Source organism: Candidatus Formimonas warabiya (assembly GCF_002777255.1).
Classification (GTDB): domain Bacteria; phylum Bacillota; class Dehalobacteriia; order Dehalobacteriales; family Dehalobacteriaceae; genus Formimonas; species Formimonas warabiya.
In genome coordinates, this window is record NZ_CP017634.1 from 4,267,269 (window position 1) to 4,324,939 (window position 57,671).

Genomic DNA, 57,671 nt, shown 5'->3' on the forward strand with positions numbered 1-57,671 from the left:
GACGGCCCGGTGATTACCGCCTTGGCCCGGGCGGTAAAAAGCGATATTGATGCGGTCTATGAAAGCGTCAAACATGCCCAAAGGCCGCTGATCCATATCGTATTGGGGACATCGGACATCCATGTGGACAAAAAACTGAACCGGTCCAAGGAAGACGTTTTAAAAATGGGTGTGGACGCCGTGAAATATGCCCGGTCCCTGCTGCCGGAAGTGCAGTATTCTACAGAGGATGCGTCCAGAACAGATTTTGAATATTTGTGGAAAACCATTGAGGAGGTGGTCCGGGCCGGCGCCACCATGATCAATATTCCGGATACCGTAGGGTATGCCGTTCCGGAAGAGTTTGGGGCCTTGATCGGCAAAATCAACTACCGGCTCAAGAATTTAAACGAGCAAGTCATTTTAAGCGTACATTGCCATAATGATTTGGGCCTGGCTACTGCCAATACCCTGATAGCGGTAAAAAACGGAGCGGATAAAGTAGAGTGCACCATCAACGGTCTGGGGGAAAGGGCAGGCAATGCCGCTCTGGAAGAAGTGGTGATGGGGATCAAAATCCGCCCGGACTATTATGGGGCCCATACCAACGTAGCGACCAGGGAGATTTCCAAAACCTCCAAGCTGGTGAGCAGCATGACCGGTTTGGACGTCCAGGTCAATAAAGCTTTGACCGGGGAAAATGCCTTTGCCCATTCTTCCGGAATTCATCAGGACGGTTTGCTGAAATCCCGGGATGTTTATGAGATCATTAACCCGGAAGATGTGGGCGTGGAAAGCATGGAAATGATCTTAACGGCCCGGTCGGGACGCCATGCTTTTAAGAATGCGGTGGAAAACTTAGGGTACAGGTGCAATGACGACCAGGATTTTGAAAATCTTTTTGCCAAATTCCTGGAATTGGCGGACCGGAAGAAAGAGGTTTACAACCATGATATTTATTATCTCATGGGAAAATATCAGGAGGAGAAGGGGAAAGATCCCCAGGCCGGACAACAATTGCCCGGGTGCGATCTTTATGAACTGGTTTCCTTCCAGGTCGTGAGCAACGATATCTTTCCCACGGCCACGGTGAAACTGAGGAAAGGCCAGGAGATTTACAAGCACAGTGAAGTGGGGGACGGCCCCATCGACGCCTTATATTCCGCCATCAAAAACATCTCTGATCTGGATATTGTCTTGAAAGAATATAAAATCAGCAGCCTTTCCCGGGGCATGGAAGCGCTGGGACGGGTCAATATCAAAATATCCCTGGGGGATAAAATATACAGCGCCCGGGGTATCGATACGGATATTATCAAGGCCAGTGCCATCGCTTTTGTCAATGGAATTAACTTGATTCTCCTGGAAAATTTGGCCCCAAACAATGGGCTTGATCTGAATTAAGCAAAGGCAGCTTCTTCACCAGGAAGAGGCTGCCTTTGGTATGAATAAAGCCGGTTTTTTACTATATCAGAATTTATAAGTTTTTATGGATATCAGCAAGTAAGGAGATATGGATTTAATAGGTTTATCCGGTACCCGGATCACGAAAAGCCCTTTGGGCTTTTTTATTTGTGTATCAGGTTGATAGGGATGATGGTAATCATAAAAATAATTACCTGCCGGGTCAAGAATGAATGCTTATTTTATGGTAATATTATGATAAAAATAGCAATGCTGGAAACTTTTGCGGGTGTTATGTGGTCTAAATAATCAAACGATACCGGGAGGGAGAAATGAAAGATGAAAAAGACTTTAGGGATCCTGTTGCTGGTGGGGTTGATTTTGGGCATCATGCCGCTGGTCTCTTTGGCTCAAGAGCAGGGCAGCCAAAAGATTCAACTGGAAAAAGCCATTGAGATTGCCAAAAGTATTTTCTCAATTCCTCAAGGATATGATCAATTTGACTCATCCTATGATCAAGACGAATTTATCAATATCTGGGTTCTCCGCTGGTCCGACAGCAAAGGTGATGGCAGAGTCACGGTCAGGGTTGATGCCGGCTCCGGTGAAATAGCCGGATACAGCGCGTACAGCCTTGCGGACGATGAGGCGAAATACGGCAGCATCCCGAAAATATCCCGCACAGAGGGAGAGAAAATTGCCTTGGACTTTCTCAAGAAGGCGGCTCCCTCGAAAGTAAATCAAGTGACCTTAGAGCCCGCTGACAGTTTATACAATAACGCATCTGCTTATCATGAGTACAACTTTACCCGCACCATCAACGGCATAGAATACCCGGCCAATAATATCAGTGTGCAAGTGAACGGACAAACCGGCCAAGTGCGCCGTTTTGACGTGGAATGGGAAAACACAAATGTGGCTCCGATCGTACCCAAGCTGACCAGAGAGGATGGGGAAAAGATTTTCCGGGAAAAATTCGGTTTTGAACTGCAGTATTTTTTGCCTGCTTCAGACGGGAAAACTGCCAAACCAATAATGCTGGTTTATGCCCTCGACAACCCTTTTGAGGTTACCATTGATGCGACCAACGGAGCGGTGGTAGAGGATGATGATTACGGTCTTTATGATGAGAAGAATGGTATGGGGGGTATGATAGAAGAGGAAGAGCCGGCATACAGCACCGAAAATAAAGCATTGGAACCCTTCGAACAAAAAATTGCCGATGAATTAAAAGAACTGATTCCCCGGGAGCAGGCTTTAGAAATTGCCCAAAAAGCAGCCAACATTCCCGCCAATTATCCATTACTTTCTTCCAGCCTCAATGGGAATGGGGATTTTCCGGAGTCGAGGGTCTGGTCTTTTGACTGGGAACTGCTAGGGAAAAACTATTATGGCTGGGCCAGTGCGGAAGTAGATGCCAAGACAGGGAAAGTGTTGGCTTTTAGCCAGAAGGAAAAATTGCCCGAAGAGGAAACGAGGCCCCTGAAAATAAAAACCAAAGCCGAGGCGGAAAAAGCGGCACTGGATTTCTTACAGGCTGGTTATCCTGAGGCGGTAGGGAATCTGCGCTTACAAATTGGCAACGATGAGTTGGGACCTGAGGAGGCGGGGGATAAAAACAATAAACCGTCCTATTCCTTCCGTTACGAACGTCTGGTGAATAACATTCCTTTTAGACAGGACTATGTTTCCGCCACGGTAGACAGCTATACAGGCAAAGTCAGCCGTTTTCGCATTCATTTTTTAGACCTGGATTTTCCCGAGGCGAAGGACCTGATCGACAAAGATCAGTTTACCGCAGACTTTTTAGCCCAAAATCAAATGATATTGCTTTATACCAAAGATCAACAAAAGAATTTGCACTTAGTCTATAAGCTGGCTCCTCTGGAGAGCTATCATTTCCATGCCCAAAACGGTCAAATGATCGGTTATGACGGAGAACCGGTGAAAGAGAGGCAGCGGACGGAGATTACCGATATTAAAGGCCACTGGGCGGAGCAAGACATTAACACTTTAGACCAAATGGGTTTATTGCATTACGAAAACGGCCTTTTTCACCCGGACGGAGAAATCAGTCAGGCCGAGGTCATAAAAGCTTTGGTAAAATCAACAAACAGCTACTATGGGGATGCGGCAGAAGGTAACTGGTACGATACTTATTACCGGGAGGCGAAACAGTCAGGCCTGATCACGGAAAAAGAAATAAATCCCCAGGCCCCGGTGACCAGAGAAGAACTGGCCAAGTTTATGACCCGGGCCATGGGGGGAGAAAAGTTTGCCGCGTTAAATATCTATAAGATCGATTTTAAAGACGGGACAAAAGTTTCCCCGGGGTATGCCGGCTACGTGGCGATTGTCCATGGGCTGGGGATCATGACCGGAGACGGATCCAGCTTTAACCCCCGGGCAAAGCTGCTTAAAGGGGAAGCCTGCGCCGTGCTGATCCGGTATTTAAAAACAGAAAAATAATAGACCGGAAGATACTCTGGGGGCCACCGGTGCCACTCCGGAATGTGCCCCCTTCTGTGGTGTGGTTAAGGAAGGGTGGATTTGATCCCTAATCATGATATAATAGAGAAGAAAGTTGAAAACCATTTCTTAATTAAGGAGAGACGGCAAATATGGGCATCTATTTCATTCGTCTGCGTTAATGGGAGGTACAGACCATTTAGGCTCAGCTCATGATTAATTAGGGTGGGCTTATTTGACTGTACCTTTTTTCATTCACGTATTACGAATGGAATGAGGTGCTTTTTTATGTCCAAAAACATTGACCTCTTGGCGGCACATGAGGATCTTTTTCGCTGTCCCATCTGTGCCGGTAAAATGAAACTGATGCATGAAAAGAGCTTAATCTGTACCAATCGTCATTGTTTCGACCTGGCTAAGCAGGGCTATGTCAATCTGCTGTCCCGTGCCGTGCAGACAAAATACGGCAGGCGCATGTTTGCTTCCAGAAGATTGATGTGCAGAAGGGGATTTTTTGATCCGTTGTATACAAAAATCAGTAAATTGATCCTCAACCAAGCTGAATCCCGGAGAGAAACGATAAAAATATTGGATACCGGATGCGGCGAAGGGTCTCTTTTAGCCAAGATACAGGAAAAAATAACACAAAGCTCAGAAATAGATCATTTAGGGGTAGGATTGGATATTTCCAAAGAGGGGATTGTGATGGCAGCGCAGGAATATGCCGATAAAATTTGGTGCGTGGGGGATCTGGCCCGGGCTCCCTTTGCCGGTCAGCAATTCCATGTCCTGCTCAACATTCTAGCGCCGGCAAACTATGCCGAATTTGAGAGAATGCTTTCTCGTGACGGTCAGGTGATTAAGGTGATTCCGGAGAAGGGTTATCTACAGGAGTTAAGGGACGTTTTTTATGAACAATGTGATCGGGAGCCTGATTCATCCGGCAACACCCAAGCGCTTTTTAAAAGCAGGTTTAAACTTCTGGACATGGAACGGGTTCAATACCGTGTCGCTTTGGATCATACCCGGATGGAACCCCTGGTCCATATGACTCCTTTAGCGTGGGGAGCAACGGAAGAGCGCTTAGTAAAAGCTCTCCAAGCGAATTTGCGGGATGTCACCATAGATTTAACTATCCTGCTGGGAAAGAAGGACTAGCCCGGCTCAATGATTGCTAGAGGGCTTCAATCAATCCATGATTGAAGCCTTTTTCTTTTCTAGTTTGTCATTATACAGGATCATCTGCCTGTACCATACGCTAGCCAAAAGGAAGCTCAAAATTTCAGCCATGATAAAAGAAACAATCCACCTGTAATAATTAAATGCACATGACGATGTGATGAAGTCAAATATTCCCACTACCGCCATTAATACGGCCACGACTATAAAATTGGAAATAAAGCCGGCAATGGGTTTTCTTTTAAATCGAATGAATACATGGAAAAGGACAAACAAAGAGATTGTACCGATCAAAGCGCCTTTTGTCATGCTTTCAAATAATTCCGGCACACTTACTGTGTTTTCGTGCTCCACTACCGTCTCTATAATTTTGATCACCAGCCCTATGAAGGCGGAAAAAAAACCATTTATCAGATAAATTCCAAGCCTGTTCATGAACATCCCCTACATTCCCAGGAATTCTTTAAAGCTTTTAATATAGTTCTTAGAAACTTCAATTTCCATATTGCTGTCATTGAACTTAAGGACCAGACGCCTGCCAAACCACGGGATGATCTCCTTCACATTGACGATGTTCACAATAAAGGATTTTCCCACCCGGATAAAACTGTTTTGAGGAAGCCTTGATTCCAGTTCGTAGAGTTTTTCCTTTACTTTGTATTCTTCCTTACCGGTATTACAAAAAACGTAATTTCCCCTGCCTTCAAAAAAACAAATTTTCTTTAAAGAGAGTACTTCATATTTGTCTTCTTTTCTGCCGATAATGGTACTAATGTTTTCTTCATATATTCTGGACAGCTTGTCGAAAAGTTCAACAAGCTTTGCCATATTATGCAGATCAAATACGACAGCTATTTTGTCCTTGGGGATTTCATACCCGGATTCAACGATAGCCAGATCAGAGCTGTCATCGATCATAATATTCCGGGCAGATAGCAGTTCCGTGAGAATACCTTTTAAATTGTCTGAGCAAATAAGGCATGTTCGCATCATGACGCTCTCACATACTTAATTTATATCTTCATTATAGGGAATACCAGATAGGGAATACCAGTTCATCAGTAAACAATACCCGATGGACCTATTTCTCAGCGAGGCAACTTTTCCGGAAAAGATTACATGACTTTATTCAGGAAAGGGATCCTTCTGACGACAAAATGGGTAACAGCAAAGCATATGGGAATACCGATGATGCATAAAAGCAGCCATTTTGCCAGAGGGGGCAGCATGACCTCTTTGAGCAGCAAGGAGAGGTAAATGATGATTGGCGCATGAAAAACATAAACGGCAAATGAATTATCCGAAAGAATTTTAACTAGTCTATTCTGGCGGTTGAATTTCTCCCTGAAAAGGGTTAACAGCCCTACGGCCATGCCCACACTAATAAATGACTCCCACAATGCAAAGGCAGCACTCTGCCAGTTCATACCTCCCTTAAAGGCAAACAAGCCCTGGGGCACCCCGCTGCCAACCATGATGGCTGTCCATGGGATCATCCCTCCAAGTACGAGAACAATAAGTCCTTTTAATCCGAAAGGGTTTTGGATGCGGGAGAACCAGTTGTTTCGATAGGCGTATATTCCGGTAATAAAAAGAATGATATATTGTGAGAAATAGCACAGTTGCATGTTTAGAATGCTGGTATCTATGGGCTGTATCAGCCGGATACAGAAAGCGCCCGCAGAAATCAACAATCCAAGAAAGACGATATCGGATGGCCCTATTTCTCTTTGCCGTGTTTGTTGTCCAATCGTCCCCCTGATCAATCGAACAAGGGCATAAATACAGGAAAATATCAGGAGAGCAAATGCAAACCACAGTGGTCCCGATTCTCCTAAAAACTGAAAACTCCTCAAGTACCCCCAGTAATAAACCCCAAAGGAAGGTTTTGCTGGCGGCCAATTGAATCCAAGAAGAAAATAAACGATAAACGGCTGTATCATAAGCATATAGATGAGTGTGGGGATGCCAAGTCTTACGAATCTGTCTTTGAGAAATCTTTTAACTCCTTTTCTGTCAAATGCACCCGGTGTAAAGAACCCTGCGATCAGAAAGAGAAGCCCCATAAAGTAGCCTTGGGTGTATGACATGGCGTAACCGAAGACAATCGTGGAGAATATGTCGAGTTTGACACTCTCCTTATAATACCAGCTCCCAAACCCGCTGTACGTTACTGCGAAATGAATCATCACCACAAAAACAATCATCAGCAGCCTCAGGTTGTCAATAAACAGATATCTTTCCATTTTCTTTTCCATACCGGGTACCTCCTTAATTGATTCAATTTACTTTATTCTAGCACCTGGGCCAAAGACTCGTATCGAACTTTATTTATACAGGACATAAAAGTTGGTAAGAGGGACAGATTCAAGGGTGAAAGTACCTCGAGTAAAAAAAGGCAGGGTGAATGGAGAACGATCAGGGGAACAAATCCTATTGATTGCGCTCTATTAACAGTTTAATGGTATCTTCCTCAGGAAGAGGCTTGCTGATCATATAGCCTTGAACAATATTGCACCGGTAGGTTTTCAGGATATGATACTGTTCCGGGGTTTCCACCCCTTCTGCGACAATTTCCAGGCCCATTTTTTGGGCGAGGATGATAATGAGCTCGGTCAGATTGTTATTGCTGTTAAAGGATAAATCGCGGATAAAGGATTTATCGATCTTAATGGTAGAAACGGGCAGATCCTTCAGGTAATTTAATGAGGAGTAACCGGTGCCGAAATCATCAATGGCAAACCGGATTCCTTCGTTTTTTAGTTTTAAGATATTCTGAACACATAAGTCATAAGACTCCATCAGCCTGCTCTCCGTAATCTCAAGATGAATGCTTTTGGGGGAGATATTTGCTTCCTGAATGGCATCCATGACTGCGGCGGCAAAGTCTTCGTTCATAATCTGCAGCACAGACACGTTTACCGAGACGCTCAGGTCTTGATAACCCAGATCGGCAAGCTTTCCGGCAAATTGGCAGGCGGTTTTGATGATCCAATTGCCCAAGGGGATAATCAACCGGGTATCTTCAATATGTTTGATGAATTTATCCGGCAGTACCAGTCCCAAATCAGGGGTACTCCATCTCAACAACGCTTCGAAACCGATGATTTTTTCAGACATGACATCATACAGGGGCTGGTAGTGCAATCTGAATTCCTGATTGATTAAGCCCAGTCTTAATTTATTTTCCAGTTCGGATTTTTCCCAGATCATTTCATTCATTTTTTGATGGAAAAATTCACTCCTGTTCCGGCCTTCTTCCTTTCCCCGGAACATGGCCGTATCGGCATTTTTCAACAATTCATCAAGAGAGGCGGCATCATCGGGATAGATGGAAATACCGATACTGACATTGAGATAAAAGATATCCTCTTTGATGCGAATCGGCTCATTGATGATTTTATGCACCCTGTTGGCGACCGGGCGCAGGTCTTCTTTGCCGCCGATGTCTTTGATGATGAGAATAAATTCGTCCCCGCCAAACCGGGCGGCGGATATTTTCTTCCCCATCAGGGTTTGAATCCTTTGGGCCACAGCGATTAATACCGCATCTCCTGTGGCGTGTCCATAGGTATCGTTAATAATCTTGAAATGGTCCAAATCCATGAAAAAGACGGCAAATTTCTTATTCTTTCCTAAATTGCTGATCAGGCAATTCACTTCATCACTAAAATAGGCCCGGTTGGGCAGACCGGTCAATACATCATAATAAGCAAGATTTCGGATCTTGTCTTCATCAAGCTTTCTTTGGGAAATATCGGCATGGGCGCCTGCCAGCCGATAGGGCTTGCCATTCTTGTCTCTCAGCAGCTTGGCTCTTTGGGCAATCCATAAGTAGCCGCCGTCTCTTCCCCTGATCCGGTATTCGTAATTCATGGTATCGGTTTTTCCCGCCAGGACATCCCGGTACAGTTGCCTCAACCCCTCCCGGTCATCGGTATGAATCAGATTAAACCATTTGTCCGACCTCTCGATACCCGGGACATCCAACCTGCTGCCAAAGATTTCTTTCCACCGCTCGGAAAAGACCCTGATATTCGTCGTTAAATCCAGGTCCCATAAACCTTCATTGGTCGCTTCAAAAATCAACCGGTATTTTTCCTCACTTAATTCAATTTTCTTCCTGCTTTCCGTCAGTTCGGCATTTTGGGCATGCAGGCTGGTCACCAGTTCATCCAGGCTGTCGGACAATTTGATCATAGAATTGCCCAGGATGCCGAATTCATTGGTGGCGCTGATCACGGGATCGAGAATATGATCCCGGCTGAAGTCGCCCCCGATAATTTTGTTTACTTTCTGGAGCAGTTTACTCAGGGGTTGATCAATTTTCTTTTTGATCACGAAAAGAACAAAAAGGGGAATCGCCACAACGGAAAGCACAAACAGAATGATGTAGTACTGCAGCGAATTGTAAAAAGAACTATATAATTCCTTTTGGGGATAGATCAGGACCAGCTTTAATCCGGTATCCCCGATATTGGCAAAAGAAGCGATTTCCCGGTTCCCGTCCAGTTCCAGCAAACCGCTGTCCTTGGCATGGATCACTGTATCCAGCAGTGTCCGGTATTCTCTATTCTTCACTTCATTAATATGAAAAATCTTACTGGTGTCAGCATTTTCCCCGGCACCGGCTGCTGTTTGGTCAGACCGGCCGGTGGAGGGCAGGGCGCCGATAATATCGCCGTTGTCGGTGAGCACAAAGGCATATCCCTGATAGCCGACTCTGATTTTATTCACATAATGGGCTACTTCACGCAGGGAAATATCCGCCGAGGCCGCACCGATAATTTTTTGGTTTTTCATGATGGGCGCGGTGCCGGTCAAAAAATAGGTATTCATGATTTGATCATAGAACAGATTGCTAAAATAGATACTGCAATGCTTGGCGCCAAATACAACCCGGTACCAGTCCCAGCCCAAATAATCATAATCGGCAGTGCTGTATGCCCAGGTAAAGATGTTTTTATTGTTAGTGTCCCGGTACATGTACGGACCGTAATATTTTTTCTCCTTACTGTACTGATAAGGCTCAAACCATACGCCCATGCCGAACAAAAGGGGATCATGACTCAGCTTTTTACTTATTTTCTCAAATATCACTTTTTCATCATAGACCGGCATGGTTTCAATCATATCGGCCACACTGACGGCAGTTTTACCGGCGCTGATCAGTTTGTAGTCCAGGATGGAGGCTTCTGCGGCGGTTTGAACATGGAGCAGGTTTTTGATGCTTTTTTTATTGCTTTGCACGTAAATGCTGCTGGTAATTAAAAAAATGCAGCTGGATGCTAGGATGGTGATAATTACGACAAACATAGAAAGAAAGAACCGCAAGCTTTTCGTTTTTTTCATGCATACACCTCGCTGCCGGACAAATGGTAAGTTTGGTACCGGGATCAGTGATAATTCATTGGACATTTTTCGACATTTGCCGTAATTTTCCTTCTTCGGGCCGGAATAATCAACGCATGAAGCATGTATTCAGTTTGAAGATAAAGAAACGGGACAGACAAATTTCCGTCCCGTTTCTGACATCTTTGATTTTCCCCAATCCCGTCCACCCGGCCGGTTCCTGGGGAAGCCCAGAGCATGTTAGATTAGAAGGGAAAGTCATAGCCCGTGAGGTTGAGTTCCTTGATGATATCCTTAATATTTTTCTGCAGGGGCAGATTCACCGGAACCCCTTTGTCCTTTCTTTCCAACCAGGCCAGGTGCTCCTTTTCGCCGGCGGTGTAAATTCTTTCGCTGCCGGGCACCTTTTTGGAATTTCTCAGTTCCCGCAGGATATCGCCGGTTGTTTTCTTGAAGCTTTCCAGCTCGGTAAATTCGCTGATGTTGATGGCGATAAAAAAGTGTCCCAGACAGTAGGGCTGGGGTTTTCCTTCCGGACTAAAGCCCAGCAGGCCTTTTAAGAAGGAGCCTCCCTGCAGGGCAGCACACAATATTTCCACCACCGTGGCATAGCCGTAACCCTTGTAACCCCCGTTCTCTTCGCCGATGCCGCCCAGGGGCGTGAGGGCGGCGGTTCCTTTGACCAGGTCAATCAGCACCTGATGGGAATCCGTCTTTGCCTGCCCGTCTTCGCCAATCACCCATCCTTCCGGGAGATCTTTGCCCAGCCTTTCATAGACTTCGATCTTGCCCCGCTGGGTGATGGAAGTGGCGCAGTCCAGGATAAAAGGAAATTCTTCGTCCGTAGGCATGCCGAAGGTGAGGGGGTTGGTGCCCAGCATGTTTTCCACCCCAAAGGTGGGGGCAATAGAGGGCCGGGCATTCGTACCGGTAATGCCGATCATGCCTGCGTCGATGGCCATCGAGGCATAATAGCCGGCAATTCCGTAGTGGGTGGAGTTCCGCACGGCTACCATGCCCATGCCGTGGGCCTTCGCTTTATCGATGGCCAACTGCATGGCCTTTTTGCCAATCACATGTCCCATACCGTCATGACCGTCCACCACAGCGGTGGTAAGGCCTTCCCTGACCATCTCAAAATGGGTAACGGGATTTTGGATTCCTTGTTTGATGCGGTCATAATAGATCGGTTTCAGCCTGCCGATACCGTGTGAGTCAATGCCTCTTTTATCTGAAGTGATCAACAAGTCTGCGCAGATACGAGCGTCCTCTTCCGGAACACCTATGCCCATGAACACGTCAACCATGAATTTTTCCATGATGTCAAAATCGATCCAGTAAATGTTATTTTCCATCTACATGTCTCCTTTTTTAAAAAATATTACATTAATAATACAGATAAGTGCCCCAACAATCAATAGGAATGAACGAGCCTGCCGGTACTCTTTTCTCTTAATCGAAATCAAAACCAATGGTGCGGTCTTTTTTCACCACTAGGGCAGCGGAAAATGATTTGCCGGTCTTCGATTGAAAACCGGTCATTTTTTCTGTTTTTCCCTCCGTAATCAGCTTTCGCACGGCTTCTTCCGGGATATTTTTTCCAGCCATGGTTTTCCACACCGTAAATTTGCACCCGTTTTTCCAATTGGAACAGCCGTAGGCTTTTGCCGTCGCCACCACGCTGTGGCCGCAAAAGGGACACTTGCCCAGGGATTTTGTTGTTTTGTCTTTGCCCGGCCCTTTTGAATTGTTCGTGACCCGGACGGAGGTGCCCTTTAAGGTTTCCACCATGGCATGAATGTACCGGTGCAGTTCTGTCATGAAAGCATTTTCCGTCAGGTTTCCCGCCTCAATTTCTGCCAGCTTTCTTTCCCATTCCGCCGTAAGCAGGGGGCTTTTCACGGTTTCATCACAGATGGCGGCAATGGCATCCCTGCCAAACTGGGTCGCCGCCAGGTTCTTGATTTTTCCTTTCCCCATCCGTTTCACCATTTTGATGTGAATCAGTTTTTCGATGATAGCCGCCCGGGTGGCTTCCGTGCCCAGCTCTAATGTTTTGAGCTGTTTTTTGAGTTCATCCTCCAGTTCCCCGGCCACATTTTGCATCGCTTTGATGATGGTGCCGTCGTCATAAAGGGGTTTTGGCTTCGTCTGCTTTTCTTCGGCTTTGACCCCGGTAACGGGGCGGATCTCTCCTTCGTGCACAGGTGGGAGGGTACCCTGCTTTTCTTCCTCCTCGTCATCCGTTTTTCCTGTCCCGTAGACTACCTTCCAGCCCGGACGGATCATCTCTCTCCCGGTGGTGCGAAAGATACATTCCTTTGCTTCTATCACCTGAGTAAGGATGGTTGTCTTATTGTATTCGGCCCAGGGTAAAAAAACCGCCAGGAAGCGCTTCACCACCAGCAAAAACAAGGCCTTTTCCTCAGCCGACAGACGGTCCCACTTGGCGGGTACTGCCGTAGGCAGCAGGCAGTGGTGATCCGTCACCTTGGTGCTGTCCACATAATTTTTGCTTAATTTGGGCAGAGGCTTTGCCAGGATCTCCCGGGCCACCTCGCTTACCCCGTCAATATGGTTCACGGCCCGGACCAGGGCAGGCAGCTCGTCCACCATGGCTTCATCGATATGGCGGGAATTGGTCCTGGGGTAAGAAAGGCATTTATGGGATTCATAGAGCTTCTGGGCAATATCTAAGGTTTTTTGAGCCGTAAAACCTAAGGCCTTTGCCGCCGCCACCTGTAAGTCACCCAGGTTGAACAGCTTGGGCGGGGCCTCTTTTTGGCGCTCTTTCTTTACTTTGATAATCTTTCCCTGCCGGTTCTCGATCTTCCCCACCATTCCCTGGGCTTCCTCCATGCTTTTGGTGCTATAAAAGGTATCCCCATCCGGTATCAAAAGGGTTCCCTGATAAACGTGGCCGAATTCCGCCACAATCTGGTAGTAGGTTTCCGGGACAAAGTTTTCATTTTCCCGGGTTCTGTCCACGATCAGTTTCAGGGTAGGTGTCATCACCCGTCCCACATTAATCGTGGGCCCTGCGGCCAGGCTGACTGCCGGGGAGGCATTCATGCCCACATACCAGTCGGCATAGCTCCGGAGCCTGGCCGCCGTACTTAAGCCCTGATAGGCGCTGACGTCCTGCAGATTCGCCCAGGCTTTTTTGATGCTTTCTTCCGTAAAAGCCGAGAGCCAGAGACGTTGCACGGGAAGCCTGCTCCCGGCGTGCTGGTAAATTAAGTCAAAGATATATTGGCCTTCCCGCCCGGCGTCCGTGGCGCACACCACGGATGTAAAGCGGCGGTGATCCCGGAGTAATTTTTTCAGGCTGTTGAATTCTTTGGCGCAGCCTTCCCGAATGCATACAGGAATAAGGGCGGGAAGTAAAGGCAAATGTGTATAGGACCAGCGCTTATATTTCTCATCTATTTGGGCGGGTGTCTTTAAGCCGCATAGGTGACCCCGGGCATGGGCAAAAACAATGCCGTTGCCTTCCAGAAAACCCTCCTGGTTTTTTTGGGCGCCAGGGGCAATCACCTTTGCCAGTTCCCGGGCCACACTGGGCTTCTCCGCAATACAAAGTATCATGGCGTTTCTCCTTTGCCTTTCCGGTTTTCCTGAAATATTTTCTGCATCTTATCTAATTAACATTATAGCGGATGGATGGGCATCCATAAATATCCGGATCATGGGACCTGATGAATGAATGGCTCCGGTTTTCCAAAAACCTGCGAAAAAAGAAGGAAATTACCGGAAGTTGTAGAAATAGGGAATAATTGACACGGCGCCGAACCGGCCCGATGGGAGGTGTTCATGGTGGGTATGGAAAAAGAAAAACTGGTGCGGGCAAAAGAAATTATCCAAAAAGTGGCCCAGGGCGTGAATCCTTTTAACGGAGAACCCATTGAAGAAAGGAGCTTTCTGCAGGAACCGCGCATGATCCGGTGTTTATTCTTTATCCAGGAAGTGTTGGATCAAGCCATGGAAGGACAAATTAGAATCACCGACAAAAAACCGGGAGCATTTATCATCTCTCAGGAAGAGAAAAGCAAAATTGAGCTGCCTCCCGGAAAAATCGGCATCAATGAATTTGCCAAAGCTGTGAATAAAGTAATCGATGCGAACAGGAGCAAAAGGATTACCGGAACCGAAATCAATAAGCAGTTGAAGAAGATGGGCATTCTGGGAGAGGAAAAATTGGAAAATGGTAATACCCGCACCGTCACCAATGATCAATCCCATGAATACGGCATGGAAACAGAAAAACGCAATTATAACGGTAACGAATATGAGATGGTGGTGTTCAATGACCGGGGGAAGAGATTTCTCCTGGAAAACCTGGAAAAAATCATGGGATTACTGCCTTAGGAGTTCACTGATGAAGTGCGCAGAAAACGATAAAACTTGCACCGGACCGGCCGATGAGAAGAAAGAAGGAGGTGGCGGGGTCAAAAAAATGCTGGCTTTTCCCGGCCATATTGCCTATGATGGTGCTAGGATCCCCATGGATCTGACGGTAACCCTGCCGGAAACAGCCCATATCCATGAAATAAGCAAGGGATAGCTGGTAAGGAGAGGTAAATATGACATGCAATCATAAAACTTATGGGGCTTTATTAGTCATGGCTGCCGCCATGTGTTTTGGCACCGGGGCCGTGATTATTAAAACCGCCTATCAGATTCAAGTAACCGGCTGGGAATTTATTACCCTCCAATACCTGTTTTCCTGTCTGATGCTGTCCCCTATCTATTTTCTGCGGCGGAAGAAAAACCTGGAACCCCCCTTAAACCGGAAAAAGCTGATCCGACTAGGGCTCCTTGGGTGTACGGGAACTCTGGGAGGCGGGGCCTTCTATACCTTAGGCCTTCAGTATGTGGAGGCATCCATGGGAATCGTTCTTTTTTATACATACCCCATCTTTACCGCCCTGGGGGCCAGTGTGTTCTTTAAGGAAAAGTTTCACTGGAAGCATTATCTCTGTCTGGTTCTTACGCTGGCAGGCACAGTTTTCACAATTGATTTTTGGAACATTCACCTGCAGGGCCTATCTTACCTGGGCGTGTTGTTAATTATTTTGTCTGCCCTCAGTTACACTTTTTTCACTCTTTATGGGGAAAAAAACCTGGCTGATTCTTCTTCCCTGGAGATCACCACTTTTACCCAGCTTTTTGCCTTTTTGCTCTACAGCATCATCAAGCCACCCCTTTTCTTACTGCATGGGGTATCTTTTTATGCCTTATTTCTGGGCTTCATCATGGCCCTTTTTACTTCCGTACTTTCATACTGGCTGGTCTTAAAAGGCATTGCCATCATCGGCGCCAGCAAGGCGGCGATCATCAGCACCTTTGAAATTCCTTTTACGATTTTCTTAGCCATGATGATTCTGGGCGAAAAATTGACCCTGTTCCAATTTGTGGGGGCCGTGCTGATCATTGGCAGTATTATTTTTCTGGATATTGAGGGAAAAAACGTGGTGCCCCGGGACGGCCCGGAAATTCTCGGAGAATAGGCAGGGAAATATCCCTTTTTGTCAAAGGGTAAAAATCAGAAATTGAGGATTAGGAAGGATAATATGCAAAAAGCAGTCATGAGGGAAATAACGATCCATTGATGACCCAGGTGATTTCAAATAGTGTAATAAAGGAGTGAAGCAGTTTGTTCAAAGGTCTTTTCAAAACCATAATTTGGTCTTGCTTGCTGGTGTTTTTGGTTAGCCCTGCTTGGGCGGCTGATAACTCTGCAGAGAAAGAAATCTGGAAAGTGTATACGGATCCAAATAATGTACAGCAGATAGATTTTGATTCAGCGGGCAATGCATGGCTGGCTACCTCCGGTGGTGCTGTGCGTATTTCTCCTGATGGCAAATGGCAGACTTACACTACCCAGGACGGGCTGTTAAGCAATGAAATTCAAGCGTTAACCATAGATCAGTCAGGCAGCGTGTGGTGCGCTACCAATAAAGGAATTAGCCGAAGAACTTCAGAGGGTAAGTGGGAGCGTTATACGGAACAAAACGGCCTAAAATGGATAGAGAATTATGGTATCAAAGCCGCCCAAGATGGAACTGTATATGCCTTAAGCGCGAAAGGAATCAATGTTTGGAGAAATAACGAGTGGACTTTTGTCAACAAAAAAAACAGCAACCTGCCCGGAGATTGGTGGGTGTACAGGTGCTCGATGGATGTGGGCCCTTCAGGAAACTTATATTTGCTGGAATCCAACCGGATCTGGCGCATGACTCCGGACGGCACCTGGGAAAAATGGCTGGTGCACCAAGACTATTTTCCGAGCCGGAAAATGCTGGTGGACGAGGAAGAAAACATTTGGCTATTAGATTATTTTCAGGTGATGAAAATCACGCCGGATCAACAAATCATCCAGGTCACTATTCCGGACCTTGAGCAAGGTCATTCATCAGAGATGCTGATGGATATTTGCCAAGATACCGGGGGAAATCTTTGGGCCGTTTCCACGAAAAGTATCTACATGCTTTCTCAGGGTAAGTGGGCGCGTCAGGATTATCCCGAGAAACTTCAGAACCAAGTAGCCCAGGTGATAAAAATTGATGAGAACAAGAACATTTGGCTGGCGGCTTTCCGAAAAGATACCGGCCTGAGCACCGGGATAACAGCCAGTATTAATGATCAGTGGATCAATTACCGGCAATATAACGGACCTATTGGACGTTCTTCCGGTGTTGCCGTGGATGACAAAGGGAATGTCTGGTTCGATGGGGGAGGCTTGCGGCTGAATATTCGCCAGCCGGATGGACAATGGAAATATCGGGAATTAGGCGGTAATGGGGTTACTGTTTTGACTTCAGATCACCGGGGCAATATATGGGCGGGAGTGGAAAGCAATTGGGTAGGCTGGTCCGATGAATGGGGAGGTTTCCAGGTTCCCCCCCATGCTTGGGGGATGGGGGTGTCCTTGTTTACGCAAGACGGATTCCGTAAAGATTTTTATGAAGAGCTGGGAGGAGAAGATGTTTCCGCCATTGCCCCGGGACCGGCGGGAAAGATCTGGTTTGCTGTTAATCATCGGTCGGAAACTATTGATCCTTTACACATCGCCCTAAGGAGGGCAGATGGTACATGGAAACAGATTCCCTATCTGGATGAATCGATGGGTTATCCCTACCCGGTGATTCAGACAATGGCAGCGGAGCCTCAGGGTAATCTCTGGTTAGGTACCAACAAAGGGCTGCGACTGAGAAAACCGGATGGCAGCTATCAAGTGATAAATCTTCCCGGACAAAAGGAACCCCAGGATATTCTTTCTTTAAGCCTGGATCAGGAAAATAACCTTTGGATTGCTGCCCGGCAGGTTACCCCGGATTGGAATTATGTGGGACTAGGTGTGTTTAAACGTTTTCCGGACGGCCGCTGGGAACAGTTCGGTACGGAAAAGGGATTAGTAAGCAATTATGTAAACTGCATTTTCCTGGACCGGGATGGAAATAAATGGTTTGGAACCAACAAAGGGGTTACTGAACAAAAAATAGATGGGACCTTTGTCACTTATACGGTTAGTGACGGTTTAGGCGGCGACAACGTAACAGGAATCGCTCAGGATCTGCAGGGAAAGTATTGGTTCGTTGCCGACACGGGAATCAGTTGTTTAACCAGATCGCCGGAATCTGCCCACAGCAACAATTAGCAGGAAAACGAGTTCATTTTCCTCATAGAAAAGAGGTCCGGAAATGCCAAATGAGATTGAAATAGCGGACAATCTGATTCAACTGATTGCATCAGGCAAATTGAAGGCCCATGACAAACTGCCTTCGGAAAATGAAATTGCCGAAAAGTATCAGGTGCCGAGAATTGTAGCCCGTAAGGCCTATGAAAGCCTGGAAGACTTGGGGTACATCTATAAAAAACAGGGAAAAGGGAGCTATGTGCAGGAAAGATTGCCCCAAATTGAGCTGGTGCTTTCCGGTGACGTCAGCTTCAGTGAAAAAATGAGGGAGAAAGGATATAATTTCTTTTCCCGGAATATCGGGTGCAAAGAAATCGCATACAACAGGAAGATTTATGATTATTTGGGCGCAGACCAGAGTGACCGCATTTACCGCATCGGCCGTCTCAGGTTCATCGATCAAAAGCCTATCGCCCTGCATCTCTCCTATGTTTCCCGGTCCGTATTTGAGGATATTGATGCGGTGGGCATGAATATCACATCCATGTTCCAATATTATCACAGCAAAGGGTACCGGGAATTTGCCCCCAAACCCAGTATTCTCAGTGTGGTCTTCCCCACCAAGTCCCAGCGCAAACTGCTGGAGTGTACCCATTTGGTGCCCCTTTTGGCTTTGGAATCCGGCTGTGCCGACAAAAAGACCCATATGGTGCTGGACTATCAGAAGATTTTTTACCGCAGCGACTGTTTTTCCTATGTGGTACCCTAATTGTGCTCGCGTGTGATTTTACACTGCATGAGCCATCCGTCAAAAAGGTTTTGCTTTTTTAATAAAAGCAAAACCTTTTTTTTACACGCCCTTAACACGGGCCACTTGGCAACAAGTTAAGATGAGGGCAGTGGATCAATGCACAAAGGATGGCGGGCAGATGATGAGAAAAAGAAGAACCGAGATTTTACTCAAAGGTTCAAAAGATATTTCCGTAAAATTGGCCCAGGAGATTAGGAACAAATATGAGGTAAAAACGGTTGAAGAGCCCAATCCCGGAACCGTGATGGTAAAGGTACGGGAACAGGCTCAAGGGAGCCTGTTCTACCTGGGTGAGGTATTGGTTACGGAATGCAAGGTGATGATCGATGGCGCTTTAGGAATGGGGATTGTTGCCGGGGACGAACCGGAGCTGGCTTCTGATCTGGCCGTGATTGACGCCGCCTATAACGGGGAGTTGCCGGAGACGAAAGCCTGGGCGGGTGTTTTATTGATGGAGGAAGACCGCCGGGCGAGAAAAAATAAGGTGCTCAAGAACAAGATCTTAAAGACAAAAGTAAACTTTGAAACTATGGATGTCTAAGCAAGTGAGGGAAAAGCCGTGAAACTGGATTTGGTTCATGACATACAAGCAGTCTACCGGAAAACATTAAATTCCATGTCCCGGCCCGGGCTGATCAGCAATATCCGCAAGCAGGCGGATCAGGTTGACCTGGAGGCGGGGTGTTTTCCGGCCACTTTGATCATGATGCTGATGTTGCTGGATACGGAAGTAACCTTCCAGGTGTATGCCGGAGATGCGGGCGAAACTGCCAAATTGATCAACCAGCTGACCTACGCCACAACTGCGCCGGCGGAACGGGCAGATTTTATTTTTGTGCTCCATACAGCCCAAGGGGGAGATCTGGAGCAGGCCTTAAAAGCAGCCTATCCGGGGGATTTGCTCGATCCCCATCAGGCCGCCACGATCATTATCGAAACCCCTTCTTTGACCAATGAGCAGGATTGGATCCTCACCGGTCCGGGTATTGAAAAGGAAAGCTATGTAAAAGTAGAGACAAAAGGGAACTGGGTTCAGCTGCGGGCAAAAAAGAACGGGGAATACCCCCTGGGCGTTGAACTGATTTTTACGGATCCCCGGGGGAACATTTTATGCCTGCCCCGCACAACCCGGATCACGAAAAAGGTGGTGGGATCATGGGATATGTAGCGGTAAAAGGCGGCACCCGGGCCATCGGGGAATCCATCAAACGGCTGAAATATGAACGGCTGAAAAGGGGTATGGTGCTGGATTGCTCCAGAATTGAAAGCGGCCTGCGCTGCCTCATGGACCAGGTGATGTCGGAGAGCAGCCTGTACAATGAAACCTTGGCCGCCCTTGCCATCAAGCAGGCGGAAGGAAGCCCGGAAGAAGCGGTCTTTTTACTCAGGGCCTACCGGTCCACCTTGCCCCGCAAGCATTATTCCCGCATCCTGGACACAGGGGAGATGGGGGTGGAAAGAAGAATTTCCGCAAGTTTTAAAAATATTCCCGGCGGCCAGATTTTGGGCGCATCCTATGATTATACCCACCGGCTCATCGACTTTGACCTGGGCCGGGAAACGGATGCCGATGCCGTCCAGTGGCTGCGGAAATTTGCCTTGGAAGCAGAAGGGGAGAACGACCGCATTGATTTGGCCTGTCTGCCCAAAGCGCTGGATTATTTGCGCGGGGAAGGTCTCATTGCCCCTTGTACCCATAAGGATGAGGAGCCGGATGATGTGACCAAAGAAAGTGTGCAGTTTCCCACCAGCCGCAGCCAAAGGCTGCAGATGCTCACGAGAGGGCAGACGGGAGCGGTGACTTCCCTGGGCTATGCCGCCCTGCGCAGTTACGGGGATGTGCATCCCACGGTGGGAGAATTGCGCATCGGCAATTTGCCCGTCTATCTCGACAACCCCTTCCAGGAAGCGAATGGGGAGGAGGATGCTTATTATATCGGCGAAATTAAAGTCACGGAAGTGGAAACCCTGTTTCCTGCCGGTGTGCCGAAGGAAAAAGGCCGAAAAGAGCTGGCATTCGGTATCGGCTACGGGCTTTGTTTCGGGCAGAATGAGACCAAGGCCATTGCCATGAGCATCCTGGACCACTGTTTAGAATCGGCAAATCCGGCTTATCCCACCCATCAGGAGGAGTTTGTCCTGATGCATATTGATGCCGTGGAATCGGCCGGATTTATTTCCCATCTCAAATTACCCCACTATGTCACCTTTCAATCCAAATTGGATAGTGTACGCAAGTCCAAAAAAGAGAAGAAAGGCAAAAACAGGGGGAACAGCGAGGAATAGACGATGAACACTGCCTATAATTTTGCTTTTTTTGATGAAGGTTCCAAAAGGGAAATCCGGCGGGCCACCCTGAAAGCAGTGGCGGTCCCAGGCTACCAGGTGCCTTTTGCTTCCCGGGAAATGCCCATTGCCCGGGGCTGGGGCACGGGAGGATTGCAGCTCACCCTTTCTTTGGTGGGGCAGGAAGATATTTTAAAAGTGATCGATCAAGGTTCGGATGAATCGGTCAACGCGGTCAATATCAAAAAATTGATCATTAAAACCACCGGCATCCGGGTCACGGACCAAACGGACCAGGCCACCATCATCCAGTCCCGGCACAGAATTCCGGAAATCCCTTTACAGGAGGGACAGATCCTGGTGCTCCAGGTCCCCTTGCCGGAGCCCTTAAGAGCCTACGAGCCAAGGGAATATGAGACGAAAAAACTGCACGGGGAGCAAGAATACAGCGGAGCCTGGCTGATGCTCTTTGAGCAGATCATGAACTACGGCATGATGTCAACCGGGGCGGATCACCCGGTGCTGGTCCATGGCCGGTATGTGATGGCGCCCAGTCCCATCCCCCGGTTTGACAATGCCAAGCTGAATTTTTCTCCCGCTTTAATCCTCTTTGGAGCGGGCCGGGAAAAGAAGGTGTATGCGGTCCCTCCTTATACCCGGGTGGTTTCCCTGGCCTTTGAAGATTATCCTTTTACGGTAGAGTCTTTTCCGGACCGGTCGTGCCGGCTGTGCGGCGCCCGGGGGGTATTCTTCGATGAAATCCTGGATGAAAGAACGGGAGAGACTTCTTATCAATGCAACGATACCGGTTATTGCATGGAAAGAATGAATCAACCGGTCCGGCGAGGTGCAGCCAGATGAAAGAGATGGAACAGCCTGTCTTGTCCGTGCGCAATCTCCATAAACAGTATGGCAGCGGCTGTGCCGCGTGCCGGGATGCCCGCAGAGAGCGCCTGCTGAAGAATTACTGTCCTGCCTGCGGCACGGTATATGCCTGCCAGGACATCTCCTTTGAGGTATTTGGGGGAGAAATCCTGGGTGTGGTGGGGGAAAGCGGCAGCGGCAAGTCAACCTTGATGAAGTGCCTGTATTTTGATCAGGAGGTGAGTGCCGGAGAAGCCTATCTTTATGCCTATCAAGAGGGGCGGCAGAATATTTTTGCCCAGTCCGCCCAGCAAAAAAGGTACATCCAAAACCATCTGATGGGAAAAGTGTATCAAAACCCCCTGGATGGTCTGAGAATGAATTTTTCCTCCCTGGGCAATATCGGGGAGAAATTAATTGCCGCCGGTCACCGGCATGTGGGCAGGATGGAGGCCCGGGGGAGGGAACTCCTGGCCCATGTGAACATACCGGAGTACCGGGTCAAAGAAGCGCCCAAGAGTTTTTCGGGAGGCATGCAGCAGCGGGTGCAAATTGCCAAAGCTTTATCCAATCATCCCCCCCTGCTCCTCCTGGATGAGGTGACCACAGGATTGGACCTCTCCGTTCAGGCCAGCGTTCTGGATTTAATCAAGATGATCCAGAGAGACTTCAAGATCAGTATGGTCATCGTGTCCCATGATTTCGGCGTGATCAGGATGCTGGCGGACCGGACCATGGTGATGCTGGACGGCAGAGTGATTGAACACGGGTTAACGGATCAGGTCCTGGAAGATCCTCAGCACAGCTATACCCAGCAGCTGGTGCAATCATTGCTTTAGGGGACATGATCCTGGTCAATGAGGAAGGAGGGCGAAACAAGGATGAACAAAATCCTCGGCAAAGAACCATACATCCACGAGAACTGCCGGCTGTACCAGACGGTACTGGGCCAATATACGGAGATTGACGGCCATAATTATTTGGAAAATGTGCGCATGGGCGATTTTTCCTATACCAGCCCCTTTTGTATCATCCAGAATGCGGAAATCGGCAAGTTTGCCAATATTGCGGCCATGGTGCGCATCGGACCCACCGCTCATCCCATGGACCGGCCCACCCTGCACCATTTTACCTACCGCCGCATCAAGTACGGGCTTGCTCCCACCGACGACGAAAAGTTTTTTCACTGGCGCGGGGCTCAAAAGGTTTTTATCGGCCATGATACCTGGATCGGCCACGGTGCCGTCATTATGCCCGGGGTCAGGATCGGTAACGGGGCGGTGGTGGGCAGCGGGGCGGTCGTTACCAAGGATGTGGCGCCCTATACGGTGGTGGCCGGTGTAGCAGCAAAGCCGATCAAGGGGAGATTCCCGGAAGATACCGTGAAAAAGCTGGAAGAGATCAGGTGGTGGGACTGGCCCTATGAATTGATCAAGGAAAGATTGGATGACTTTTACCTTCCCATCGAGGAATTTACGGAAAAGTATTTCAGGACCGGGGCCATAGAGGACACAAAGTAAGCAAGTGAAAGATAAAGCAGGTGAATGGGATGGAAGAAATTCTCTCGATCGAACACTTATCCAAATCCTTTACCATCCATAATTTAGACAAACATATTGATGCCTTGAGGGATGTCTCTCTCTCCCTGAAAAAGGGGGAATTTGCCGGCATCACCGGGAAGAGCGGCAGCGGGAAATCAACCATCTTCAAGTGCATCTACCGCACTTACGCCCCCCAAAAGGGCGCGATCCGGTATCACTCCCTGAAATTCGGGCCCATTGATTTGGCGGAAGCAGGAGAAAGGGAGATGATTTATCTGAGAAAGCATGAGATTGGCTATGTCTCCCAGTTCTTAAACGCCATGCCCCGGACCACGGCCCGGGAACTGGTGGGGCAGGCGGTTCTGGAGATGGGCTGCGACAGGGATTATGCGGAAAAAGAAGCCCAGACCATCCTGGCCCATTTTGAGCTGGCGCCGGATTTATGGGACAGTTATCCGGCCACCTTTTCCGGCGGGGAAAAACTGCGCCTGAATATCGCCCGGGCCATGGTGAAGCGGCCCAGGCTGCTGCTCCTGGATGAACCCACGGCCAGTTTGGATGTGGCCGCAAAATGGAGAGTGCGCGCATTGATCGAACAATTGATGCGGGAAGGGACGACGATGATGGGGATTTTTCATGACCTGGCCTTTATGGAAAATCTGTGCACCCGGAAATATACGGTGCAGGATGGTAGATTGTGGGAAACAAGCGCATTAAGCATTTGTTAAGATTTATTCTCGTTAACCAAGTTTTTACAAAAATGCAATCCCCCCTTAATCCCGGATTGCTAAAATCTAAGTGCAACATCCTATGGTTTTAGCGGGTCGGTTTTCTAAATCCTGAATAATTAAAAAAATGGAGGAGAAGTACCGTGAAAAAAGTTTATTTACTTGCCCTGACCCTGATCCTTGTGCTTGTGACAGCTGTGTTCGCAGGCTGTTCCACGCCAACGGCAGAATCAAATGCCTCTGTTCAAGAGCCGGATACCATTACCGTGGCCTGGCTGCCCAATCAAGCGGGAGATGATTTTAAGGATGCCCGAGCGGAAATCGACAAGGTAATTGAAAAAGCCACCGGAAAGAAAGTGGAAGACAAATTAACAACGGATTATGCCATTACCATTGAAGCCCTTGCCAGCGGCACGGCCCAAATTGCCTGGGTAGGCGCGCAGCAGTATGTGGAGGCCCATGAAAAAAACAGTAAAGTGCTTCCCCTGGTCGTAAACAGCGGAGATTCAGGAGCTTTGGACGATGCCAAATATTACAGCCGGCTGGTAGTCAAGAAAGGCAATGAAGATCAGTACAAGAACGGCAGCGAATATGCTATCGATAAAATCGCCGGCAAGAAGATGTCCTTTGTTTCCAACAGCTCCACCTCAGGCTATAAAGTCCCTGCCGCCGCCATCGTTTCCTATTTCTCCGCCCAGGATCCCTGGAAGGGCCTGACTGCGGAAGACCTGCTGGAAGGGGGCAGCGATAAATTCTTCAGCCAGGTCCTCTTTGGCGGATCTCACCAGCTGTCCCTGGTCAACGTGATTTCGGATAAAGCGGATGTGGCCGCGGTGGATGATATCGATGTGGTCAGTTATGTGGATCTTACCGAAGGGAGCGACAATACACCGGGTGCCGTATATACCGTGAAGCAGGATGCCACGGATCCCTTCAGCAAGTTTCCCGGCGCCCAGTACGTGGTGATCAAAGCCATGCCGGTGATGAACGGTCCTTTTATGGTCAATACGGAAGCCTTAAGCCAGGAAACCATTGATGCCGTCACCCAGGCCCTTACCTCCGACGAAGTAACCAATAATCCGAAGATTTTCTTGCCGGAAGACGCCGCTTATAAAGGAATGTTCAATCAGCCCCAGCGCTTCCTTACCGTGGAGGATGCCTGGTATAACCCGATCCGTGAGATGAAGTAAATCAGTTCGCAAAATCCGGAAGTTCAAAGGAGAGACGGCGGCATCAACCTGACAGGATCGTTTTTCGGCACAGGGAACCGGGTTGATGCCGGGCCGGCTCGGGAGAACAAAAAGCAAAGGAAGATGCGCATGGCTTTGCTGGAATTAAAAAACGTGACCAAATACTATGGCAAAGAAACCTTGGCCCTGTCCAATATCAGCTTCTCTGTGGAGGCAGGGGAATTTGTTACTGTGATCGGTCCTTCCGGAGCAGGGAAGTCTACCCTGCTGCGCTGTATTAACCGGTTGATTGAGCCCAGCAGCGGCGAAATCACCTTTCATGGGGTGAACACCTTAAAACTGAGTCAAAATGAATTAAGAAAACTGAGAACACAGATCGGTATGATCTTTCAACATTATAATCTGGTAGACCGGCTCACCGTGATTGAAAATGTGCTCCATGGAAGGCTTGGCTATAAATCGACTTTGGCAGGGGTTCTGGGCCGGTACAGCCAGGAGGAAAAAAACCGGGCTTTCCGGATCATTGAGATTTTAGGACTCCATGACCAGGTCTATAAAAGGTGCGACCAGTTAAGCGGCGGCCAAAAGCAACGGGTGGGCATTGCCCGGGCCCTGGTGCAGAACCCGAAAATGATTTTATGCGACGAGCCCATTGCTTCCCTGGATCCCAATGCTTCCAAGATCATTATGGACCATCTGAAAAGGATTTGCACGGAAATGAAGATTACGGTCATTGTCAACCTGCACCAGGTGCAGGTGGCCCTGAAATATACGGACCGCATCATCGGCATCAACAAGGGCCGCGTGGTTTTTGACGGCTCCCCGGAGGGCTTGACCTCCGAACAGATCCATGTCATTTATGGAACAGAGTCCGGTGATTTGATCACGGACTTAGGTGAAAAAAATGCAGGCTAACATCTTTGCGAAAAGAAGGAGAGACAGTCTGGTCTTCTTTTCCTTGCTGATTGTGTTAACCGTAGGCTCGGTGCTGATCACCCAGTACGATGTGGTGAAAGGCTTTACCAGCAGTATCAAAGCCATCGCATGGGGGCTTTCCAACTTTTATCCCACCCCGGAGTCATTCAAGAAACTGCCCGATATGCTGATCAAATTGCGGGAAACCGTCCTCATGTCCATTGCCGCCACCAACATCGCTGCGATCTTTGCTTTATTCATGGCCCTCTCCGGCTCCCGGACCACCAGAATCAACAGTGCCTTCAGCATCATCAGCCGGGGCATCGCTTCTCTTTTTCGCAACATTCCTTTGGTGGCCTGGGCCATGGTTTTGATGCTGGCCTTCAGCCAGAGCCCCTTGACCGGTTACCTGGCCCTGTTTTGCGGCTCCTTTGGCTTTCTCACCCGGGCCTTCATGGAAACCATTGATGAAGTGGGGAGCAATGCCGTCGAAGCTTTGCAGGCGACCGGAGCGGGCTACTTCCACATCGTATTTCAGGCTGTGCTCCCCTCCAGCATGCCTCAGATGATCAGCTGGCTCTTGTATATGATTGAGACCAATATCCGGGATGCTACCCTGGTGGGCATGCTCACCGGGACGGGGATCGGTTTTTCCTTTGAATTGTATTACACCGGCTTAAATTATCATGCCGCCAGCCTGGTGGTGCTGCTGATTGTGATTACGGTACTGGTGATTGAGTCTCTATCAAATTGGATCAGAAGGGTGATTTTGTGATGGAATTAAATGAATCCGTGAAAGGCTTTGCCCAATTGGGCGGTGATGAGATCAAAGTGAATGGGTACGCCGGAGTGATTAAACCGTTGAACAGGGCTACTCTGGCAATTTGGATCATCCTGCCCGTTCTGGCGGTGTTAACGGTTTATGCCCTCGTCACCATGGAGGATCAGAGCGTGAATGTGGTTCAGGGCTTTGCCGATACTTTCGCCAATTTTAAGACCATGTTTCTCCATCCCTTTTCCCACCGTTTTAGTTTGTGGGAAGCTTTCTACCAAGTTTTAATTACCTTAGGGTTAGCCTTTTTAACCACCTTGATGGGGAGCATCATTGCCTTGTTTTTGGGCCTGCTCGCTGCCCAGAACCTGGCGGCGAAAGAGATCACGACCATTATTAAAGGATTTGTCGCTTTGATCCGGGCGGTGCCCACAGTTTTATGGGTGCTGATTTTTGCCGTGGCGGCAGGCCTGGGCAGCGCGGCGGCCGTAATCGGCATGACCTTTCATTCCGTCAGCTATTTGACGAAGGCCTATTCCGAGTCTTTTGAAGACCTGGACAAAAGTGTGATCGAAGCCTTAAAGGCCAGCGGGGCCAACTGGTGGCAGATTGTTTTTCAGGCTGTGCTCCCCTCCTCCATGACCTACCTGCTCTCCTGGACCTTTCTGCGCTTCGAGATGAATTTTGCCAATGCCGTGGCCATGGGAGCGGCAGCCGGAGCAGCCGGCATCGGTTTCGATTTGTTTATGGCCAGCGGCTTTTATTTTGACCTCCGGGAAGTAGGACTGATTACCTATTATATCCTGGCTTTCGCCATTATCCTGGAAACCTTTTCGACCAGGTTGAAGGGAAAGCTCCAGAAAAACGCATAAGCCCGGGTTTTACCCCGGGGCGCTTCCCACCTGGATAATTTATGGAATCTGAAGGAGCATAATCGGATGAGCGCAAAAAAGACATGTATCGATCATGGGCAGATTGTTTTGCCGGATAAAATTGTCCGGGGCTTTCTGCTCATTGAGGGAAACCGGATTGCGGAGATCGGGGAAAATGATGGTGCAAGGATGAAAAAGGACCCCGGCGTATGGTATATCGATGCGGAAGACGGCTATGTCATGCCCGGAATCATCGATATCCACAGTGATGCCTTGGAGAAAGAGATCCAGCCAAGGCCCAATATCTTCTTTCCTATTGATATGGCTTTCTATGGGCTGGAGAAGAAGCTTTCTGCCAGCGGCATTACCACCATGTATCATTCCCTTTCTTTGAGCGATGACTGGGGGGTGCGGAACAAGGATCTGGTGCTGGGCATGATCAAAAGCATTCATTCCCTAAAAAATATGCGGTCCATGATTCATCATAAGATCCACCTGCGCTATGAATTAACGTACCTGTCCGGCATGACCGAGCTGGAAGCCCTGATCGATGAGGAGAGCATTGACTATCTGTCCTATATGGACCATACCCCCGGCCAGGGTCAGTATCAGGATGCCGAAACATTGAAGAACTATATGATGCAATCCTATGGTAGAATGAAAGAGGATGTGGAAGGTTTTTTGGACAGAACTGCGGAGAGCCGGGCCCTGATCGATTGGCCCCGGCTGATGGACCTGGCGAAACGCGCCAAATCCAAGGGGGTCAGATTAGCCTTCCATGATGATGACAGAAATGAAAAAATCGACATGCTGCTGGCCTGCCAGGGTGTGGTCAGTGAATTCCCCATCAACATGGAAACCGCCCTTTATGCCAAATCGAAAGGGGTTTCGGTCTGCGTAGGCGCCCCCAATATTGTCCGGGGCCAGTCCCACAACAATAATCTGAAGGCGCTGGATGCCATTGCGCAGCATGCGGCGGACATCATCTGTTCCGATTATTTGCCCGGCGCCATGCTGCCGGCTCTCTTCCGCCTTACCTGGGCAGGGATTGAACTCACGGAAGCCGTGAGGATGGTAACGGCTAATCCGGCAAAAGCATTAGGGATCGACGGCGAGGTAGGCACCATCGAGGTGGGAAAAATCGCCGATATAATCATCGTGGAGGAACATCAGGACTATCCGGTCCTGCGCAAAACCCTGGTGGAAGGAAAGGCCGTTTATCAGGGGGATTTTAAGGTATCAAACAGGGAAAGAGTGGAGCAGCTATGTTGATCAGGGAAGCCCGGGAGGCCGACATCCCGAAGATTCTGGAATTATATCAGGCCCTGGACGGGGAAGAAGAGCTGAGACCGGCCCAGGCCCTGGAAATATGGCATAAAACATTGCAGTGGCCCTATCATAAAATTTTTGTCGCGGAAGAGGAAGCAGCGCTGATCGGCACCTGTCAGCTGGCAATTTTCGAGAACCTGAGCCATCACGGGGCAAGGGTGGCCCTGGCGGAGAGTATGGTTGTGCATCCGGAATGGAGAAACCGCGGCGTGGGCACTGAGATCATGAAATTTATTATGGAACGGGCGCGGGAGGAAAAATGCTATAAATTAATGCTGTCCAGCAATCAAAAGCGGGTGGATGCCCACCGATTTTATGGAAAGCTGGGTTTTCAGCAGCACGGCATCAGTTTTCTCGTTGAGGTTGGTCCCCATGATTGATTTGCATGTGCATACCAAGGTATCGGATAATTCTCTCAGCACCGGTGAAGTGATCCTCCAGGCCCGGGAAAAGGGCATTACCCACATCGCCATTACGGATCATGATACCACCAAAGGCATCGGAGAAGCCATGGAGCTGGGGAAACAAATGGGGGTGGGGATCATCCCCGGCATTGAAATCTCGGCCTATGATTTTTTACGGCATAAAAGGGCCCATATCCTGGGTTATTATGTGGAGCCGGGGCATCCCTCTTTAGAGAGGCTCTGTATTCCTCTTACGCAGAGCCGGAACCAGGCATCCTATCAAATGGTGGGCAAGGTGATGGCGGCAGGATATGCCATCACCTGGGAGGGTGTTCTAAAATATGGGGGAGGTACGGGCGTCTATAAGCAGCATATCATGCATGCTTTGCTGGATCAGGGCTATTGCGACAGCATTTACGGCGACCTGTACAAAAAGCTTTTCGGCAGAGGGGACAACGGGGAACCCCGGGGAATTGCCTATGTCCCTTTGGTATATATTGACGCCCGGGCAGCAATTCGCGCGGTACGAGAAGCGGGGGGCATTCCGGTTCTGGCCCATCCGGGTCAGTTCGCCAATTTTGATGCTGTTGATGAATGGGTAACATTAGGGCTTGGGGGAATCGAAGTTTTTCATCCCAGCCATTATGCCCATGATTGCATGAGGGCCCGGGACTATGCCGGAAGACACCACCTGATCATCACCGGAGGATCCGATTTCCACGGTGCGTATAGCGAGATGCCGTTAGAATTGGGTTGTCCGGAACTAGGCGAAGAATGTATCACGGCTCTGGCAGCTCTGAAACAAACAAGATGATTTCAAGAGGAATCGGATCATGGAAATGAATTATGAGGATTATTGCCGGCATGCAGATCAGATGGTTGAGGAGAAGTTTATTTGTACCGCAGCCGGTGAGCTTGGTCCTTTAGGGAAATTCCATAAGAGGGAAGATGGGGCCTGGGAGCCGGTGCCTTATGCCGGCTATTCCATCATCACGCCCACTTTTTTGGAAGACCGGGCAAACGCCTCTTTTTATCAGGCGCTTTGTCCGATGCAGGCAGCATTCCGGCACATGATTTCTTCTGTGGAAGTGGTGGAGGCACCCCTTGGAGCCCTACATATGACGGTAGCCCGGTTAATTTCTGGAGACGTGTTTGTGCGCCGGCTCAAAGACTCCCGGGAAGAAGAATTGCTTCTTGCCCTGAACAGGTTGTTTTCAGCACGAATGAGTACCGGGCCTTTAATGTATCAGGTTAAGGGCTGGTCTTTTTTTCCTCAGGGTGTCCTTGCCGCGGTGGTATCGCCGCTAACCAGGGCGGATTTTGGCCCTTTGTTAGCATTCCGGGATGGGGTCTATGCGGACAAAGCATTATGTGACCTGGGTGTGGAGCGAAAACGCGGTTTTGACGGCCACATCAGCTTATACTACATTGAGGAGCACCTGCCCCCGGCCCAGAAAAAAATCCTGGCGGATGCGGTAAGGGAGATCAACAAAAAATTTTTTGCGCATCCCCTGCCCTTTCACGTGACACGGGCAGAAGTGCGAAGATTTCATGATTTTACGGGCTATTGCCGTTCCGCGGCATGGCCTGCCTATGTATTCTAGCGTTTCTGCGCTAGGAGGGATCGAAAAAAATGACGGATGCAGAAAAAGAAATTTTTGGCTACGCCAGTTCTTTGATCGGGTCTGCCGGGTTAAAGCTAAAAAAAGAACGTACCCGTTCCGTGATCAACGTAAGAGAAAAGACCTCGCCCATGGATTTAGTGACGGATCATGATCTGGCCGTAGAAAAATATTTAGTAGCGTCTATTCTGGGGAAATACCCGGGCCACAGCATTATTTCCGAGGAAAGCCCCGCCAGGATGGGGGCGGGCGCTGGGGGTTATACCTGGATCATTGACCCCATTGACGGTACGGTAAACTACTATCGTTTCGGCAGAAACTATGCGATTTCCTTAGCCTTGTACAAGAAAGAGGAGCCTGTTTTCGGCCTGATTTATGATGTGGCCGATGCACAGATCTTCAGCGCCGGTGATGGGGAAGGGGCCTTCTTGAATGGAAGCCCTTTGCCTGAACCGCCTGATGACCGGTCAGGGCTGAAGCAGTCGGTGGTGGCCCTTAGTTTTCGCACCATGCAGGAATTGGTCGGATTAGGGATGGATGTTTTGGGGTTGTTATCCCGGGTGCAGGCGCACCGGTATTTAGGCTGCGCCTCTTTGGAACTGTGTAAGGTTGCCAACGGGGAGTACGATTTGTTTATTTCCTCCAATGTTTATGAATGGGATGTGGCGGCCGCCAGGATCTTTCTGGAGCAGCGGGGCGGCTATTTGCTGTGCGGAAACCATGATGCCGGCTGCGCATATCCCGGCAGGCTTCTGGTGGCGGCGTTTCGCTCCCTGCCGGTGTGGGAGGAAGCTTTCCGGCTCTTCCCCCGGTGCCTGAGAGATAAATTTGCTGCTCCGGTTTGCCTTGCACCTGATTAACTTGGCTTACTCTGTATTCGCAGTTCTAAGGTTTGGTAAAAAGCAACCAAACCAAGAACTTGCTTCAGTCTCCCGCCTCGGGAGTCAAACGCCAACTAAGTCATGTATTTGCAGTCCTCGCGCTGCATTAGCAGTTCTAAAACTTGCTAAGAAGACCACTTAGCAAGTTAAGAACTTGCGTCAAAATTCAGATGGAGTAAAAGAATCCCCATCTGAATTAAGAACTTGCTTCAATGCCATAATGGGAAGGAAGGTATCCAATGAACAAAATTAAAGCAGTGGTTTTTGACTGGGCGGGCACCGCCGTTGATTATGGCTGTTTTGCCCCCCTCCATGTCTTTGAGGAAGTTTTCCTGGAAAAGGGTATCGAAATTACCGGTGCGGAAGCACGGGGGCCCATGGGAATGCGGAAAATCGACCATATCCGGGCCTTGTGCCAGATGGAAAGAATCTCCCAAGCCTGGAAAGAGCTGTTCGGCAGGCAGCCCGATGAGGGAGATGTCAGGGAACTTTATGGCAACTTTGAGCCCATGCTGCTCCAGATCCTGCCCGGCTATACCGATCCTGTCCCGGGCGTGGTGGAGCTTGTGTCCAGGCTGAGAGACCGAGGAATCAAAATTGGCTCTACCACCGGATATTCGGCAAAGATGATGGAGATTGTCACCAAAGAGGCGGCACGCAAGGGATATCAGCCGGATTTGGTCGTAACCCCCGATGAAGTTCCAGCGGGTCGGCCTTATCCCTGGATGTGTTTTCAAAATGCCATCCGGCTGGGGGTCTACCCCATGAGCGCCATGGCCAAGGTAGGCGACACCGTCAGCGATATCCGGGAAGGAATCAACGCCGGCATGTGGAGCATTGGTGTAATTAAAGGCGGAAGCGAGCTGGGATTAAGCCAAACAGAAGTTAAAGCCATGAAAAAAAGGGAATTGAAAGAAAAAATCAATGAGGTATCGAGAAGATTCAAGGAAGCCGGCGCCCACTATGTAGTGAAGGAAATCGGTGAAGTCTTTGAGATTATTGAGGATATTGAAAAACGGCTGAAAAAAGGTGCCCTACCCAATGCAAAAAATTGGAAAAAGTCTTCCTGATGAGATTATGGAGGGATATACAAATGAATATGAATGATCTGCCGGATAATCCTTATTTATTACTCACTCCCGGACCTTTATCCACCACCAAAACGGTGAAAGGGGCCATGCTCCGGGACTGGTGTACCTGGGATAGTGACTACAATAATCTGGTGCAAGAGATCCGCGCTAGGCTTGTGAAATTGGCCACAAAGCATGTCCCGGAATATACTGCTGTCCTGATGCAGGGAAGCGGCACCTTTTCCGTCGAGGCTGTGATCGGAAGCGCTGTGCCGAGGGAGGGAAAGCTTTTGGTGTTGGCAAACGGAGCATACGGGAGCAGGATCGCCCAAATTGCCCAAGTTTTAGGGATCGCCACGGTGATCCAGGATAGCGGGGAAACTTCCCTGCCCAGCCTTGACAAACTTGAGGAAATGCTTGCCCGGGATCAGGCCGTCACCCATGTGGCGGTTGTTCACTGTGAGACAACTACAGGGATCCTCAATCCCATTGCGGACATAGGTGAAATCGTCAAAAAGCATGACAAGGTATTTATCGTCGATGCCATGAGCAGTTTTGGCGGCATGGAGATGGATATTTCCGCCTTGAACATCGATTTTTTGATCAGCAGTGCCAACAAATGCCTTCAGGGCGTTCCCGGCTTTGGCCTGATCATTGCCAGGACAAGGGAGCTTTTAAAATGCGGGCGCCGGGCCCGGTCCTTATCCCTGGATCTTTATGACCAGTGGGAGACCATGGAAAAGCACGGGGGAAAATGGAGATATACTTCTCCCACCCATGTCGTGCGCGCTTTTTATCAGGCTTTGCTGGAGCTGGAAGAAGAGGGAGGCATTCCGGCCAGGAGCCAAAGGTATCGGGAGAATCAGCGCTGTTTGGCAGAGGGTATGGCGGAACTGGGATTCCAGGTCTTGCTTGATCCGTCTATCCAATCCCCCATTATTACCTCATTCTATTTTCCGGACCACCCGGATTTCCGCTTTACCGTTTTTTATCAGACCCTCAAAGAACAGGGATTTGTCATTTATCCGGGGAAAATATCTCATGCGGACACCTTCCGCATCGGCAATATTGGCGATGTCCATTTAGAGGATATCAAAAGACTGCTTCTTGCCGTCAAGAACAGCTGTTATTGGGTTAGATGAAATCGGGATCCTGATAACAGGTCAACGGTGCGTACTCCAAGATAATTTTCCGTGTCTCATCCCTGAAGGCGACTGTCAATTCGGTATAATGGGGTAGTTCCCGGATTTCCGTGATCACGCCTTTGCCAAAGAAGGCATGATGCACAAGCAAGCCTGCACAGACGTCGTCTTTTCTCAGCTGCGGTGCGGCGGCATCAAATGGATTCTGGTGCGCAAAAAGCCTTTTGCCCGGTTTCTTTTTTTGCTCTTGACCGGGTCCGGACAAATCCAGCTCCTGAATAAAAGGGCTGGGCGTCACTCTGATGGTTTTTCCTTTACTGATCCGCGTCCGGGTGTGTAAAATGAAAAGATTGTTTTTGGCTCGGGTCAGGGAAACATAAAACAAACGGCGTTCTTCCTCTTGCTGGGCCTCTGTTTCCGCATTGTAATGGGGAAACATGCCCTCCTCCGCTTCCACGATAAACACCGTATCAAATTCCATCCCTTTGGCGGCATGGCTGGTCATCAGCTTAACCGTATCAAGGCTTTTTTCCGCATGCACCTGATCCACCAGCAAAAGAAAATCATCCAGGGATTTGCCGGTCTGCCCGAACTGAACTAAGGTGGAGCGCAATTCTTCCACATTTTCCAGGCGGCGCAGTCCTTCCGTGCTCCGGTTCTGTTTCAGATAATCCAGGTACCCGGTATGATCAAGAACCAAATCATAGATTTCCTCCAAATTATTGAGCTGACGTAGTTTTTCCAGTACAGGCCGGAGGGCGTGCAGAGATTGATCTGCCCAGACAGGGTCAGGCTTCCTGCCGGCTTTCCCCATCACCAAGCCCGCCTTTTTCGGATCATCCCCATGTATCATCGCCACCAGGGAGGCGGCTTTCGCCAGCGCTCTCTGATCCTCCGGATTTTGGCACAGCCGGTAAAAGGACAAAATATTTTGGATTTCGTTTCTCTGAAAGAACCCAGGTCCGCCAAATACTTGATAGGGAATGCCCAGAGAGGAAAACACTTCTTCATAGACCCGGCTTAAAATATTAATTCTGTACAGGACGGCAAAGTCCCCGTATTTCTTGCCGCCTTGCACACCTTCCCTGATCACGTCCACCACCTGGCAGGCTTCCTCCTCCGCATTGGCGAAAGACAGGACCATAATAGGGTTGCCGGCCTCCCGGGCGGTCCAGAGAGGTTTTTCCCGGCGATTTTGATTATTCCGGATCAGTCGGTTGGCCGCGGCAACGATCTCCTGAGTGGAACGGTAGTTTTGCTCCAGAAAATATGTTTTGCAGTTAGGAAAATCACGCTGAAAGTTCAGCATAATATTGACATCCGCGCCCCGGAAGCCATAAATCGCCTGGTCAAAATCCCCTACAGCCACGATGTTTCCCCGGTCCCGGGCCAGCGATTTCAGAATGGCGTGCTGCACCGGATTAATATCCTGGTATTCATCAACCAGCAAAAAGGAAAACCGGTTCCGGTAATGATCCAAGGCCTCCCCGTATTTTTCAAAAACAAAAGCACACCAGAGGAGCAGGTCGTCGTAATCCAGGGCATTGTTCTGCCGCTTATAAGCACAATACTGCCGGTAGAAATCCTGTAAATGGAGTTCCTCCAGAATTTCCCGGCTGCGCAGATTGCACGCCAGCGTTAATTTCTCAATGATGTAAGCCGGATGATCCTGCTGGTTTAGTTCTTTCTTGATCTGATTCACCAGGGCATACTGATGGGATTCGTCAATAATACGGAAATCCGCCGTAAAGCCCGGCGGCGGGTAGTTACGGAGAACCTGGGCGGCAAAGCTGTGCAGGGTCGCCACATATACCTTTTCCCCCACATTATTTTTAATTCTTTCCCGCATTTCACCGGCAGCCCGGTTGGTGAAAGTGACCGCCATGATCTGCTCCGCCTTTGCCTGGCCGGACAAGAGGATCTCGGAAATCAAACTTACCAGGGTACCCGTTTTTCCTGTGCCCGGTCCACTGACAATGAGCAGCTGTCCGCAGGGGTTGCTGACGATATTCAGTTGCTGCCGGTTTAAATGTGCATGTATCTGGCGGATGGCCGATCAACTCCTTTTTTGCCGTTCCTGCCGTTTTCCGTAATCCCAGCATCCGGGGGAATAGGGCTTAAACGATTATAACAAATCCCCGGTTTTATTGCCAGGGGAGGAAAAGGGAAATGCAGCCCATGCCGGAAATCAAAAAATTAGCCGGGATAAAGGGTATAAATAGGTAAAAAGTTTTAAAAGAAAGATCCTTTTTGGGGCTCCCAAGCAATATATATAAACTAAGCCAAATCTGATGCAAGCGGGGGATGGAAATGTTCCCGGAAAACAATGTGATGATGTTTCTGCAATTGGGTACGGGATTCTTCTGGATCCTAACCTATGTGCTCATTATTAAACGGGGGTTTCAGGACAGGACGTACGGGATGCCCATGGCGGCAATCTGTGCCAATATTTCCTGGGAGTTCATCTTCTCCTTTATTTACCGGTACAATGAGCTCCAAGCGGTGATCAACATGATCTGGTTTTCCCTGGATGCGGTTATTTTGATGCAATACCTGCTCTTTGGGGGAAAGGATTTTAAGAAATACTTACCGCTAAAGTATTTTTTGCCAAGTTTTGTGCTCACTCTGGTTTTAAGCTTTTTGATCATTCTGGCGGCCAGCTATGAATTCCAAGATTTCGAAGGGAAATATGCTGCTTTCTCCCAGAATTTGATGATGTCCGTCTTGTTTGTTTCCTTATTTTTCAGGCGGGGCAATTTGTCCGGCCAGTCAATATCCATTGGGGTTTTTAAAATGATCGGCAGCCTGCTGCCGGCTGTGGCTTTTATCCTCTACTTCCCGTCTCCCCTGATTACCATGCTGGCCGTCGCCACCTTCATCTTCGACCTCATCTACATCCTTCTCATGTCACGGATGTCAAAGTTGTCACGGGGACAGCTCCATTGACATTGGTCGGTTAACATTACCCCGGCATGTCATGGAGACAGTCGCATGTCAAGGGTGTCAAGGGGACAGGTCCCTTGACATTAAATTTAAAGGGTGTCAAGGGGACAGGTCCCTTGACATTAAATTTATGCCCTTTAAGAAAAATTGTTGATGACATTTTAATAAAGGGGATAGGCTTATCAACATAAGTACTACAATATTGAAAAATTCTAAGTATGGAAATATAAATATTTTAAGGAGTATTTTAAACATACATTGAATCATATAATAGAATTATGTCAAGGGACCTGTCCCCTTGACATTCCCCTTGACATTCTCATGACATTCGATCTCTTGACAAATGCGACTAGGTGGTCGTATAATAAAATCATCATATGACCAGGTAGTCGCAAATGAAGGATTTTTTTTTGCTAATAATACGACTGCCTGGTCACACTATAGGAGGTAAAAGCAATGCCCAAAAATACCTTTTACAATTTAAGTGATGAAAAGAAAGGCCGCATATTCGACGCTGCCCTGCAGGAGTTCTCAACCCGGAGGTTCAGCGAGGCATCCCTTAACCAGATCATCAAGAATGCAGGTATACCTAAGGGCAGTTTCTATCAATATTTTGACAACAAAGAAGACCTCTATCTCTATATGATAGAAGTAGTTGGAAAAGAAAAGACAGAAATTCTCAGTAACGTGAAAGGAATGGATCCGGATGCAGACGTTTTTGAAGTGATTATGCATAGAACCAGAGAATTCCTGGAACGAGGAAAAGTAAAACCGGGATATGTCGAGGCAGCGATGCTGATGGAGATAGATAACAGTGAATTTATTAAGAAAATCCGTAAATCATCCACTGATAGATATGTAAAAATGCTTGAACATGATAAAGAGCGCGGTCTTATCAAACCGGAAGTTGATTCCGAACTTGTGATCAATATGATTTCCACATTCAATTTAAATGAGTATTTCAGGAACGGTTCAGACAAGGAAAGGTATTTAAAGATTCTGAGCGATGCTATCAAGATTATCAAGGAAGGCGTTGCAGTGTCTAAGGATTGACAGATATGATTACCTGGCCGGTTTGACATCCAAAATAAATAGAAAGGAGAATATGTATGAATTCATATGTACTTGGTTTTCGGGAAATCGATCAAACAAAGCTTGCGACGGTCGGGGGCAAAGGCGCCAACCTGGGGGAACTATCCAGGATTGAAGGAATACAAGTGCCGGAGGGCTTTTGCGTCACTACCGATGCGTATAAAGAAATGATTGGGAATAACGAGGAGTTTAATTCACTGCTGAAACAGTTGTCCCTTCTAAAAGCGGACAACAGGGAAGGTATTGGTGAAATCAGCGCGAAAATCCGCAAGGTCATCGAAGGAATCGCTATTCCGAAAGGCATCGATCAGGAGATTACCCGTCATCTTGAACAGCTTGGTGAAAAAAATGCCTATGCCGTGCGTTCCAGTGCCACGGCGGAGGATCTGCCGACGGCCTCCTTTGCGGGACAGCAGGATACGTATTTAAATATTATCGGAAAGGAAGCGATCCTCAGGCACATCAGCAAGTGCTGGGCATCGCTTTTTACGGACCGGGCAGTGATCTACCGCATGCAGAACAATTTCGACCACAACAAGGTCCAGTTGTCTGTGGTCATCCAGAGGATGGTTTTCCCAGAGGCGGCGGGGATCATGTTTACGGCCGATCCAGTCACGTCCAACAGGAAGGTTGCATCCATCGACGCCAGCTTTGGGCTGGGCGAGGCTCTGGTCTCCGGCCTGGTAAACGCAGATAACTATAAGGTACGTGACGGCAGAATCATTGATAAGAAGATATCCGCTAAGAAGCTGGCTATCTATGCCTTAAAAGAAGGTGGAACTGAGGAGAAGAAGATTGAGGCTGAACATCAGAATAGGCAGACGCTGACAGACGAGCAGATTTTGGAGCTTGAGAAAACAGGCAGACGGATTGAAGCCTATTTTAGCCGCCCCCAGGATATCGAATGGTGCCTGTACGAGAATAAATTCTTTATCGTCCAGAGCCGTCCCATCACTACCTTATACCCCATACCGGACGTGCAGGATGGGAAAAACCATGTGTATATGTCTTTCAGCCATCAACAGATGATGACCGATGCCATGAAACCATTGGGGGTATCTTTTTTTCAGCTATTGTCTGACGAGTTTCCCCTGATTCAAGTCGGCGGAAGGTTGTTCTTCGATATCGCGCACGATTTGGCTTCTCCCACGGGACAAAAGATCGTAGTCATGGCTGCGGGCAAAATGGACCCTCTCATGCATAACGCGATCAAGAGCATAATGAAGCGAAAAGCCTTTATGAAATCATTGTCGCGCGGTAAAAAAGCCTTCAGTATGGGTTCCGGGTATTTCTCATGGGAGCTGCCCGTTCAGTTTATCAAGATATACCGCAGCAACGATACAGCCATCGTTCAGACTCTAATGTCCCAGAATGAAGCGTCTATTAGAGATCTGCAGCAAAGGATTGCAAGCCTGTCCGGGGACGAACTGTTTGCCTTCATTATAGAAGCTCATAAGCAATTAAAAGAAGCTATGTATAAAGGCATGGGAACGGTTTATGTCGGGATATATGCAGTGAGTTGGATTAATAAGAAAATGGAAAAATGGCTGGGCGAAAAGAGTGCAGCAGATTCGCTTTCCCAATCGGTACCCAACAATGTCACATCGGAAATGGGGCTAGCGCTGTTGGATGTAGCAGACGTCGTCCGGCAATATCCCGCAGTGATGGAGTATTTCCAACAGGCCAATAATGTGACTTTTTTTGAGGATTTGGCCAAGTTGGAAGGCGGCAATGCTGTCAGCAAATCCATACGAGCGTATCTTGAAAAATACGGCATGCGTTGCTCCGGTGAGATCGATATCACCAGGCCCCGCTTCAGCGAACAGCCGACCGTGCTCGTCCCCATGATTTTCAGCAACATCAAGAACTTTGAGCCGAATGCTCATAACACTATATTTGAGCAGGGCCTGCTGGAAGCTAAGCAGAAGGAACAGGATCTCCTCAACCGTTTGGAACAGTTGCCCGGTGGAAAACAAAAGGCCAAAAAGACGAGGAAGATGATTAGCCGTTTGCGCAATTTCACCGGCTTTCGGGAATACCCGAAATATATCATGGTCGGGTATTACTGGGTCATCAAGCAAGCCCTGCTGAAGGAAGCCGTTAAGCTCGTGCAAAAGGGGGTTATCCGGGAAAAGGAGGATATCTACTATCTATCTTTTGAGGAACTCCGGGAGGTCGTTCGTACAAACCGGCTGGATTACGGCATCATAACGAAGCGAAAAGAGGAATACGAGGTCTATGAGAAGCTGACGCCACCGCGGATAATGACGTCCGAGGGCGAGATTATATCCGGTGAATACGATACCGGCAGCATCCCGAAAGGTGCTTTGGCGGGTATACCCGTTTCATCCGGAACTATTGAAGGCCGGGCACGGGTCATTTTAAGAATGGAGGATGCCGACATAGAGGAGGGCGATATTTTGGTCACCGTATTTACCGACCCAAGTTGGACGCCGGTATTTGTCTCGATCAAAGGCTTGGTGACAGAAGTTGGCGGGATGATGACCCACGGTGCTGTAATTGCCAGAGAATACGGCCTGCCTGCGGTTGTAGGCGTGGAAAACGCTACCAGGTTCATTAAAGACGGACAGCGGATCCGGGTAAACGGAGCGGAAGGGTATGTAGAAATACTGTAAGGTGCTGAGACGATATTTTCGAGTCCAAGAATCCCGGAAGAAAGGACGGAGCAAATGAACGCTGACATCGCTGCTTTCAAGAAACAACTGAAGGACAAAGGAACGAAAGGATTAGTAATAGACCTTGATGAGACACTTTCATGGACAGTCTATTACATGGCCGGCGAACTTGCGAAGCTTTATGGAAATCCCCAGAATCTATCTGTTGAAGAATTATGCGAAAGAATGAATGCTCGTGATATTCCCTTTTGGAATGTTGAAGAAGTTCGAAAGTGGGGGATTCAAGCCCTGGAATCGGAAGAAATGACGGAAGAGTATCCGATCATGGAAGGTTCCGATAAAGCGGTTGAGAAAATAAATCATGTTATCCCTGTAGTGGGTTACCTTACTTTAAGACAGACATCAGTCAGAGATGCTACAAAGAGATGGCTCGCGAAACATGGCTTTCCCGATGAACCGGTGATAACCAGGCCTAACAATTTAAAGCTTGAAGACGGAATGAAATGGAAAGCAGATACATTAGCATATCTCTATCCTCAAGTAATCGGTTCCATTGACGATACCCTTGATATTTTCAACTATTTACCAAGCAGTTATAAGGGAACCATTTTTTTGTATGGTCAAACGGATTACCCTAAAAGCGATCTGAACATTATTCCTTGTAAAACTTGGGATGACGTTTACAAGAAAGTAATAGAACACCAACTGGCACGCGGCGCATAATACTTTAAAACGCAAGAAAGGACTGAGCCAATTTGGAGAAAAACCAGTTTATCATGAATATTCCCCATGCGGAGAGCGTGAGCCTGGAAAGTTTGGTGGAGTATCAAAGCGGACAGTTGGTTAGCCTGACGATTGCCCAATTGCCCAATATCAACATTATATTGTTTGCTATAGACCAAGGGGCCCAGGGGGACGCGATTAACGCTCACAGCGCTCCGGGGGACGCCCTGTTACAGATCCTGGACGGGGCTGCGGAGATCACAATCGGTGAGAAAACCCTCACCGTCAAAAAAGGGGAATCTGTAGTCATGCCGGCCAATGTGCCGCATGCTTTGGCAGCAAAAGAACGGTTTAAGATGCTGCTGATCTTTATTAAGTAATGAGAAACGGTATAGCCATATCATGATATATTTATGTGTGTTGAATATAGAAGGGTACTGCATCAATATGGCTTTGGAATAATCTACAAAAATGGCTTGATTGCGATCATCAAGCCGTTTTTTCTGTCTGAACCTGAGATATTTAGTAGGCTTTTGACAATTATCTGATAGGTTTCTGACAATTTTCTACCATATTCTATGATAAGAATTTCTTTTTATATTTGGGTATAAAGTTTAATTTTTTCTTTTCTTTATACCTGCCGCAATCCAATCCGGAGCGTAGGCGGAAGTACAACCTTTCGACACTTTCAAATCCCGGTACACCCCTAAAGTTTTACCAAGGGCGATACACCGCTCCGTAAATTGCGGATAGCGTATCCCTATTTCACACAAAGCGTGATTCATTGCCCATTGTTTCCCTGGGGTAGCAGTTTGCAATTCGGCTTCAATCGTTGTAAGGAGCTCTTCCAGCGCATTATTCGTCAATTTACCGCCGGAAATTTTATGAACAATCAGGTTCCAGCCTGCTCGTCCTAAGTTATCCTTACCCGAGGCCGACCATTCTTCCGCAAGAATATCCGCATCTTTGTGACGGCTGACAACTTCACAGACGAACTTATCAATCATATCAGGATACGTCAATGGAGAAACCATACTTCGTACTTCATCCAACGTTAGTTTTTTGGTGTCGGACAGCATACAGGAAAGCCATTGGGCATCCGTGTTTCCGCTCTGCCAAAGCTCTAATGCCAATTCATGATTTGTCTTTAATTGATTGGCCAGTTTCCGTAGTTCCCCCAGTAAAACGCCGTAAGTATTTTCACCTGCGCCGTTCTTTATATACATCTGTTTTCGTTTTTCGTTACCTAAATCGCAAAGTATTGCGAGTATCTCATTTTTTGTCATTTTTATCACACCTCTGAAGTTTGCCTCTCAAAGTATTGCCTTAAAATATCCCATAGTATTTCATTTTGAAATATTTTAATACATAAAACAAAAGAAATCGATTGAATGCATTCGACTTCTTTCAAAAAAATTTGAGAAGTTAGGTAATAACATTCTTTTCTTCTAGCATTTTCTTCTTAACTCAAAGATCAAAAGCATGCAGGGAAATTCTCAGGCTTTTTGGTTTAATCACATTTTAGCCATTTTTCTCATAAGATACATTATATGCTGCACTAAAATTCCTTACATAGTGTCAAAATGCAACTCTTTATTCACACAAAAATTTTATTTTAAGGAGTATTAATAAATTGGACAAGATAAAAAATCAAAAGTTTGCTACTGGTGATTCTTTTAAAGCAAAATTTGCACAAAGAAAACATATTAAACAGATAGCTTCAAATATATCTTTAAATCTGATTTCAGTATCTGTACTGCCTCAAAACGCAAAATGGTCCGATATGGAAGGTTTTGTCGCAAGGAAGTATGGGCCATTTGGATTTAACTTTCGAAATGTAAATGAAGATATTATAGCAGGAATGACCTTCTATGTCTCTTATAATTGCCACGGTCAATTTAACTCTGCGGGTCAATATTTAGCTGAAGCAACTATTTCACCAAGAGATATCTTTGCTAACCCCGAATACTATCTTACTTGTAATGTTACTGCCAGCAATCCTATAAATTATGGGACTAAAGCAGATCCCATAGCTGGTGTAATCCTAAAAGTGCAAATGCAAGTTAAAAGTTATCATAAGCTCAAATCAAACCCGCATTATGCCTTGGAAAACTCGATAGTACCAAAAGTGCTATCAAATTCAGACGAACCAATGAATGACATAAATTTAATTGCGGCCAATGATTCCTCAAAAGCAATAGATTCAAAAGCCATCATTTCTTCCGCGTATTCTCATGATACAGAAAGTGTAACAGCTTCAGAAACCCTATGCTATAAAGGAAGTAGATCTAATGCAGAAGAACAATATTTAAATGTTATTGTTCGCGGCGATTGTCAAGTAGCTCTTATTAGTGCCTATGGTTATTAGCGGCATCATCGCTGTAGATGACAGTAAAATGGCATTGCAAAAAATTTGACAGAATAAAAAGGGAGCATCATCTTTTTTAAGCGACTAAACCAAACACTCCAAAGGATGGTGCCCCTCTCCATGTCATGGGCATGTCAAGGGGACAGGTCCCTTGACATGATCCTGCGATCAACCCGAATTCAGTTACCGCAATAAGCCTTTTAAAGATTTTTTTGACAATCACACCCAAAAACATTAATATATTTGTATACAAATAAATTGAGGTGTGCTGATGTCCTTTTTTTCTCCCTCACACTATGTATGTTTTAAATTAAGCCGGGCCATGCGCAGGGTTCAGCGTTATTACGAGCTGAATCTGGCATCTTTGGAGATCACACCGGTGCAGTTTTATGTCCTGAGTTCCCTTTGGGAAGCCGATGGCGTCAAATTCAAAGAACTGGCCCAAAAACTGAGTATGGACGGGGCGACTCTCACCGGTATTCTGGACCGGTTGGAACGCACGGGCTTTGTCACCAGAGAGGATGATCCGGAAGACCGGCGCTCCCTGCTGGTTTTTCTGGGGGAAAAAGCGAAACAGCACCAGGAGGAATTTCGCCGTTTGGCGGAGACCCTGGATAATGAAATTAGAGACCAGTTTGACAAAGAAGATTTTGCCACTTTTTTGCGCATGCTGGACCAAATCGGCAAGGGTCATTAGAAAGATATCTTATGTGAGGGATCATTTTACCTCAATTGTTTGCACGCAAATAATTTGCCGGCAAAGATTTGCTGCACAGAAGCCCATGAAAGGATAGACCGGATCAGCGGTGAATGAAATGAAAAGAAATGCTGAGCTGGAGGATGGTGAGAATATGCTTGAATATATGATCGAAAGAGGAAATGTGGGTTCCTATCAAAACACGTATGATCATACGCTGAGAATCTTTGCCTCGAAAGATCCGAAAACAATGGCCGATCACAGCGGTACGGAATTTGACGCCGAAAAATCCGAATTTACGCTGGAGAGCCTGGGGCAAAAGCTGCACATCAAATTTCCTGAGGGGACGATCCGGTTCAGCGGTTCAAATCTGGCTCCCCTCTGGCCCTGGCGCCTCATTATGCTCAACCACCTGGCCCGGGCGGACAATGCGCCCCTTTCCCGGGAGGTGATCCCTTTTCGCGAGACGGAAAGCGGCAATATCTTTCATCCTGCCTTTCTGAAAAGAAGCATTCATCCTCTGATCAACCATTTTTCTGATAAACCGGTAGAGAAGATCAAAAGCGCTTGCCTCCAATTGGGGGCTCAATTGCAAGAAGGCGCCGACGTCTGCGCGATTTTTCCCTTCCTGCCCAGATTTCCCGTGATCCTTAAAATCTGGCTCAAAGACGAGGAGATGAACGGTTCCGCCAATATCCTGTTTAATGCCAGTGCCAATCATTATCTCCACACCGAAGATATTGCTGTGGCGGGATCGACCGTGGTAAATTTTCTGATCGCTCAGTACGAATGCATGTTTTCTTAGACTAAACCTGCCCATGGTTTATTATGGGCAGATCAAGCATCGCTGCGAGGAGATGATTAAAATGAAATCCTTATTTGATGAAACACAATTGGCCGGCATGAAGATGAAAAACCGGTTTATTCGTTCCGCAACCTATGATGGGCTGTCGGATGAGCGCGGGCACATGACGGAGGAGCTGTTCCGGATCTATGCGCATCTGGCAGAGGGAGGAGTAGGCACAATTATCACCGGACTGGCCTTTGTCACAGATGAAGAACAGACCTATCCCGGCCAGATGGGGATCAGCGACGATTCCTTTATTGAGGAATACAAGAGGCTGACGGCAGCAACCCACAGGCATCAGGCCAATATTATCCTGCAGCTGGCCTGCCTGGGCTCCCAGACTTACCTGCGGGACCCGGCTAAAAAGATATGGGGGCCAAGCGCCGTTGAAGATTTGAGCAGCAAAATTACCCCTCAAGAAATGACCCGGGAGGATATTCTTTTCGTCCAGACCGCTTTTGCCGATGCGGCCTTGAGGGCCAAACAAGCCGGTTTTGACGGCGTGCAGATCCATGCCGCCCACGGCTATCTATTAAGCAAATTTTTAACCCCTTATTATAACCGGAGAAGGGACGGATATGGCGGCAGCATTGAGCATCGGGCCGGAATGATTTTAGATACCTATCGCGCTATCCGGGAAAAGGTAGGCCCCGAATATCCCGTTTTGATCAAAATCAATAGTGAAGATTATATGGAGCAGGGGATGACTTTTGCCGAATGCCGATACCTGTGCCGGGAACTGGCGGAACTGGGAATCGACGCCATTGAAATCAGCGGAGGCAGTTCCTCGTCCCGTCCCAACGAAGGTCCCTTAAGAAAAGTAACTCCGGAACAGGAACCCTATTTCAAGGCCTATGCCGGGGAAATCGCCCAAGAAATCAAGGTGCCGGTGATCCTGGTGGGGGGCAATCGGGATTTTGACATGCTCACCGGGATTCTGCATCAGACGCCCATCGAATATCTCTCCCTTTGCCGCCCGCTGATCTGTGAAAGCGATCTCATTGACCGCTGGCAAGGAGGAGACCGGAAACCGGCAAAATGCGTGTCATGCAGCAGGTGCTTTTTGCGTTATGGCGCGGACCGGTGCGTTCTGAACCGCCGGAAAAAATCCGGCGTGTAAGGCAAACCTTTTCCAACCGGGGATGACAAGCCGCCGGTAATCAAGAGAATGGTCCTGCAGGGATGAAAAGCCATTCAGTATTCATAGGGAATCCGGGCGTAACACTTTTACATGGAGGCTAAAGATTTACCCAGGGCCTAAAGTCAGAGACCTGTGCGACAACCCGGCAATATTGTTTCATGAATTGATTATTATCCAATTTGTAAGTATGCAGGCTAAGATCATTTCGGCGGATATAGGCAAAATTGTATTTGTCTACGGCAAAAATTTTAATGCCGTTTTTGGTGCAATCTGCTCCAAATTGTTCGTCCGCAACATCAGCATCAACAAACTGTACCTTTTCAAAAATGCTTTTTTTCATGAACAGGGTACAGCCAATAATATAGTCAACATAGCTTTTTTCTCTGCCGGGATGGATCAGGGCCAGAATTTTTTCCTCTTCAAAAAAGACAAAGTGCGTTTTCTTTCCCAAAAGACCGGCATCGCTGAAAGGAGCTATTTCCATAAATTCACTTAAATACCTGGGACCGTAATAATCATCATGATCAAAATTAGCAATGTAAGGGTAACTGGTTTGCCTGACAGCACAGTTTAAACATGCTCCTGCAGAGTAGCTTTCCGGCACCTGGATGATTTTTACATTCTGATATGATTTCGCTTTCCTGTACCAATCGGCAATATTTAGACTGTGGTTGTTCAGGATGATAATTAATTCCTTTAAAGGATAGGTTTGTCTGGAGTAATTGGCGAATATATTGTCCATATAAAAGGGGAGATGGGTACAGGTAATAATTGATACACTATTTTGGCTGTTCATTTGCCTGCTCCATAATTTAGTTATTTGACCGGGTACTTGTCTAATACAAAAATATGATTCCTTTCCTAAAATAGTGACACAATTTTTACTTATCGTTATGGGGATCAGGCTACTCCAAAGGCCCTCTGCTTTTGGTCCTCATGCAATTTACTGAGAATGGCACCGCAGTCATGAAAAAGCCGTTGCATCAGTCCAGCTGTGCAATGGCTTCTATTTATTCTTCTGTTTATTCTATCATATCTTTCAGAAGGCGAGAGTAGTTCCTGGCACCGTGTAAAATGCGGTAGACAATGACCTGATTGCCGATAAAGCGGTAGAAAGCGATATAGGGGTCAATAATGACCATTCTGAAGCTAAATTTTTTAAGAGAACGGTCGAGAAGCGGCGCGCCGGAATGGGGATAATTCTCAAGACGCTCCAGGGACTGCATAATACTTTCAAGTATTTCGTTTGCCGCATGGGGATTTTCCGCCATGATATAGTCGAATATTTCATCTAAGTCTAAATAGGCGGCAGGCAGTAACTCAACGCGATACCGTTCCATTGATTTTCTCCTTCAGCCGCTTGTGCGCTTCATTAAGCGAAATTGTCGGCTCGCCTGCAAGACGTTGCTGTTCGGCAAAAAGAAGTTTTTCACGCAGATCAAGCATGGCTTCCCGGCGCTCAAAGGCTTCAATGCTCATCACGACAAGATCCCCCTCACCGTTGCGCGTAATGTATACCGGTTCGGCTTTTTCATGGGCAAGTTTTGCAATGGCATTATAATCATTCCGGAGTGTAGTGGATGACTTTATAATCATATGGGTATCTCCTGATTAAATTATTCTACTATTATTATATGATAATTAAGTTAGAATATAAAGAGAAAAATACGAATTATAAAATAAGGGTGATATGGTTACCGCTGTCCCCGCTCCACGCATGCTCTTTGGTTAAGCCAAGCACCATCCTGACCGACAGCTCGTTGGCCTGCTCTGTAAATGGGTCAAAAGAGGGTCCGCTGTAGAAGATCGCTGCCTCGCAGGAGCCGTCCAGCTCTGAGACCGAGGCCGAGAACCGCAGGGGAAGCGCCTCGCCGCCCCGGCCCAGGAGGGTCTGGACGCACAGTTCCTCAAACACCAGCTGCAGATTGTTGATCTGTCGCAGGGACAGAAGCTGTTTACGACCGAATTCCTCAATGCCGGTGCTGACCTCAATGAAGTCGAAGGTAGGTGATTCTATCTCCCGTTCAAAGGTTTTGAGCCGTTTGACAAAGACCCGGGTGCGCTCTCGCCGGGGAGCGTCGAAGATCTGTTCAGGTGGGCCGTCCTCATAGATGCCGCCCTCGTCCATGTAAAGAACGCGGGTGGACACGTCCCTGGCGAATTTCATTTCGTGGGTGACGATCATCATAGTCAATCCCTCTTGGGCCAGGGACCGAATGACGGCCAGCACCTCGCCCACCATGGTGGGGTCCAGCGCCGAAGTGGGCTCGTCGAAGAGGATGATTTCCGGCTTCATGGCTAACGCCCGGGCAATGGCCACACGCTGCTTCTGACCGCCGGACAACTCGTCTGGGTAGTTGAGCGCCTTTTCGGCGAGACCCACGGTGGCCAGCAGGCGCATCCCCTCGTCGTATGCCTCCTGCCGGGACAGCTTTAACAAATCCACAGGACCCAGCATGATGTTCTCGATCACTGTCAGGTGAGAGAACAGGTTGAAGGACTGGAATACCATCCCCATTTTGCGTCGGACAGCGGAAATATCGGCGCCTTTTTTTGTAATGGTCTCTCCGTCCACAATGATTTCGCCGGCGGTGGGCGTCTCCAACAGATTGAGGCATCGCAGCAGCGTAGACTTGCCCGTGCCGGAGGGGCCGATGATGGAAATCACCTCGCCCTTTTCGATTTCCACGTTAACGTCAAAGAAAGGCGTCACGTTGGGATATGCTTTTTTCAAATGTTGAATGGAAATCATTTCATCACTACTCCTTTCACAGCGCGTTTACGGCGCTTGGGGTCCAGCCCGATTTCCAGACGCGACAGCAGCATGGTCAGGACATTCGCCACCAGGAAGTAGATGACCGCCGTGGCAATCAAGGGGAAGAAGGCCTCCAGGGTACGGCTGCGGATGATGTCGCTGACCTTGGTGAGATCCTGAATGGCGATATAGCCCACTACCGAGGTCATCTTGACCATGGAGATAAATTCGCCCTTGAAGACAGGCAGGAAATGCCGCGCCGCCTGGGGAAAGGTGATCTTCCAGAAGGTCTTGACCTTGGTGAAGCCCAGGGCGTGGGCTGCCTCAATCTGCCCTTTGTCCACCGCGTCGATGCCGGTACGCATCATCTCGGATACATAGACGCCAAAGTTGACTGCAAAACCGAAAATTGCCACCAAAATGGCTGAAATGTCCAACTTGCCGAAAATGATGTAGTAGAGGATCATCAGCAGCACCACAATAGGCGTTCCCTGGATGAGCCTGATAAAAGCCGCTGCGGGAAGGCATGCGAAACGCTTTTTGCTGCGCCGGAGCATACAGATGCCGAAGCCCATCAGTGAGCCGAGGAGTCCCGAGCAGATGGAGATGAGCACCGTGACCTCCAGACCGTCCAGCACCAGCTTCCAGCGGTTTTCCGTGAGAAAGGTGCGGGTAAAGCTGGCCTTCAAGCTGTCCCCGAAGCTCTCTTTCGTCTGAGTGGAAGCGGAAACCGAGAATCCGGTGACCTTGCGCACGATGAAATACAGCCCGCCGTCATAGTAGGAATCGCTCATATCCACCGTCTTCTTACGCTCGTCGGTAATGGACATACAGCCCACGGCGGCATCCGCCTTGCCGCTTTGGAGCATGGGGATCAGACCGGAGAAGTCCACGCCGGTGAACTCCACCTTGCGGTCCAGTATCTCGCCGATGCGCAGCATCAGCTCCAGATCATAGCCCACCGATTCGCCGCCCGGGCCGACATACTCCATCGGCTCCGCGGTGATGTCGTGAGCCACCTGCAATGTCCCATTCGCGCCGGGATAGTCAAGCTGCGGCAGAATTTTGACGCTCTCGTCGGCGCCGCCCCACTTTTCCTTCATCGCCTCCAGCGTACCGCCGGCCTTTAACTGGGCGATGGCGTCGTTCACCTGGGCGGTCAGGGGGCTGTCCTTTTGCAGCGCAACGCCATAGTGATCCTCCACAATCCGCTCGGGCAGGATGGTGAGGGCCGGGTTTTGCGCCACGGCCAGCTTGGCCAACGGTTCGTCGGCCGGCATGGCCTCCACCTTGCCGTTCTCCAGTGCCGCGAGCATGTCGGTACGGTTGTTGAAATAGCTGTAGGTCACATTGGGAACCACACTGTCAATCAAAATATCCGAAATGGTGCCGGTCTGGCAGGAAACCACCTTACCGGAGAGCTGGTTCAGGGCGGTGTACTGAGGCACACCTGTGTCCGTCACAGTTTCCTGTCGGGTCACCAGCACCTGGGGATTGGCGAAGTAGGGCGAGGTAAACAACAGCTTTTCCGCCCGTTCTGGTGTGCTATACATGCCAAGGGTCATGTCGGCCTTATTGCTGTCTATGGCAACGATGACCGCACCCAACTCCATGTCGAGATATTCGGCCTGATAGCCCAGCTCGTAGAGCACGCGGTCGATTAGCTCTATATCCAGCCCTGCGTATTGGCCGTTCAATAGGAACGTGGTCGGCTCCCGGGATGCAATGATGGCCACCTTGACCTTGGGCACGCCGGTCAACTTCGGCGTTTCCACAACGTCGTAATCGCTTCCGTCAGGCTTGATCCAATGGGAGATGATCTCGTCCATGGTGCCGTCGGCAAGGTACTTGTCCACCACAGCGCTGACCTTTTGGGCAAGCTCCGGTTGGTTTTTGCTGATCCCCAAGCAGACCTTTTCATCGGTCAGGGCATCGGAGGCGATCTCCAGGTTTTGGTTGCTGCGGATAAAACGCAGCGCGCTGGTGTAGTCCATCATGGCATAATCCAGCTTGCCCGCGTCCAGTGCCGCAGTGCTGTCCACGTAATTCTTAAAGCTCATCAGGTTGGCGTCGGGGTAGTGTTCCTCGGCATAGACCTCGTTGGTGGAGCCCTCCATCACACCGATGCGCGCGGATTCCACCGGTACACGCTGCGTATCGCTTTCGGACGTCTGTTTTTCCTCATTTTCCGCCCCGCCGTTGTCCTGTACCAGCAGGGCTGTCTGGGTCTGATAGAGAGGTGTGGAGAAATCCATGGTCTCCCGGCGCTCGGGGGTGGCGTTGAGATTAGCCAGAATGCAGTCGATAGCCCCGGTCTCCGCCGCCGAGGGGAAGCCGTCATAGTCGTAGACCTTGATCTCAAGGTCCGCGTTCAGATATAGCGCTAAACGCGCCGCCAGCTCCAGGTCATAACCTGTCAGCTCGTTACCTTTGTAATAACTGAACGGTTGTACCAGACCCGAGGTACCCACCTTTAGCGTCATAGTGGAATGCTCCGGCTTAGGAATGTCCGGCATGGTGTCGTCGGCGTTCACGACCCAGCGCTCAAACATATCGTCCAATGTGCCGTCGGCACGCAGTTTGGACAGACAGTTATTGATTTTCTGCTGCAAGTCGGGGATGCTGGACTTTCTGGAGATGCCGATGGCCACGTCATCGGTCGCCCCCACGTCGCCGGGGAGCACTTTGACGCCGTCAAGGCCGTTTGCAATGGCAAAGCCGAGCAGATACCGGTCAAAGGCGAAAGCATCCACCTTGCCCTGCTGGACTGCCAAATAGGCGTCCGGCAGGCTGTTGTAATATTTCATCTTTGCTTTGGGCAGGGCACTTTCCACTGCGTTCACTGCCGTAGCGCCGGAGGGCACGCCGATGGTATAGGCTGCGTCATTCATTTGCGAGGACTCGGTAACGGCCGGTTTTGTCTTGGAATTACAGCCTGCCAGCAGGCTTATAAGGGTTAGCAGGGTCAGCGCAAGCGCGACTGCCCTCGAAAGTTTCTGTCTCATGGGGATCACCTTTCTTTGCATTGGATTTTGGTGCGCTCTGGCTGCCTACTGACGCGCGTTGCCGCTGTAAAAAATAATGTCGGCGTCCGTCTTTTCAAGCACCAGCGCACTTTGATGAAAGGTTCCCAGCACCTCGTCCATGACAGCCTTTATCTGATCATCCGTCGCATTATAGAAGCAGTAAACCAGCGTGTCCTCCCGCACCTGCGTGCCCGTAGCGTCGAACCAATTTCCGTTGGCGCGGAAAACGGTGAAGCCCTCTACATGCTTTTCACAGATGGTGTCCACCTGCGCTTTCATTTCTTCTGTGGGAACCGGCTGGGTGTGGGTAGCCGGGTCATTGGTTCCAACGTACAGCATGTACTTGCTCGCCTGCTGCATGGGCTGCCCTGAGAAAGACGCCGCGTGGGTATGATCATAGATGAGCCAGCCCGCCAGCACTGCAAAGAGAAGCAGGCTGAGCGCCACCAGCGCCGCAAGCAGTCTGTTTATGTGTTTCTTTTCCATATTGCCTCCTGTTTTATGTTCAATCAAAGTAATACTGCTGAGAGAATCAGAACCCCGGCCAGCACGGACAGACCGCAAAAAAGGGTGGCCACTGTGTAGGTGCGGTAGCCGGTTTTCACATCCAGCCCGCCGAAGCCGGTGACTACCCAGAAAAAGCTATCATTGGCGTGAGAGACCACCATGGCCCCGCCGCCGATGGCGACGGTCGAAAACGCCGCGCTCATGGGCGGGCGCTGCCTTCCGGTTTGCTCCCTGCCGTGCTGTCGCTGCAGGCGGAGAGGGCTGCGCAGAGGGCTAGCGCGGCCAGAGTGACCGCCAAAAATTTTTTCAGCATGATGCTGTCTCCTCTCTTTTATAGCTTAATGATAATTTGATTGATGCCGTCACGGTAGGCGCAGGAAATTTCCCTCGCCACATTCCTTAGAATGGTCACCCCCAGATGCGCTTCGTCATCCTCGGGAACCGAGAATGGGTCATACTCGCTGCCGGCGCAGGTCAGCTCCAGCAGAATGGATTTGTCCGCCTCGCTGTAACTGATATTCACTTCCAGCTTCACCGCCGCGTCCTCGGCGACTGCACCGGAAAGCATTTCGTAAATCAGCTCCTCCGCGCAAAGCTGGAGCCGGTGGGCGAATTTGTCCCCGATGCCGTACTTCTCCGCAAAGCGCTGAATCCCGCCCTGAAGCTGCATCAGGTCGAAATCACGTTGGTCGATTTTCTGGGAGAAGTATTTCAGTTTTTGGATAAACGCCTTGGTTTTCGGCCTTTGCGGGTGGTCGAAAATTTCTTCCGGCGTGCCTTGCTCGTAAATGCCGCGCTCGTCAAGATAGAGGATTCGCGTACCCACCTCTCTGGCAAAGGCCATCTCGTGGGTCACGATAAGCATGGTCATGCCGCGCTTGGCAAGCATTCGCATAGTCGCCAGCACTTCGCCCACCATGGTAGGGTCCAGCGCGCTGGTCGGCTCGTCAAAGAGCATAATCTTCGGCTCCATGGCAAGACACCGGGCAATGGCAATACGCTGCTTCTGCCCGCCGGAGAGGACCCCCGGCATGGTGTGTTTCCGGCTCTCCAGACTCACCATTTTCAGCAGCTCTACGGCTTTTTGCTCAGCATCATCCCGGGACACGCCCCGCAGACGGATTGGAGCCAGCGTCAGGTTGTCCAACACATCCATGTGCTCGAAGAGATGAAACCCCTGATAGACCATGCCCATTTTCTGTCGGATGCGGTTGACATTCGCGCCCTTAGCGGTGATTTCATCGCCGTTAATGAAGATGTGCCCGGCATCCGGCGTTTCGAGCAAATCCAATGAGCGCAGAAATACGCTCTTGCCGCAGCCGGAGCCGCCGATGATGACAATGCGCTCTCCCTCCTCCACCGTGAGGGAGACGTCCCGCAGCACTTCTAAAGAGCCAAATGACTTGGAAAGATGTTCAACTCTGATCATGCTCATTGTGCCCGCCTCCTATCTGCTCTTTTGCTCGAAATGGTTTCTGCCAGAGTAAAGGCTCCGTAACACAGATAGGCAAGTGCCAGATATAGCAGCATTCCTACCAAAATCATGAACAGCGGCTGCATGGTGCGGCTGCCGATGTTGTTGATGACGCGGGTCAGATCTGTAATGGTTACATAGCCAACCACGCTGGTCCACTGAATCAAATTCACCAATGTGGACTGATAGGTAGGCTGTGCAATCTTCGCAGCCTGAGGCAGGGAAATGAGCCGAAATGCCTGCCAGCCGGAAAAGCCCAGCGTCCGCGCCGCCTCGGCCTGCATCTTGTCGGTGGCGGTCAGCGCGGCCCGGAAGCATTCCGCCGCATGGGCGGAGACATTTAGTGAAAAGGCCGCCACCGCAATGAGGGGTGCGGACAGGTCGCTGCGGGCAAAAACGACGTAGTACATCAGCATCAGCAGTAACAGCACCGGGCTGCCGCGCAGAACCGCGATATACACCGCCGCCGCACCCCGTATCAGACGGTTTTTGCACATTCTTGCGGCGCAGACCAGCGCACCCAGTGCCGTGCCGATTAGAACGGACAGCAGCGAAATCTCCACGGTCACCCAAAGACCTTTCAAAATAGTGAGACAGGAGCCGCCGTCGATAAGGGTTTTGTAAAAAATGTCACGAAAGGACATGGAATCACCCACTTTCTAAACACAACTTTTTATGCGCCGCCCGTTTTCAGCAGTCCGAAGCGGGTCAGAATGTCCTCATACGGGTAGTCCTTGGTGACGGCGGCACCGTAGGATTTGTGGTAGGGCTGGGTGATGCACACGCCGTCGGCGTCTGCATCCTCGGCCGAGTCGTCCACCATCATCCAGAACACCACGTCAATTTTTTTGCTGACCAGCGCCGTCAGGCGGGCGTCCACCTCTACCGTAGTCAGTTCAATGTTCATGCCAAGCCGCTCTCCCAGAGCGTTTGCAAAGGCTACATTGAACCCGGCCGGGGTACCGCCGGCGGAAACATAGTCAAACGGCGGCAGGCTGCCCGTCAGGCCGATGCGGATCGTTGGCGCACCCTCCGTTTTTGCCGGAGCCGCTGCTTCCTCCGGCAGTCCCTGCACGGAATAAATGTACCGATCTTCCAGAGCGGAAAGTGTGCCGTCCTCACGCAGTGCAGAAACTGCGCCGGCGAGCTGCTCCGCCAGCGCCGAATCCTCTTCCCGCGCCGCCATTGCGTAGGAATATACGACGCTGGCATCTACCGCCACCGTCAAATCCGGGTTTTCGCTCTGCATATATTTGGCGGTGTCATAGGGCAGATAGGCCCAGTCAATTTTTCCGCCGTTCAGCGCAAGCTGCAGCTCGGAGAGAGAATTATAGCTCTGGCGGTTGTACTCCCCGAAGGAGAGGGACGGATAGGGGGGCTCGGCGCAGAAGGACATCCGCTGCTCTTTTTCAAAATCCAGCATGGTAAGATATCCCTGCGTGGGAATGGCCTGCTCTTCCTCCTGCACGGCGGATTCCGTACCGCCGCAGCCGGCAAGCGTCAGCGGCATGATTGCCGCCAGCAATAGCGCAACAAGCTTTCCTGTAATTTTCATAATACTTGCTCCTTTTATCGTGTATTTTCGTTTGTCATCATGTCCTTCGTTTTCTTTCACATCAGTTCTGGGCTTCCAGAACATACAGTGTCATATCCTGCTCCGTGAGGACGGATTCTTCGGAAAGGGGTGTTTTGCCAGCTGCGTCCAAATATAGGGCAAAACCCTCGTCACAATCCCAGGAGAATGTTTCTCCTTTAGGGATTCGAGCAGTTCGCCTGCTGCCATCGGGCATTTGGACGGCCACAGTGTACTTTTCTGCGTCCAGATAGCTCTGCACTGCGTCAGTGTACTGCACCTCCCGGTCATAAAGCATCACGCCGGAGGCGATTTGGGACTCCGAGCCATCGGGACGGCGGAGGCTAAAATCAATGGACAGCACGCGGAAATCATCGGCGGCAAAGACAGTCGTTGTAACCATCTTGTCCTCGGTAGTGGCCGGCCAGGTCTCTGAGAGCTGATCGGCAAAGTCCTGATCAATGTCCGCCTGGGTTTTGCACACCAGATTACCGCTGGCATCGGTGACCTGGGAGATAAATGCGCTGTCAGACACCATAAACAGATAGTCGCTGACCTTGGCATCTTTTGTGGCGGAGAGATGATAGGCGGATTCACCCTTCTCCCGAGAGAAGGTAAAGCAATCCGTTCGATAGCCGGTATAGCCGGAGTCGTCTTCCGTGGCGCAGTAATTCCCGTTTTCGTCCTTAAAATAGGTCATATGCATGGTGTTTCCGCCGATGTAGTCCAGCTGGGCGTAGGTGATGGTCTTGTAGTTTTCCAGCAAGTGAGCCGCCGTATTGACCTCGGATGCCTTGTCCATGGTCAGTGCAGGGGCGGCCGAGAGATTGGGCGCAGACGTATTCTGACACCCAGAGAGCAGGCCCAGCGTTATCGCAAGCGTCAAAGCCAGAGTTGGGAATCCTTTTTGTTTCATAGTGCCTCCTGTACTTTCGTGGGATTGCTCCCTTTTATTTCGCTCCTTCAAATGCCGTGATCGGCCGGTCAAACCGTGCGGTGAACGCGCCGATGTAATCGCCGTTTTCAATGTCCGCCCCGGTCATGCCCGCAGCATACTGGTGAACAGACCATCCTCCAGATGGGGCGCTGTAGTGGTGTCCAGGCGGCCGGCCAGCGCCACGGTCAGTTCGGTCGCATTCAAAGTCTTATTGATCGTCGTTTTCTTTTCCTCCAGATTAGATTGTTATTGATTTCTCCTTAGCTGCAATTTACTTCTCCGGCACCTTCAGCACTTCACCAGCATAAATGATACTGAAAATGGTTTTGCCGTTTACCCCCGCCAGTTCATACATATTGCAGCCGTACTTGTGGGCGATGAGCCAGAAGCTGTCGCCCTTCTGTGCGGTGTAGAGTGCGTATTGCCGGTTCTTCGGCACGTCGGCTATCTCGCCGTTCTGGTCAAAGGAGTAGCTTATGCCGTCGATGGTCTTGGCGGCGCTC

General features: G+C 49.1%; 53 protein-coding genes and 2 pseudogenes (2 of these 55 cut by a window edge). 35 read left to right on the top strand and 20 right to left on the bottom strand.

Translation table 11 applies throughout. From position 1 onward, the window contains the following. The 3 genes from DCMF_RS19370 to DCMF_RS19380 all read left to right on the top strand — a co-directional run. Positions 1 to 1,383, top strand: partial view of a 2-isopropylmalate synthase gene (locus tag DCMF_RS19370; RefSeq protein ID WP_148135944.1) — the 3' portion only. Its footprint begins 198 nt before the window's first position; 1,383 of the gene's 1,581 nt are visible here — the last part of the coding sequence; the start codon falls outside the window, past its left edge; the stop codon is at positions 1,381 to 1,383. A gap of 339 nt (positions 1,384 to 1,722) precedes the next feature. After that, positions 1,723 to 3,852, top strand: a complete 2,130-nt coding sequence (locus DCMF_RS19375; RefSeq protein WP_148135945.1) for an S-layer homology domain-containing protein — start codon at positions 1,723 to 1,725, stop codon at positions 3,850 to 3,852. Between the two features lie 288 nt (positions 3,853 to 4,140). Next, on the top strand, positions 4,141 to 5,010 hold the full coding sequence (locus DCMF_RS19380) for a putative RNA methyltransferase (RefSeq protein ID WP_148135946.1): 870 nt from the start codon (positions 4,141 to 4,143) through the stop codon (positions 5,008 to 5,010). A 30-nt stretch (positions 5,011 to 5,040) separates the two neighbouring features. Here the strand turns inward: DCMF_RS19380 and DCMF_RS19385 are convergent, their stop codons facing one another. The 6 genes from DCMF_RS19385 to DCMF_RS19410 all read right to left on the bottom strand — a co-directional run bounded on the left by DCMF_RS19385 (position 5,041) and on the right by DCMF_RS19410 (position 13,971). Continuing rightward, positions 5,041 to 5,466, bottom strand: coding sequence for a hypothetical protein (locus tag DCMF_RS19385; protein WP_148135947.1), 426 nt, complete (start codon positions 5,464 to 5,466; stop codon positions 5,041 to 5,043). Between the two features lie 9 nt (positions 5,467 to 5,475). Continuing rightward, positions 5,476 to 6,024, bottom strand: a complete 549-nt coding sequence (locus DCMF_RS19390; protein WP_148135948.1) for a LytTR family DNA-binding domain-containing protein — start codon at positions 6,022 to 6,024, stop codon at positions 5,476 to 5,478. A gap of 122 nt (positions 6,025 to 6,146) precedes the next feature. Continuing rightward, the gene (locus DCMF_RS19395) at positions 6,147 to 7,289 is read right to left on the bottom strand and encodes an acyltransferase family protein (protein ID WP_148135949.1); all 1,143 of its coding nucleotides are present in this window, start codon (positions 7,287 to 7,289) and stop codon (positions 6,147 to 6,149) included. A 175-nt stretch (positions 7,290 to 7,464) separates the two neighbouring features. Then, positions 7,465 to 10,383, bottom strand: coding sequence for a bifunctional diguanylate cyclase/phosphodiesterase (locus DCMF_RS19400; protein ID WP_214658740.1), 2,919 nt, complete (start codon positions 10,381 to 10,383; stop codon positions 7,465 to 7,467). 245 nt (positions 10,384 to 10,628) lie between these two features. After that, the gene (locus DCMF_RS19405; protein WP_148135951.1) at positions 10,629 to 11,738 is read right to left on the bottom strand and encodes an Ldh family oxidoreductase; all 1,110 of its coding nucleotides are present in this window, start codon (positions 11,736 to 11,738) and stop codon (positions 10,629 to 10,631) included. 97 nt (positions 11,739 to 11,835) lie between these two features. Beyond that, a complete protein-coding gene (locus tag DCMF_RS19410; protein WP_148135952.1) occupies positions 11,836 to 13,971 on the bottom strand; it encodes a type IA DNA topoisomerase in 2,136 nt (711 codons plus the stop codon). 225 nt (positions 13,972 to 14,196) lie between these two features. Here DCMF_RS19410 and DCMF_RS19415 point away from each other — a divergent pair, with 225 nt between their 5' ends. The 23 genes from DCMF_RS19415 (at position 14,197) to phnW (ending at position 34,449) form a co-directional block, all read left to right on the top strand. Next, complete coding sequence (locus tag DCMF_RS19415) at positions 14,197 to 14,751, top strand: hypothetical protein (protein WP_148135953.1); 555 nt, start codon at positions 14,197 to 14,199, stop codon at positions 14,749 to 14,751. A gap of 10 nt (positions 14,752 to 14,761) precedes the next feature. Then, positions 14,762 to 14,947, top strand: a complete 186-nt coding sequence (locus DCMF_RS19420) for a hypothetical protein (RefSeq protein WP_148135954.1) — start codon at positions 14,762 to 14,764, stop codon at positions 14,945 to 14,947. Positions 14,948 to 14,966: 19 nt separating this feature from the next. After that, entirely contained in the window at positions 14,967 to 15,893 is a 927-nt protein-coding gene (locus DCMF_RS19425; protein WP_148135955.1) for a DMT family transporter, read from the top strand. A 146-nt stretch (positions 15,894 to 16,039) separates the two neighbouring features. Next, positions 16,040 to 18,043, top strand: a complete 2,004-nt coding sequence (locus DCMF_RS19430) for a two-component regulator propeller domain-containing protein (protein ID WP_214658741.1) — start codon at positions 16,040 to 16,042, stop codon at positions 18,041 to 18,043. Positions 18,044 to 18,086: 43 nt separating this feature from the next. After that, the gene (locus DCMF_RS19435) at positions 18,087 to 18,791 is read left to right on the top strand and encodes a GntR family transcriptional regulator (protein ID WP_148135957.1); all 705 of its coding nucleotides are present in this window, start codon (positions 18,087 to 18,089) and stop codon (positions 18,789 to 18,791) included. Positions 18,792 to 18,951: 160 nt separating this feature from the next. Then, a complete protein-coding gene (phnG, locus tag DCMF_RS19440; RefSeq protein WP_148135958.1) occupies positions 18,952 to 19,374 on the top strand; it encodes a phosphonate C-P lyase system protein PhnG in 423 nt (140 codons plus the stop codon). Positions 19,375 to 19,392: 18 nt separating this feature from the next. Next, positions 19,393 to 20,001, top strand: coding sequence for a phosphonate C-P lyase system protein PhnH (phnH, locus tag DCMF_RS19445; RefSeq protein ID WP_148135959.1), 609 nt, complete (start codon positions 19,393 to 19,395; stop codon positions 19,999 to 20,001). Beyond that, positions 19,989 to 21,119, top strand: coding sequence for a carbon-phosphorus lyase complex subunit PhnI (locus tag DCMF_RS19450; protein ID WP_148135960.1), 1,131 nt, complete (start codon positions 19,989 to 19,991; stop codon positions 21,117 to 21,119). Before phnH ends, DCMF_RS19450 begins: the two co-directional genes overlap by 13 nt. 3 nt (positions 21,120 to 21,122) lie before the next feature. After that, on the top strand, positions 21,123 to 21,980 hold the full coding sequence (locus DCMF_RS19455) for an alpha-D-ribose 1-methylphosphonate 5-phosphate C-P-lyase PhnJ (protein ID WP_148135961.1): 858 nt from the start codon (positions 21,123 to 21,125) through the stop codon (positions 21,978 to 21,980). Further along, the gene (locus DCMF_RS19460) at positions 21,977 to 22,822 is read left to right on the top strand and encodes an ATP-binding cassette domain-containing protein (RefSeq protein ID WP_148135962.1); all 846 of its coding nucleotides are present in this window, start codon (positions 21,977 to 21,979) and stop codon (positions 22,820 to 22,822) included. The genes DCMF_RS19455 and DCMF_RS19460 overlap by 4 nt, the downstream gene beginning before the upstream one ends. A gap of 42 nt (positions 22,823 to 22,864) precedes the next feature. Continuing rightward, a complete protein-coding gene (locus tag DCMF_RS19465) occupies positions 22,865 to 23,503 on the top strand; it encodes a DapH/DapD/GlmU-related protein (protein WP_148135963.1) in 639 nt (212 codons plus the stop codon). Between the two features lie 29 nt (positions 23,504 to 23,532). Further along, complete coding sequence (locus DCMF_RS19470; RefSeq protein ID WP_148135964.1) at positions 23,533 to 24,252, top strand: phosphonate C-P lyase system protein PhnL; 720 nt, start codon at positions 23,533 to 23,535, stop codon at positions 24,250 to 24,252. Positions 24,253 to 24,395: 143 nt separating this feature from the next. After that, the gene (locus tag DCMF_RS19475; protein WP_148135965.1) at positions 24,396 to 25,442 is read left to right on the top strand and encodes a PhnD/SsuA/transferrin family substrate-binding protein; all 1,047 of its coding nucleotides are present in this window, start codon (positions 24,396 to 24,398) and stop codon (positions 25,440 to 25,442) included. Between the two features lie 129 nt (positions 25,443 to 25,571). Next, positions 25,572 to 26,357, top strand: a complete 786-nt coding sequence (phnC, locus tag DCMF_RS19480) for a phosphonate ABC transporter ATP-binding protein (RefSeq protein WP_148137987.1) — start codon at positions 25,572 to 25,574, stop codon at positions 26,355 to 26,357. Further along, the gene (locus DCMF_RS19485; RefSeq protein WP_148135966.1) at positions 26,347 to 27,132 is read left to right on the top strand and encodes a PhnE/PtxC family ABC transporter permease; all 786 of its coding nucleotides are present in this window, start codon (positions 26,347 to 26,349) and stop codon (positions 27,130 to 27,132) included. The genes phnC and DCMF_RS19485 overlap by 11 nt, the downstream gene beginning before the upstream one ends. Continuing rightward, a complete protein-coding gene (locus DCMF_RS19490) occupies positions 27,132 to 28,001 on the top strand; it encodes a PhnE/PtxC family ABC transporter permease (protein ID WP_148137988.1) in 870 nt (289 codons plus the stop codon). The genes DCMF_RS19485 and DCMF_RS19490 overlap by 1 nt, the downstream gene beginning before the upstream one ends. Before the next feature lie 66 nt (positions 28,002 to 28,067). Next, positions 28,068 to 29,273 carry an alpha-D-ribose 1-methylphosphonate 5-triphosphate diphosphatase gene (locus DCMF_RS19495; protein ID WP_148135967.1) on the top strand — a complete coding sequence of 402 codons (1,206 nt, stop codon included), beginning with the start codon at positions 28,068 to 28,070 and terminating at the stop codon, positions 29,271 to 29,273. Then, entirely contained in the window at positions 29,267 to 29,710 is a 444-nt protein-coding gene (locus tag DCMF_RS19500; protein ID WP_148135968.1) for a GNAT family N-acetyltransferase, read from the top strand. Before DCMF_RS19495 ends, DCMF_RS19500 begins: the two co-directional genes overlap by 7 nt. Beyond that, positions 29,703 to 30,548 (top strand): PHP domain-containing protein, encoded by an 846-nt coding sequence (locus tag DCMF_RS19505; RefSeq protein ID WP_148135969.1) that lies wholly within the window; start codon positions 29,703 to 29,705, stop codon positions 30,546 to 30,548. The genes DCMF_RS19500 and DCMF_RS19505 overlap by 8 nt, the downstream gene beginning before the upstream one ends. A 19-nt stretch (positions 30,549 to 30,567) precedes the next feature. Then, positions 30,568 to 31,338 carry a hypothetical protein gene (locus tag DCMF_RS19510; protein WP_148135970.1) on the top strand — a complete coding sequence of 257 codons (771 nt, stop codon included), beginning with the start codon at positions 30,568 to 30,570 and terminating at the stop codon, positions 31,336 to 31,338. A gap of 29 nt (positions 31,339 to 31,367) precedes the next feature. Next, a complete protein-coding gene (locus tag DCMF_RS19515) occupies positions 31,368 to 32,216 on the top strand; it encodes an inositol monophosphatase family protein (RefSeq protein ID WP_148135971.1) in 849 nt (282 codons plus the stop codon). Between the two features lie 260 nt (positions 32,217 to 32,476). Next, positions 32,477 to 33,307, top strand: coding sequence for a phosphonoacetaldehyde hydrolase (gene phnX, locus DCMF_RS19520; RefSeq protein WP_214658742.1), 831 nt, complete (start codon positions 32,477 to 32,479; stop codon positions 33,305 to 33,307). 23 nt (positions 33,308 to 33,330) lie between these two features. Further along, positions 33,331 to 34,449: a 2-aminoethylphosphonate--pyruvate transaminase gene (gene phnW / locus DCMF_RS19525; RefSeq protein ID WP_148135972.1), complete on the top strand. Its 1,119-nt coding sequence runs from the start codon at positions 33,331 to 33,333 to the stop codon at positions 34,447 to 34,449. Here the strand turns inward: phnW and DCMF_RS19530 are convergent. Continuing rightward, the gene (locus tag DCMF_RS19530; RefSeq protein WP_335582437.1) at positions 34,442 to 36,499 is read right to left on the bottom strand and encodes an ATP-dependent helicase; all 2,058 of its coding nucleotides are present in this window, start codon (positions 36,497 to 36,499) and stop codon (positions 34,442 to 34,444) included. The genes phnW and DCMF_RS19530 overlap by 8 nt on opposite strands. 260 nt (positions 36,500 to 36,759) lie before the next feature. Here DCMF_RS19530 and DCMF_RS19535 point away from each other — a divergent pair, with 260 nt between their 5' ends. The 5 genes from DCMF_RS19535 to DCMF_RS19555 all read left to right on the top strand — a co-directional run bounded on the left by DCMF_RS19535 (position 36,760) and on the right by DCMF_RS19555 (position 42,223). Next, positions 36,760 to 37,395: a transmembrane-type terpene cyclase gene (locus DCMF_RS19535; protein ID WP_148135974.1), complete on the top strand. Its 636-nt coding sequence runs from the start codon at positions 36,760 to 36,762 to the stop codon at positions 37,393 to 37,395. Positions 37,396 to 37,848: 453 nt separating this feature from the next. After that, on the top strand, positions 37,849 to 38,445 hold the full coding sequence (locus DCMF_RS19540) for a TetR/AcrR family transcriptional regulator (protein ID WP_148135975.1): 597 nt from the start codon (positions 37,849 to 37,851) through the stop codon (positions 38,443 to 38,445). A gap of 56 nt (positions 38,446 to 38,501) precedes the next feature. After that, complete coding sequence (ppsA, locus tag DCMF_RS19545; RefSeq protein WP_148135976.1) at positions 38,502 to 41,120, top strand: phosphoenolpyruvate synthase; 2,619 nt, start codon at positions 38,502 to 38,504, stop codon at positions 41,118 to 41,120. 54 nt (positions 41,121 to 41,174) lie between these two features. Continuing rightward, complete coding sequence (locus tag DCMF_RS19550; RefSeq protein WP_236860070.1) at positions 41,175 to 41,843, top strand: hypothetical protein; 669 nt, start codon at positions 41,175 to 41,177, stop codon at positions 41,841 to 41,843. Positions 41,844 to 41,875: 32 nt separating this feature from the next. After that, entirely contained in the window at positions 41,876 to 42,223 is a 348-nt protein-coding gene (locus DCMF_RS19555; protein ID WP_148135977.1) for a cupin domain-containing protein, read from the top strand. Between the two features lie 234 nt (positions 42,224 to 42,457). Here DCMF_RS19555 and DCMF_RS19560 read toward each other — a convergent pair whose 3' ends face one another. Continuing rightward, positions 42,458 to 43,129, bottom strand: a complete 672-nt coding sequence (locus DCMF_RS19560; protein WP_148135978.1) for a DNA alkylation repair protein — start codon at positions 43,127 to 43,129, stop codon at positions 42,458 to 42,460. 347 nt (positions 43,130 to 43,476) lie between these two features. On the opposite strand from DCMF_RS19560, the gene DCMF_RS19565 reads away from it, so the two are divergent. The 4 genes from DCMF_RS19565 to DCMF_RS19580 all read left to right on the top strand — a co-directional run bounded on the left by DCMF_RS19565 (position 43,477) and on the right by DCMF_RS19580 (position 46,875). Next, positions 43,477 to 44,211 (top strand): hypothetical protein, encoded by a 735-nt coding sequence (locus tag DCMF_RS19565; protein ID WP_148135979.1) that lies wholly within the window; start codon positions 43,477 to 43,479, stop codon positions 44,209 to 44,211. A 271-nt stretch (positions 44,212 to 44,482) separates the two neighbouring features. Then, positions 44,483 to 44,908 carry a MarR family winged helix-turn-helix transcriptional regulator gene (locus tag DCMF_RS19570; protein WP_148135980.1) on the top strand — a complete coding sequence of 142 codons (426 nt, stop codon included), beginning with the start codon at positions 44,483 to 44,485 and terminating at the stop codon, positions 44,906 to 44,908. A gap of 118 nt (positions 44,909 to 45,026) precedes the next feature. Continuing rightward, on the top strand, positions 45,027 to 45,713 hold the full coding sequence (locus tag DCMF_RS19575; protein WP_148135981.1) for a DUF3786 domain-containing protein: 687 nt from the start codon (positions 45,027 to 45,029) through the stop codon (positions 45,711 to 45,713). A 61-nt stretch (positions 45,714 to 45,774) separates the two neighbouring features. Then, positions 45,775 to 46,875: an NADH:flavin oxidoreductase gene (locus DCMF_RS19580; protein ID WP_148135982.1), complete on the top strand. Its 1,101-nt coding sequence runs from the start codon at positions 45,775 to 45,777 to the stop codon at positions 46,873 to 46,875. 118 nt (positions 46,876 to 46,993) lie between these two features. Here DCMF_RS19580 and DCMF_RS19585 read toward each other — a convergent pair whose 3' ends face one another. The 12 genes and pseudogenes from DCMF_RS19585 to DCMF_RS19640 form a co-directional block, all read right to left on the bottom strand. Continuing rightward, a complete protein-coding gene (locus DCMF_RS19585; protein ID WP_148135983.1) occupies positions 46,994 to 47,692 on the bottom strand; it encodes a glycosyltransferase family 2 protein in 699 nt (232 codons plus the stop codon). Positions 47,693 to 47,918: 226 nt separating this feature from the next. After that, positions 47,919 to 48,236, bottom strand: a complete 318-nt coding sequence (locus DCMF_RS19590; RefSeq protein WP_148135984.1) for a type II toxin-antitoxin system RelE/ParE family toxin — start codon at positions 48,234 to 48,236, stop codon at positions 47,919 to 47,921. Beyond that, positions 48,217 to 48,492 carry a type II toxin-antitoxin system Phd/YefM family antitoxin gene (locus tag DCMF_RS19595; RefSeq protein ID WP_148135985.1) on the bottom strand — a complete coding sequence of 92 codons (276 nt, stop codon included), beginning with the start codon at positions 48,490 to 48,492 and terminating at the stop codon, positions 48,217 to 48,219. Before DCMF_RS19595 ends, DCMF_RS19590 begins: the two co-directional genes overlap by 20 nt. A 439-nt stretch (positions 48,493 to 48,931) precedes the next feature. Then, positions 48,932 to 49,648: pseudogene (locus DCMF_RS19600) on the bottom strand (amino acid ABC transporter ATP-binding protein); the annotation flags it as partial. Next, entirely contained in the window at positions 49,645 to 52,656 is a 3,012-nt protein-coding gene (locus DCMF_RS19605; protein WP_214658744.1) for an ABC transporter permease subunit, read from the bottom strand. The pseudogene DCMF_RS19600 and the gene DCMF_RS19605, both read right to left, overlap by 4 nt. A 45-nt stretch (positions 52,657 to 52,701) precedes the next feature. Beyond that, the gene (locus DCMF_RS19610) at positions 52,702 to 53,163 is read right to left on the bottom strand and encodes a DUF3574 domain-containing protein (protein ID WP_148135988.1); all 462 of its coding nucleotides are present in this window, start codon (positions 53,161 to 53,163) and stop codon (positions 52,702 to 52,704) included. Positions 53,164 to 53,186: 23 nt separating this feature from the next. Further along, positions 53,187 to 53,387, bottom strand: a complete 201-nt coding sequence (locus DCMF_RS19615) for a GntT/GntP/DsdX family permease (RefSeq protein ID WP_148135989.1) — start codon at positions 53,385 to 53,387, stop codon at positions 53,187 to 53,189. A gap of 509 nt (positions 53,388 to 53,896) precedes the next feature. After that, positions 53,897 to 54,613: pseudogene (locus DCMF_RS30355) on the bottom strand (amino acid ABC transporter ATP-binding protein); the annotation flags it as partial. 2 nt (positions 54,614 to 54,615) lie between these two features. Further along, positions 54,616 to 55,302, bottom strand: a complete 687-nt coding sequence (locus tag DCMF_RS19625) for an ABC transporter permease subunit (RefSeq protein WP_148135990.1) — start codon at positions 55,300 to 55,302, stop codon at positions 54,616 to 54,618. Between the two features lie 29 nt (positions 55,303 to 55,331). Next, the gene (locus DCMF_RS19630) at positions 55,332 to 56,213 is read right to left on the bottom strand and encodes a transporter substrate-binding domain-containing protein (protein ID WP_214658745.1); all 882 of its coding nucleotides are present in this window, start codon (positions 56,211 to 56,213) and stop codon (positions 55,332 to 55,334) included. Positions 56,214 to 56,274: 61 nt separating this feature from the next. Then, the gene (locus DCMF_RS19635; RefSeq protein ID WP_148135992.1) at positions 56,275 to 57,198 is read right to left on the bottom strand and encodes a hypothetical protein; all 924 of its coding nucleotides are present in this window, start codon (positions 57,196 to 57,198) and stop codon (positions 56,275 to 56,277) included. A 241-nt stretch (positions 57,199 to 57,439) separates the two neighbouring features. After that, positions 57,440 to 57,671: the end of an S-layer homology domain-containing protein gene (locus DCMF_RS19640; protein WP_148135993.1), read on the bottom strand. Its footprint extends 3,452 nt past the window's final position; 232 of the gene's 3,684 nt are visible here — the last part of the coding sequence; the start codon falls outside the window, past its right edge — the gene reads right to left on this strand; its stop codon occupies positions 57,440 to 57,442.

What these genes read in the sequence shown, in the direction of transcription:
- DCMF_RS19375 (WP_148135945.1), top strand. Translation starts at nt 1,723, where the DNA reads ATGAAAAAGACTTTAGGGATCCTGTTGCTGGTGGGGTTGATTTTGGGC.
- DCMF_RS19380 (WP_148135946.1), top strand. Translation starts at nt 4,141, where the DNA reads ATGTCCAAAAACATTGACCTCTTGGCGGCACATGAGGATCTTTTTCGC.
- DCMF_RS19385 (WP_148135947.1), bottom strand. Translation starts at nt 5,466, where the DNA reads ATGAACAGGCTTGGAATTTATCTGATAAATGGTTTTTTTTCCGCCTTC.
- DCMF_RS19390 (WP_148135948.1), bottom strand. Translation starts at nt 6,024, where the DNA reads ATGATGCGAACATGCCTTATTTGCTCAGACAATTTAAAAGGTATTCTC.
- DCMF_RS19395 (WP_148135949.1), bottom strand. Translation starts at nt 7,289, where the DNA reads ATGGAAAAGAAAATGGAAAGATATCTGTTTATTGACAACCTGAGGCTG.
- DCMF_RS19400 (WP_214658740.1), bottom strand. Translation starts at nt 10,383, where the DNA reads ATGAAAAAAACGAAAAGCTTGCGGTTCTTTCTTTCTATGTTTGTCGTA.
- DCMF_RS19405 (WP_148135951.1), bottom strand. Translation starts at nt 11,738, where the DNA reads ATGGAAAATAACATTTACTGGATCGATTTTGACATCATGGAAAAATTC.
- DCMF_RS19410 (WP_148135952.1), bottom strand. Translation starts at nt 13,971, where the DNA reads ATGATACTTTGTATTGCGGAGAAGCCCAGTGTGGCCCGGGAACTGGCA.
- DCMF_RS19415 (WP_148135953.1), top strand. Translation starts at nt 14,197, where the DNA reads ATGGTGGGTATGGAAAAAGAAAAACTGGTGCGGGCAAAAGAAATTATC.
- DCMF_RS19420 (WP_148135954.1), top strand. Translation starts at nt 14,762, where the DNA reads ATGAAGTGCGCAGAAAACGATAAAACTTGCACCGGACCGGCCGATGAG.
- DCMF_RS19425 (WP_148135955.1), top strand. Translation starts at nt 14,967, where the DNA reads ATGACATGCAATCATAAAACTTATGGGGCTTTATTAGTCATGGCTGCC.
- DCMF_RS19435 (WP_148135957.1), top strand. Translation starts at nt 18,087, where the DNA reads ATGCCAAATGAGATTGAAATAGCGGACAATCTGATTCAACTGATTGCA.
- phnG (WP_148135958.1), top strand. Translation starts at nt 18,952, where the DNA reads ATGATGAGAAAAAGAAGAACCGAGATTTTACTCAAAGGTTCAAAAGAT.
- DCMF_RS19450 (WP_148135960.1), top strand. Translation starts at nt 19,989, where the DNA reads ATGGGATATGTAGCGGTAAAAGGCGGCACCCGGGCCATCGGGGAATCC.
- DCMF_RS19455 (WP_148135961.1), top strand. Translation starts at nt 21,123, where the DNA reads ATGAACACTGCCTATAATTTTGCTTTTTTTGATGAAGGTTCCAAAAGG.
- DCMF_RS19460 (WP_148135962.1), top strand. Translation starts at nt 21,977, where the DNA reads ATGAAAGAGATGGAACAGCCTGTCTTGTCCGTGCGCAATCTCCATAAA.
- DCMF_RS19465 (WP_148135963.1), top strand. Translation starts at nt 22,865, where the DNA reads ATGAACAAAATCCTCGGCAAAGAACCATACATCCACGAGAACTGCCGG.
- DCMF_RS19470 (WP_148135964.1), top strand. Translation starts at nt 23,533, where the DNA reads ATGGAAGAAATTCTCTCGATCGAACACTTATCCAAATCCTTTACCATC.
- phnC (WP_148137987.1), top strand. Translation starts at nt 25,572, where the DNA reads ATGGCTTTGCTGGAATTAAAAAACGTGACCAAATACTATGGCAAAGAA.
- DCMF_RS19485 (WP_148135966.1), top strand. Translation starts at nt 26,347, where the DNA reads ATGCAGGCTAACATCTTTGCGAAAAGAAGGAGAGACAGTCTGGTCTTC.
- DCMF_RS19490 (WP_148137988.1), top strand. Translation starts at nt 27,132, where the DNA reads ATGGAATTAAATGAATCCGTGAAAGGCTTTGCCCAATTGGGCGGTGAT.
- DCMF_RS19495 (WP_148135967.1), top strand. Translation starts at nt 28,068, where the DNA reads ATGAGCGCAAAAAAGACATGTATCGATCATGGGCAGATTGTTTTGCCG.
- DCMF_RS19500 (WP_148135968.1), top strand. Translation starts at nt 29,267, where the DNA reads ATGTTGATCAGGGAAGCCCGGGAGGCCGACATCCCGAAGATTCTGGAA.
- DCMF_RS19505 (WP_148135969.1), top strand. Translation starts at nt 29,703, where the DNA reads ATGATTGATTTGCATGTGCATACCAAGGTATCGGATAATTCTCTCAGC.
- DCMF_RS19510 (WP_148135970.1), top strand. Translation starts at nt 30,568, where the DNA reads ATGGAAATGAATTATGAGGATTATTGCCGGCATGCAGATCAGATGGTT.
- DCMF_RS19515 (WP_148135971.1), top strand. Translation starts at nt 31,368, where the DNA reads ATGACGGATGCAGAAAAAGAAATTTTTGGCTACGCCAGTTCTTTGATC.
- phnX (WP_214658742.1), top strand. Translation starts at nt 32,477, where the DNA reads ATGAACAAAATTAAAGCAGTGGTTTTTGACTGGGCGGGCACCGCCGTT.
- phnW (WP_148135972.1), top strand. Translation starts at nt 33,331, where the DNA reads ATGAATATGAATGATCTGCCGGATAATCCTTATTTATTACTCACTCCC.
- DCMF_RS19535 (WP_148135974.1), top strand. Translation starts at nt 36,760, where the DNA reads ATGTTCCCGGAAAACAATGTGATGATGTTTCTGCAATTGGGTACGGGA.
- DCMF_RS19540 (WP_148135975.1), top strand. Translation starts at nt 37,849, where the DNA reads ATGCCCAAAAATACCTTTTACAATTTAAGTGATGAAAAGAAAGGCCGC.
- ppsA (WP_148135976.1), top strand. Translation starts at nt 38,502, where the DNA reads ATGAATTCATATGTACTTGGTTTTCGGGAAATCGATCAAACAAAGCTT.
- DCMF_RS19550 (WP_236860070.1), top strand. Translation starts at nt 41,175, where the DNA reads ATGAACGCTGACATCGCTGCTTTCAAGAAACAACTGAAGGACAAAGGA.
- DCMF_RS19560 (WP_148135978.1), bottom strand. Translation starts at nt 43,129, where the DNA reads ATGACAAAAAATGAGATACTCGCAATACTTTGCGATTTAGGTAACGAA.
- DCMF_RS19570 (WP_148135980.1), top strand. Translation starts at nt 44,483, where the DNA reads ATGTCCTTTTTTTCTCCCTCACACTATGTATGTTTTAAATTAAGCCGG.
- DCMF_RS19575 (WP_148135981.1), top strand. Translation starts at nt 45,027, where the DNA reads ATGAAAAGAAATGCTGAGCTGGAGGATGGTGAGAATATGCTTGAATAT.
- DCMF_RS19580 (WP_148135982.1), top strand. Translation starts at nt 45,775, where the DNA reads ATGAAATCCTTATTTGATGAAACACAATTGGCCGGCATGAAGATGAAA.
- DCMF_RS19585 (WP_148135983.1), bottom strand. Translation starts at nt 47,692, where the DNA reads ATGAACAGCCAAAATAGTGTATCAATTATTACCTGTACCCATCTCCCC.
- DCMF_RS19590 (WP_148135984.1), bottom strand. Translation starts at nt 48,236, where the DNA reads ATGGAACGGTATCGCGTTGAGTTACTGCCTGCCGCCTATTTAGACTTA.
- DCMF_RS19595 (WP_148135985.1), bottom strand. Translation starts at nt 48,492, where the DNA reads ATGATTATAAAGTCATCCACTACACTCCGGAATGATTATAATGCCATT.
- DCMF_RS19605 (WP_214658744.1), bottom strand. Translation starts at nt 52,656, where the DNA reads ATGAGACAGAAACTTTCGAGGGCAGTCGCGCTTGCGCTGACCCTGCTA.
- DCMF_RS19610 (WP_148135988.1), bottom strand. Translation starts at nt 53,163, where the DNA reads ATGGAAAAGAAACACATAAACAGACTGCTTGCGGCGCTGGTGGCGCTC.
- DCMF_RS19615 (WP_148135989.1), bottom strand. Translation starts at nt 53,387, where the DNA reads ATGAGCGCGGCGTTTTCGACCGTCGCCATCGGCGGCGGGGCCATGGTG.
- DCMF_RS19625 (WP_148135990.1), bottom strand. Translation starts at nt 55,302, where the DNA reads ATGTCCTTTCGTGACATTTTTTACAAAACCCTTATCGACGGCGGCTCC.
- DCMF_RS19630 (WP_214658745.1), bottom strand. Translation starts at nt 56,213, where the DNA reads ATGAAAATTACAGGAAAGCTTGTTGCGCTATTGCTGGCGGCAATCATG.